Raw genomic sequence first — 56,188 nt, forward strand, 5'->3', positions numbered from 1 at the left:
GCCCGAGCTGCCCTCGTCCTGCTCCAGCTCGAACACGGTCGCACCGCCTGAACGAAGATCACAAAACGTCACGAGACATTACCGAGAAGAGTTCAGGGCCCGCGCTGGGGCCCGAACTTGTTGCGGCCCATGATCTCGGCACCGATGTTGTGGGCGAAATCCCGGGTGAAGTAGTCGTCAAGACCTCGGCTCCCCCCGGGGTCGGTGCGCCCGGGCCAGCTTGCCGTGGCGCCGGCCCAGGCGAACAGCCTTCCGGGATCGACGTGTCCGAACGGCCTCTCCAGGCTCTGGTCCTCACCGGCACCGATCCCGTCACTCGAGACGGTGAAGTTCTGGACTCTCAGTAGCTGAGCCATCTGTTTCTCCTGTGTTGTCGACAACGGTGGTGAGACTCTCCGGGCCGAAAAAACTCATCGCTGCGCCCGCGACCGGCCAGAAATTGGGCTACCTGCCGCCCTGACCTGGGAGGTTCGCATGGTCGGACAGGCTGCGGATGTGAGGGGGCGTCCGCCCCAGCGGATGCCCTTCTCGCCGCGGATGCGGGCGCGTTCCTTGCGCTGGGCGGCGAGCAGGTCGGGGTGGCGGGCGTTGGCGTTGCGCCAGCGCAGACAGGCGTGCAGGGCCCGGGTCCGGGACACGTGGTTGGGGTGGTGGGAGTTGGCCAGGGTGAACTGCCGCAGCGGTCCGAAATGGGCCTCGATCGGGTTGGCCCAGGAGGCGTAGGTCGGCGTGAAGCACAGCTCGACCTTGTGCTTCTTGGCCCATCGGCGGATGTCCGCGCCGGTGTGTGCGGAGAGGTTGTCCAAGATGATGTAGATGGGGGCGCCGTCGGGCCGGGCGGCGCGGATCGACTGCAGCGCGGCCAGGCTGTTGGCGGTGCCCTCGCGGCGGCGGTTGACGCCCCACAAGCGGTCGTCGCCGACGGAGTAGCAGCCGTGGAAGTAGGTGACGCCGTGGGTGCGGCGGTGGGTTGCCGGCAGCCGGTTCGGCTTGCCCCGCGCCGCCCAGCCCGAGCCGGCGATGGGCCGATGCCCAGCGGGCCGAACTCGTCGGAGGCGAAAACCCGGTCCGGGAAACGGTGAAGGACCTCCTCGACCCGGTCCAGTTTCGCCTCGCGGTCGGGGTCGGGGGACTCCTTCCAGGTCTTGGTGCGCTGGAAGGTGATGCCGCAGCGCCGGAGCAGGCACCGTAAGGCCTCGCGGCCGATGCGGATGCCCCGGCCGTGCACCCGGCGCGGGTAGGCGGCGAGTTCGCGGATCGACCAGCGGGTGAAGGGCCGACCGAGCTTGGTGGGACGAGTGGTGGCCGTCTGGACGCCGAAGTTCTCGTCGTCAGGGGTGAGCAGGCTGGGGGTACCCCCGGGCGGAGCCTGGAGAGGGAGGACGGCCTCCCGCCCATCGAGGGTCCAGGCAGCCCAGACCGATCTCGGTGAACCGGTGGATCACTCCCCGCACCGTGTCCTCGTCGGCCTGGACCAGCCGCGCGATCACCGGGACACGGTTCCCGCCCACCGAGGCCGGCAGCATCATCGCGCGCCGGTAGCGCACCGAGCCAGTACTGCCGGGGCGCACGATCTGCTGCAGCTTCTGCCCCTCCTGAGCGGTCGGTCTGCGCACACGGACAGGCTCGGCCACCGCGCCTCCAACGGTCGGATCGGACGTCACCGCCCATCCGACCGCCACGACCACCAACCTCGCGAACCTATGCGGTCACAGCACTAGGCAACGGGAGGTCCTGATAGAAGTCGTTACTCCTCGTGCGGCATGGGTGCCGGTTCGGCCTCCTCCATGCGGCGGTCGGTCCAGTACTCCTCTACGTCGCGCTGGTCGTGCTGAACCTCGGAGGTCGAGGTGTCACTCCCGGGCTCAGGCGGAGAGCCCGGGGACTCGGACGTGTCCTGACGGAGTGCGACGACGGTGGCCAGAGCCGCAGCGACGCCTGCGGTGACGACGAGGGCGCGGATGCCGGGGCGCTTCATGGGCGACCTCCTCAGCCAGTGCGGAGCCGTACGGGAACAGCACTCACCCCGCCACGCTACTGGCTGTGCGGCGGGGTGAACACCGATCCGCTGGATGTCAGGTGACGGAGCCCTGGCCGTCGAACATCTGCTTGACGCTGTCGCCGAAGTAGGAACTCCGGTTCACCCCGACGGAGTTGACGGTGCTCGTGACTCCGTTGGTCTGGTCCAGCCCCGAGGACTGGCCGAACACGCGCATCCACGGGCCGCCGCTGGAGCCGCCGCCGAAGTCACAGCCAAGCGCCGGCTTGCCGCCGGAGTCCGAGGTCCGGCCCTCGCAATACCACTGGACCTCGCCGTTGTCCTTGTGTGCGACATCCCGTGAGTTCCCCTGAGCCCGGCTGAGTCCCCGAGCCCGTGGCCAGGGGGTTCTTTCTCCTTCGGGTGCTCTGCCGCTCTGTGACGTAACTTCGGGATTCTTGAAGCGTTCTCACCTCGTCCGACCGATCCGCGGTCGGAACGAAGGCGAGGAGGCTCGGGTTGGCAGCGCTGGCGGTCGTACGGGACCTGCGTGAGCACTGGGCGCCCGCGTCGGCGGAGGAGCTGGAGCGGTTCGAGACCGACGTGCTGTCCGGGTTCGTTCTCGCACGGGCCTCGGCGGGACTGGCGGGCGGCACGATCCGCGGGGATGTCGGGCACCTGGAGCAGATCAGGGCCTGGTTCGGCCGACCGCTGTGGGACATGGAGCCGGCCGACACCAACACGTACTTCGGCAAGGTGCTGCGTGGCTCGCCGAGCGGCACCCGGCTGGGCCGGTCACAGGCGCTGAGCACGTACTTCCTGTTCCTGGAGCTACGGCACAAGGTCGAACTCCACCGGATGACCGGCCGGGTGGTCGAGTGCCCGATCGACGAGATGAACCGGCCGCGCGGGGCCAAGGACGCGGCTCTGCGGATCCCCCCGACCGGGCCGGAGGTCGGGACGCTGTTCACCGGCTGGGGCGGCGAGCTGGCCACCTGCCGCAAGTTCGCCCCTACCGCCCGGAACTACACCGCGGCAAAGCTGATGTCCCAGGTCGGCCTGCGGGTCAGCGAGGCGTGCAAGCTCGACCTGGCGGACATCAAGTGGGACCTGGGGCGCTTCGGCAAGCTCCACGTCCGCCATGGCAAGGGCGCCCGCGGTTCGGGCCCGCGCGAGCGGATGGTTCCGCTGATCAACGGCGCCGACCGCACGCTGCGGTGGTTCATCGAGGACGTGTGGGGCCAGTTCGACGATGACCACACACGCCCGGGCGCCTCGCTGTTTCCCTCCGAGCAGAAGAACGCCGACGGCTCCTCGCGCCGGGTGGGCGACGACGCCCTGCGCGGCGGGCTCAAGGACGCGGCCAAGGCACATCTGCCGGGATGGGGCGAGACGCTGACGCCGCATGTCCTGCGGCACTTCTGTGCGTCCCAACTGTATGAGAACGGGCTGGACTTGCTCGCAATTCAGGAGGTTTTGGGGCATTCCTGGATCGCTACGACGATGCGGTACGTCCACGTCCAGCAGACCCGGGTCGAAGACGCCTGGGCCGCCGGGACCGAGCGAGCCGCGAAGCGGCTGGAAGGGCTGGTCCGATGAGGTGGAACCTGCGGCTGACCGCCGCGAACAAGGGTGTCTGGAAGGCGTCCGAACTCCAACGAAGCCTGGCCGAGCACGGGTTGGTGATCTCGGCGGGGAAGATGTCCGGGCTGTGGTCCGGTCAGCCGGTCTCGCTCAAGCTGGAGGACCTGGACGTCATCTGCGTGGTCCTCGACTGCGAGATCGGTGACCTGTTGATCCCCGAGCCGGAGAAGGTCCGCCGCCCGGGGCAGGCGGAGGGGACGGAGCGAGCCGTGGTCGGGACGGGGACCGCCGCACGAGCGGTGGTCCCCAGGCGCCGGGGTGGCCGGTCGCTGCCGCCGGAGTGAGTCGGTGGCACGGTTCCCGAAGGGCTACGTCAAGCCCCCCGACTCCTGTGAGAGCTGCCTGGCCTGGGGAAACTTCAGCGGCCGCCTCTGCCCCACGTGCTACATGTTCGGTCGCGGCCACGATGCGGCCACATGCACCGGCTGCCGCCGCATCCAGCCACTGAAGTGGAACTATTGCCGCCTGTGCTGGTGCCAGGCCCGCCTCAGCGCGAAGGCCGTCGCCGGCCAGCCGGCAGACGAGACGGACGTGCGGGAGCGGCTCGCCGCCGTCCGGCACCACCAGCTGTTCTTCGTCGGGATGCACTACCGCAGACGGTCGACACCCTCGGCACGGCGGCGCGGAGGACAGCGGGGAGCCCCGCGCAAGCCGCCGCCCGCACCGGCCTGGCGCCCGGCTCCCGGCTGGCGGCAGTTTCCGTTGTTCGAGCAGTTCCCCCGTGACTACAGCCGACTCACCCTGGCCGACGCCGACCTGGCCGGCCCCTGGCTTACCTGGGCGAAGTATCTCGCCCACCGGCTCGCCGAGGCCCGTGGCTGGGGGCGTACCATCCGCTTCGCCGTCAACCGGGGCCTGGCCCTCGTTCTCACCGGGTACGTCGAGGGCGACGTCATCCGGCACACAGAGATCTTCACCCCGCTGCGGGCCCTGGGCCTGCCGGTCGGCCACACCGTCACGGTCCTGGAGGAGGTGGGGATCTTCGAGGACGACAGTGAACCCTCCTTCGAACGCTGGCTCGCCGCGAGGCTGAAGGGTCTCGCACTCGGCATCCGTTCGGAGGCCGAGCGGTGGACCCGCGTCCTGCGGGACGGCGGCCCCCGCAGCCTCCCGCGACGACAGGGCACGGTCTGGCTCTACCTCAACCGGGTCCGCCCGGCCCTGCTGGACTGGTCGAACGGCTACGACCATCTGCGGGAAGTGACCCGCGCCGATGTCCTCACCTACATCAAGACACTGCACGGCCACCAGCGGCACGACCAACTGGTCGCCCTGCGCTCGCTGTTCACCTGGGCCAAGCAAAACGGACTGGTCTTCCGCAATCCCACCAGTCGGATCAAGGTCGGGCAGTACGAGTACGCCGTGCTGCAACCACTCGTCCCCGACCAGGTCGACCGCTCCGTCGCGGCGGCCACCACCCCGGCGACGCGGCTCATCCTCGCCCTCGCGGCGGTCCACGCCGCCCGGGTCGCCCAGATCGCCACCCTCATGCTCGACGACGTCGACCTCGGCAACCGCCGGCTGACCATCGCCGGACGCGTCCGCCCGCTCGACGACCTCACCCTGAAGCTGCTGCTGGACTGGCTGGAGCACCGGCGCAGCCGGTGGCCGAACACCGCGAACCTCCACCTGCTGATCAACAACCAGACCGCCAACACCACCGGTCGCGCCAGCAACCACTGGATCAGCGCTGCGATGCGCGGCCAGGACGCGACCCTGGAGAAACTCCGCGTCGACCGCCAACTCGAAGAGGCCATGATCAAGGGCCCTGACCCACTCCATCTCGCGGAGGTCTTCGGCCTCGACGAGAAGACCGCGATGCGCTACGCGGACTCCGCTCGCGCTCTCATGGAACGGCCCCTGGAAACCGACCCCGCAACTTCACCACGAACCCGCGGATCAACTCCTTGACACCGGGGGCACCGACCCCCGGGGCCACGCCCAGCAGCCTTCGGTTCCGCGAGATCACGGAGGCGAGGGGTCAGCGGGTGGGTGGGACGAACTCGGGCTGGTCGAGCAGGCGCAGCCAGCTGCCGTCAGGCTGGCGCCGGACGACCTGCGCCCGGGCACCGGCCCCGTCCTTCGGCGGGGTCGAGGTGAGGGCGATGTCGCCGCTGATCAGCGTCGGCAGCGGTTGTTCCGGCTCGAAACGGGGACGGTTGGCCAGCACCTTCTCCCACAGCGCACGAATCGCCTCCCGGCCCACCGTCCGGTCGCCGGGCGGGTAGGCCATCACCGCACCCTCTTCGTACAGTGCGGCGACCCCGGCCGCGTCACCGGCGTTGGATCGTTCGACGAACAAGTGGGTGATGTCCTCGGGCCGCATGGCCTTCTCGTACTTTGGCATGAGTTCCTCCTGACGTCGGGCTTCGGCGCTTTCCAGCGTGGCCGCCCACTGTCCAGAAGTCCAACAGATGGATTTCATGGAAGCTAGAATTCACAGTCATGGAACTGAGGCAACTGGAATACTTCGTCGCGGTCGCCGAGGAGCAGAACTTCACCCGGGCGGCCGAGCGGGTGCACATCAGCCAGTCCGGCGTCAGCGCCCAGATCCGTCAGCTGGAACGGGAACTCGGGGCCGAGCTGTTCGACCGGTCGGCCCGCACCGTCACCCTCACCGTCGCGGGAAAGGCCGCACTCGAACACGCCCGCGCCGCACTCGCCGCCGCTGGGGCGGTCGGCCAGGCGGTGGGCGAGGTGACCGATCTGATCCGGGGGCGCCTCACCGTCGGGATGGTCATCGGCTGCACCCTCACCCCGCTGTTCGACGCCCTCGCCGCGTTCCACCAGGCACATCCCGGTGTGGAGATCTCACTGCTGGAGGACAGCTCCGACCGGCTCGTCGAGAAGGTGCGCACCGGCACCGTCGACCTGGCACTCATCGGGGCCGCAACCGCCACCCCCGACGGGCTGGACGCGCTGACCATCATCAGCGAGCGGCTCGTCGCGGCGGTCCCGGCCGGGCACCCCCTGGCGAAACAGCGACGGGTCACCCTGCGCGACCTGATCGCCCACCCGATCGTGTGCATGCCGCCCGGCACCGGCCTGCGCACGGTATTCGACCAGGCCTGCGCCGCACAGAGCCTCCAACCCGCGATCACTCTGCAAGCCAGCGCCGCGGACGCCATTGCCGACCTCGCCGCCCGCGGGCTCGCCGTCGCCGTCCTCAGCGACTCCATGGCCGCGAGCTACCGCGACCGGCTCACCGCCCGCACCATCGATGACGTGGATACACCCGCATTGCTCGCCCTGATCTGGAAGAACATGCACAGCCCGGGGATGCGTCAGCTGCTCGTGCACAGCCGGCAAGCATTCACCAAGCCCGACCCCGCGACTTCACCGCGAACCCACGGGCCCACCCCTGACATCAGGGCGACAGACCCTTGAGTTCCCGCCGAAGTGCCTTCAGTTTTCGCGAACTCGCGGGACTCAGCGGGTGTGAGTAGTTGCGGTGCAGAAAGTGCCGCTGAGATTGATCACGCGTGGCCGGTACGTGTGCGGAAAACCGTGTCACCAGTCGCAAAGGAATGACACCCCTGAACGCTGTTGTGCTCTGGACGACGAAGTACATCGACGCCGCGGTCGCCCAACTGCGTGCCGAGGGCCACGAGATCAGCGATGAGGATGTCGCCCGCCTGTCCCCGCTGAAGTTCAAGAACCTCAACGTCCTGGGCCGCTACAGCTTCACCCCCTCCACCCCGCCCCAGGGCCTGCGCCCGCTGCGCGACCCGGACGCGCCCGAGCTGGACGAGGACGACGAAGGCGCGGACTGAACGCCCACATCGGGTGACGCGGGCATATCAGGTGGCCGGGTGCTCGGAAATCGCAAGCGCAGGTAGGGGAGCCGACGCCAGGCTGCCCGATATGTTCGACTAAGCCTTGATTGATGAGACCAACCTGGCGGCCTGCTCGATCTTCGCGCAGTGGGCTGCACGGGCTTCTTCGTCGATCTGCTGCTCGTGTTCGGCGCGCGACCCGGTCCGGCCGTCGAGGCCCTCGCGCAGGATATCGGCGTGCCCGGCATGCCGGATGGACTCGCCGAGGACATGGACCATGATGGCGAACAGGTTCGTGTTGGGATAAGGCTCCGGCCACCACGGCACGCGGCCGGGGGCGTCGAGGGGAAGCTCGTTGATCGTCGCGTCCGAGTGTTCCCACGTGCGCCGGTAGAACCCGATGATCTGATCGCGGGTCTCGTCCTCGGTCGCCCACAGATCGCTGCCGTCGGAGTCCTGCCACCGGGACAGCGGTTCCGGGGAAGGGCGGTCGAAGACCTCGCCGAAGTACCTGGCCTCGACAGTGGCCACGTGTTTGACCAGGCCGAGGAGGTTGCTCCCGGTCGCCGTCAGAGGTCGGCGGGCGTCGTATTCGGACAAGCCGTCGAGTTTCCAGAGCAGCGCCTCGCGGTCCCGCCGCAGTCTCCCGTGCAGGTTGTCCTTTGCGAATTCATCGATCATGCGGCATGAACCTTCCATGGGCTGCTCGTAGTCTCAAGATCCCGTACGTGGTCCGCAACGGCTGGCAGAGAGACGTGGGGGTGGAGGTGGGGTGCGTGACGGCTCACGGCCGACCCGACCTGCGACGGTTACTGCGCAGGAGAACTACACGCATGCTGTTCGGTGCCGTTCGCTGATCCCGTTGAGGAGTTCGGGACGGGGACCGAGGAGGTGGACGGATGCCAGGTGAGAATCCAGCCGGCGGTCAGCACCGCCGCGCCGCCTGCCAGGGCGATTGCGCCGCCTGTTCCAATGCCTGCGGCCACCGAGCCCAAGCAAACCGGCCCGACTCCCTGCAGCGTCATGCTGCCGGAGCCGAGCAAGCCGAAGGCCTGGCCCTGGCCATCCTGCGGCAGGGCGTCCAGGAACGGCCGTTGCAGGCCGAGACCGTAGGCGAATCCGAAGCCGCAGAGCAGCAGCAGACAGGACGAGACGCCCACTCCGGGCTCGGCGGCGAAGCCGACCAGCGGCAGCCCCGCCAGCGCAATCAACGGGACGACCAGTCGCTCCCGGGTGGGTGGCCGTAGCAGTCGACCCACCATCAGGTCACCGACCAGCATGCCGACCGGCAGACAGCCCATCAGCACCGCGTACCAGCCGGACGCGAAGTGGCGTTCTCCCGCGTAGGCGACGATGAGGCCTTCCGCGCCCGCTACGAGCGCGGGCGGTAGCCACTGGGCCAGCATCAGTCGTCGCACTGTGCGTCCGCGCAGCAGCAGGCCGGCACCGTGCAGGCTCGCACGGACGGCCCCGCCATCGCCCCGAGCGCTGCCGGGTGTGCCGCCGAACTCTCCCGGCTGCAGCCGGGGCAGCCGGATGCGGACAGCAAGCGCGCAGCCGAGGTAGAGGACGGCGCTGACCGCGAGCGCCCGGCGTGGACCGAGTGCCGCGACGACCGCACCTCCCAGCGCCAGGCCGAACAATTGCGCGCCGGAGCCAGCGATGTTGTTCAGTGACCGGCCCAGTACATAGGCGTCGCCCTCCAGCGACTGCGCGACCAGCCGACTCGACGCGCCGTGAAATACCGGTGTGGCGAGGGCGACCAGCGCCACGACACCGAGGCTTGCCGCGATCGGCATCCGCACCAGGGCGAGCAGCAGGGCGGCGGCGCACGTCAAGGCGTAGCCGCCGGTGATGAGCGCGCGGGGCGGCAGCCGGTCGGCCAGTGAGCCCAGCAACAGCGAGCCGAACAGCTGCGGGATGAAGCCGATGCCGAAGGCCACTGCGCTCAGCAGCGGGGAGCCGGTGGCCGAGAAGACCAGAACCGAGAACGTGGTGATCCGCAGCGCGTCCGCAGTGATCGAGACGGCGCGGGTCGAGAAGAGCAGCCGGAATCGCGGCTCGGCCAGCACCTCCCGGTAGGTGGCGCGGTGGTTGCCCTGTGCGGGCTCGGCGGTCGGGGTCATGACGCCCAGCCTCGCCGTGCGCCCACCCCACCCAACAATGATTCGTCGCTCGACGAATCGGAACGGACGTCCTGCGGTAACGTCGCAGGGTGCTCCGCTTCGAAGTCTCCGTCGAGGCCCTGCTGCGCAGCCGCTTCGCACTCTCCCCCGCGATGGACCTCTGCTTCCTGCTGCGCTCGCTCGCCGGCCAAGACCGGCCACTGCCGCGAGCCTGGGCCACCCGGCTCCTGCCGGCCTTCGAACGGCTTCGCCGCGAGACCGAACTGAACGCCGTCCTCGCCCTGCACAGCTCCCGATCCGGACCGAACTTCGTCGCCCCGCCCCCGCGCGGCCTCAACCAGACCTGGTCAGACGACCTGGCCATGATCCGGGCCACACCGCTGGAAGCGGCCCGCCACGAATTCGCCACCAACGCGACCGGCCCGTCCGCCCGCGATCCCCGCGTACGCGCAGTGCTGGACTCGACGGACGCCGTCTCCAGGATCGCCGAGGCGATGGACCAGGCCTGGCACGAACTGCTCGCCATGGACTGGCCGCAACTGCGAGCGATCTGTGAGCGCGACGTCGTGCACCGGGTGGGTGTGATCGGCGAACGCGGATGGGTCACGACCATCGAGAGCCTGCACCCGAGCATCGCCTGGCAAGCCGGCGGCATCGAGATCGGCCACTTCCCCCAAGTCGGAACAGTCCGCCTCGCCGGCGACGGGCTCCTGCTGATCCCTTCGGTCTTCGTCGCGAATATCGCCGCCCACCTGGAAGACCCCTGGCCCAGGACCTTGATCTATCGTGCCCGCGGCACCGCCGTCCTGTGGGGCGAACAGGAGAGCGTCCCCCGACCGGACGCCCTGACCGCTCTGGTCGGCCGGTCCCGAGCCCGGCTGCTGTTGGCGCTGGACGCCCCGGCCAGTACCAGCCACCTCGCCCGAAGCCTCGCCATGACACCCGGTGCGGTAGGAGACCACCTCGCCATCCTGCGAGGCGCGGGACTGCTCGTCCGCGCCCGGTCCGGACGGTCGGTGCTCTACCGGCGCACCCCGCTCGGCGAGGCGCTGGTCGCCGGTTCGGGCTGAGGGCTCAGGTCAGCACTGCTTTTCTCACAAACAGTCCTTTGCGCGAGCAAGATCAATAACCGTCGCGAGACTCCCGCCGATCCCGGATTCTTTCTCATACCCCGTTCTCACTCAAAAGCGGGACGGACCTCCTTCCGAGACTTGCGTGGTGCGAAAATCCGGACCCGTGACAGACCCTCAGCAGCCATCCTCGTCCGGCCGGTCGGACGCGGACGACGTCGAACGGCACGCCTGTCCGAAGTGCGACGCGCAGCCCGGCTCGCCGTGCCGCTCGCGCGGCGGCGCGGTCGCCCCCGCCCACCACACCCGCCGCTTCACCATGGCCCCCCGGCTGAAGAAGGAACTGCGGGTACCAACCCCCAGCCGACCGCGACCCGGGACAGCCGTGGCGGCCCGGTACCCCGCCCCCGGCACCGATCGACCCGGCCCTGCCGAGCGCGGACATCCGTATCGGCTACGCCCGCTGCTCGACGCTCACCCAGGAACTCCAGTCCCAGCTCGACGCCCTCGCCAAGCACGGCATCGAGCGCGACAAGGTGTTTTCCGAGAAGATCAGCACCCGCGTGCGGGTCCGACCCCAGTTCGAGGCCGCGCTCGCGCTCGCCCGCCGGATCAAGGCCCACGCCCCGCACTGCCGCGTCGTCTTCACCGTGTACGAGATGAAGCGCCTCGGCCGCGACGCCGCCGAACTCACCGCGCTCGCCGACCACCTCACCGCCCACGGCCTGGTCCTGGAGATGCTCGCCGGGCCCCTGCCCGGGATGTACGACCCGAGCGGGCCGGGCCGTCTCCTGTTCGCGTTCTTCGCGGCGATGGCGGAGACCGAGCGGGAGAACATCCGGGAGTCGACCCTCGAAGGACTCGACGCGGCGGCCCGCAAGGGCAAGCACGGTGGCCGACCGCCCGTCATGACCGAGGACATGCTGCACACCGTGCTCCGGTGCCGGGCGAACGGCGATTCGGTCGAGCAGATCCAGCCCGACTTGATCATTCCCACCGGCAAACGCAAGGGCCAGGCCCCCAGCGTCGCGAGCATCTCCCGCGCGCTCACCGAGCACGAGAAGAAGGAGGCGTACCCCGAGGCCGTCGAGGCGGCGCACGCCGACTTCGCCGACCTCCAGGACGTCGACGACACCCCACGTCCCCGCCGAGTTCGCATCCGGCGCCCGGACGATCCGCTCACGCCGGGGGAAGCCGATCTCCGCCAGCGACTCCAGACCCGACCTCACCCGAACTCGGAGACCGCCACCCTGGAACCATGATCGTTCTCAGCACCAACCGCTGTACCGATGTTCCCCAAGCCCGAGGTACCCGGCGTCCGCCGCCGCGGCGACGGCCCGCAGCCGGTTCTCCAGCCGGCGGCGGAAGACCCCGGCCCCAGACGACAAACCCAACATCACACAAACGAGGCGAAGTCGAACAGGTGACGGGTTGCGGCTTCAAGGAACCAAGATCATGCCGTGGCCCCTCTTGGGCTTACCTCGGCGATCCCCCGGGAGGGTCGGCGCGGGTCCGACGCCGGGGCAAGGCGCCCTACACCAGCCAGATCCCGTCCCGCATGAGATGCCGCTCCGGCATTTCGTGCACCTCGTGCCAGGCCTGCACCGCCCGGGGGCGTACCCGGAAGAACGCGTGGGCGGCCCGGTCCGCACTCGGATCCCAGCCGGTCTTCTCCCGGAACGCCTCCGCCGCCACCCGCGGCGCCTCCCGCGCGTCGTACGTCTCCACCTCGCCGTCGATCAGGACGACGTCCCGCGTGTCGCCGAACGCGAGCCGGGCCCGGCCACCCTCCCGCAGATTGCGGCCGGTGGGGTTGGCCGGCCGGGTCGCCAGCCAGACGGCCTCGCCGTCCCACACGAACCACAGCGGCACCAGGCAGGGCAGCCCCTCGGCATCCGCCGAGGCCACCCATATGTCTGTCTCCCGCTCCAGCCGGTCCAGGACATCCCTTCGGCGCTGTTTCCGACTCCGCTGCGGTGGCTCGGTGATCTCCATACGCGGACGGTAGCCGGGCGACCCGCCCGGGCGCCTCGGACTGCCGTCGTAGGTCCTCGGGACCAGGCCCGGGGCGCCGCCGGGGGCGGGACTGGCGCGTATCGACGTTTTACGTATAACCTCTGCCGATCGACTCCACCCCGCCGGGTGACCCCGCACTTCACCACCGAACCGCTGAGGAACGCATCGTCCATGACCACGCCCCGCCTCGACACCGCCACCCTCCGCCGACTGCCCAAGGCCGTACTGCACGACCACCTCGACGGCGCCCTGCGCCCCGCCACCCTGGTGGAGCTGGCGGACACGGTCGGCCACACCCTGCCCACCACCGACGCCGACGAGCTCGCCGCCTGGTACGTCGAGGCCGCCGGCTCCGGTGACCTGGTGCGTTACATAGCCACCTTCGAGCACACCCTCGCCGTCATGCAGAGCCGCGAGGGCCTGCTGCGCACCGCCGAGGAGTACGTGCTCGACCTCGCCGCCGACGGTGTCGTCTACGGCGAGGTCCGCTACGCCCCCGAGCTGATGACCAAGGGCGGGCTGACCCTGCCCGAGGTGGTCGAGGCCGTGCAGGAGGGGCTCGCCGCCGGCATGGCCAAGGCCGCCGCCGGGGGGACGCCGGTGCGGGTCGGGACGCTGCTGTGCGGCATGCGGATGTTCGACCGGACGCGGGAGATCGCCGATCTGGTGGTGGCGTTCCGGGACACGGGCGTCGTCGGCTTCGACATCGCCGGCGCCGAGGACGGCTTCCCCGCCGCCGATCACCTGGACGCCTTCGAGCACCTGCGCCGCGAGAGCGTGCCGTTCACCATCCACGCCGGCGAGGCCCACGGCCTGCCCAGCATCCACCAGGCCCTCCAGGTGTGCGGCGCGCAGCGTCTCGGCCACGGTGTGCGGATCACCGAGGACATCCCCGACCTCGCGGCCGGCAAGCTCGGCCGGCTCGCGGGCTGGGTCCGTGACCGCCGGGTCGCGCTGGAGATGTGCCCCACCTCCAACATCCAGACCGGCGCCGCCGACTCGATCGCCACGCACCCCATCACCGCGCTGAAGGACCTCGGCTTCCGGGTCACCCTCAACACCGACAACCGGCTGGTGTCCGGCACCACCATGACCCGCGAGATGTCCCTGCTGGTGGAGCAGGCGGGATGGACGGCCCGGGACCTGCGGACCGTCACGGTCAACGCCGTCAAGAGCGCGTTCCTCCCGTTCGACGAGCGCAACGCCCTCCTGAGGGACGTGGTGCTGCCCGGCTACGAGTCCGTGCTCTGAAGGAGCCCGCGCACATAGGCCGCCTGTCCGGCGTGCTGGAGGCCGTCGGACAGGACGCTGACCAGCCGCACCCCGAGGCTCACCGGTGGGTCCCAGCGCTCGTCCACGATGCGCTCCAGGTCCTCGGCCCGCAGTGCGCGCAGCGCCCCCAGGCTCTGCGCGTGCACCGCGTCGTGATAGCCGGTCAGCAGGTCGGCCGAGTCGACCCGCACCTCGGCGACCCGCGCCGGAGTATGGCCGTACCCGGTGTCACCGCGGGGCAGACCGAGCGCGAACCGTTTCTCGAAGCCCTGGGCGAGCCACACCTGGTCGAGCCCGAAGGCGTCCGCGACGTGGTCGTCCTGGATCCGGGTGAGGTGCCAGACCAGCCAGGCGATGGAGTTGGTGCCGGGCGCGGGCCGGGCGTTGAGGACCTCGGGGCCGAGCCCGGCCACCGCGGCGTGGACTTCTTCGCGGATCCTGCCGAAGCCGTCGATGAGGATGTCCTTGGCATGCATGGGTCCACCCTCGCGCATCCCGCCCCCGCCCGCGCCCTGTCCCCCGTGGGGGTCCCGGCCGCGCTCACGCGTCCGCGTCGTCCAGCAGGGCCATCAGCGCCCGCGCGGCGGGGCTGGTGGCCGCCGCCGGCGGGAGCAGCGCCACGGTCTCGTACACCGGCTCACCGGTGTCCTTGAGCGGCAGCGCGGTCAGCGCCTCACGCTTGTGCCGGAAGTGCTGGGGGACGACGGCGATGCCTAGGTTCTCGTCGACCAGGTCCAGGAGGCTGTGCACGTCGTTCACCTCCAGCGCGACCGTGCGCCGTACCCCCGCGGCGGCGAACGCGGTGTCGGTGGCCCGGCGCGGCCCCCAGTCGGGATGGAAGTCCACGAATACCTCGCCGCCCAGGTCGTGCGGGTTCAGCGGCGCCCCGGCCCGCGCGAGCCGGTGCCCGGGATGGCACAGCACGGTCATCGGCTCACCGGCCAGCGCCACCGGCCGCAACCGGTCCGGGTCCGCCTGGGTCCGGTAGGCGAAGGCCAGGTCGAGGCGTCCCGCCGCGACCTCCTCGGCCAGTGCCGCCGAACCCCCCTGCCGCAGCCGGATCTCCACGTCCGGATGGCGCCGCCGGAACGCGGCCAGCAGCTTCGCCACGTGCACCCCGGCGATGCACTGCTCGGTGCCCACCGCGAGCGTGCCGCGCAGCACGCCCTGCACCGCGGCCACCGCCTCGTGCGCGGCCCGCACCTGGGCCAGGACGCGCTCGGCCTCCACCAGCAGGGCCCGTCCGGCCTCCGTCAGCGTCACCCTCCGGGTCGTCCGTACGAACAGCGGCGTCTGCAGCTCGCGCTCCAGTGCGCGGATCGACGCCGACAGGCCCGACTGGGAGACCAGCAGCCGCTCCGCCGCCCGGGTGAAGTGCTGCTCCTCGGCGACGACGACGAAATGCTGAAGGTGGCGCAGTTCCATGATTGAGAAGCGTATCCGCTGAATTCCATCGGATTCTTCTGTTGGACCGCTGCCCGCGGTGCGCGCCAGAGTGGAACCCCGGTTCGACGGAACCGGACACCCTTGTGCCAACCCCCTGGAGTCGTGTTGTACACCCCGCACCCCGACCGTTACGCGGACCTGCCCTACCGGCGCACCGGACACAGCGGCCTGAAGCTTCCCGCGCTCTCGCTCGGCCTGTGGCACAACTTCGGTCCCGACCGTCCGGCGGAGACCCGACGCGCCATCCTGCGCCGCGCCTTCGACCTGGGCGTCACCCACTTCGACCTCGCCAACAACTACGGCCCGCCGCCCGGCGCCGCCGAGTCCGCCCTCGGCGAGGCGCTGCGCGCGGACTTCGCGCCGTACCGCGACGAGCTGGTGATCTCCACCAAGGCCGGCCACCTGATGTGGCCCGGCCCGTACGGCGAATGGGGTTCACGCAAGTATCTGCTGTCCTCCCTCGACCAGAGCCTGAGCCGCATGGGCCTGGACCACGTCGACATCTTCTACTCGCACCGCTTCGACCCCGCCACTCCGCTGGAGGAGACGATGGGGGCCCTGCACTCAGCGGTCCAGCAGGGCAAGGCGCTCTACGTCGGCGTGTCCAACTACTCCGCGGAGCAGACCCGTGAGGCCGCCCGCATCCTCGGTGAGCTGGGCACCCCGCTGCTGATCCACCAGCCGCGCTACTCGATGCTCGACCGGCGGCCGGAGGACGAGGGCCTGCTGGACGCCCTGGACGAGCTCCGGGTCGGCTCCATCGCCTACTCCCCGCTGGAACAGGGCCTGCTGACCGCCCGCTACCTCGACGGCATTCCCGAGGACTCGCGGGCCGCGGGCGACAGCCCGTTCCTGGACACCGAGGCGGTCACCGGCGAACTGGTGGAGCGGTTGCGCACGCTGAACGACATCGCCGAGTCCCGCGGCCAGACCCTCGCGCAGATGGCGCTGGCCTGGGTGCTGCGCGGCGGGCGCGTGACCTCGGCCCTGGTCGGGGCGAGCAGCCCGCGGCAACTCGAGGACAGCGTCGCGGCCACCCGCAACCTCGACTTCGACGCGGACGAACTGGCCCGCATCGACGCGGTGGTCAAGCAGTAGGCCCCCCACCCGGGCAGGTCGCCCACCCGGCCGCGTCGTGGTCCTCAGCACGACGCGGCCGGGTGCGGCGTCGTGCTTCCGGTCACCCTGCGCCGCATTCCGGCCATCAGGAGGGGCGAATATGCCAGGAGAGTGGCCGGAAAGGCATGGTGACAGTGATTCAGTGGTGAACATACTCGATACGAGAGCGCTTCACCCCGCGCTACGGCTCCCTCACGCACAGCACGCGACCCACCGGAGAGCGAGCGCGGTCGGCCGCCGGGCAACGCAACGGGGGGAGAGAATCGTGCACGACGAGTTCCTGTGCCACGTCACGGCGTACGGGGTCTGCGACGGCCGGCGCATCGGCGTACCCCTCGGGACCTACCGCGCACCCACCCTGGCCCTGGCCCTCTGGTGGCTGCGCGATCGCGCCTCGTGGATCGCCGAGCGCCTCGACCCGCAGCCCGAGGCCGAGCACTTACCTCCGGGCGCGCTCGTCCCCGTCGCGGACGGTGTGCCCGACGTACCCGCCGTGCTGCGTGCCTGGTGCGGTGACGCCGCCCGGCAGGAGGAGACGGCGGAGGCGCTGGCCGCCGGACAGCTGGTGCGCCTCGCCACCGGCGACGACACCACCGAGTACGAACTGCTGGCCGAATCCGTGGACGCCCTGCGGATGCAGCGCGCCGCCCCGGCGCTGGGCGTCCCGGTCGCCTGACCCTCCCGTCCCCACAGCCCACCACCGTACGTCCGCCGCCCACCCGCGGCGTCCGCAGCGGCCGCGCCGCCGACCACGACCTCGCCATCGACGACCTCGTGGTCTCCCGCCGGCACACCGAACCACGGGCACTGCCCGACGGGACGTACGAGATCGCCGACCTCGGCAGCCACAACGGCGCGTACCTCAACGGCCGTCCCGTCACCCGCGCCCCGGTCGGCCCCGGCGGCATCGGCCACTGTGCGTTCTGCCCCGTCGGCGACGAACTCCAGGAGTACGCCGACACCGGCTGGATCTCCCTCGACGTACAGGACCTCACCACCGCCGTGGACCGCGGACGTGGAACACCCGGCAGCGGTCCGGCAGGTCCCGTCAGCGCCGCCTGCCCCGCGCCAGCAGCGCGCCCGCGAAACCGGTGACCAGGCCCCACAGGAGGGCCAGACCCAGTGCGCCCGCCAGACGCGGTTCGAGCAGCACCTGACCGGAGAGCCCGGTGCCGAGGTCGCCGATGCCGAGTACGGAGAGGCCGAGCCGGGCGGAGATCCGGCCGACCAGGCAGATCATCAGAACCGTCAGCGCGAGCGCCACCGCCAGGTGCACGGCGTGCTGCCAGGCCCGGACCCGGGCCGTTGACAGGGCCGCCATCACGAACGCGACGGCCAGCAGCAGCACCGCGTCGGCCACCAGCAGCCACCACACCCTGCCGTCGTGCTCGGCGAGCGTGCTCAGGTTCAGCGCCGAGACGTCCTCGGTGCGCAGCACCTCGTCGAGCACATGAGGCATGGGCAGCCCGAAGGGCCCCTGCACCCTGCCGTCCCAGGTGGCGCCGAGCCCGATGGTCAGCGCGAGCCAGGTCACGTTGGGCAGACCCAGCAGGATCACGGCGAACGTCTCCGCCGGATGCCCCCGCGTCACGGCGACGACCAGCGCGATCACGGCACCGATGACGACGAAGGCGAGCAGCAGCCGCAGCATCGCGCGCGCCGCGGGCCGCACCGCCGTCTGGAACCGGAGCAACCGGCCCGGCAGTGGGGCGCTTTGCGACACCAGCAGGGCCAGCACCAGCACACCCGCCAGCCAGAGCAGGCCGACGAGGACGGTCAGCGGCACCTCGGCGGCGAAACCGATCTTGGGGTAAATCCCCAACAGATCCCCGAGATCATTCAGGAGCCCGCCCCTGAGCGAGACCTCGAAGGTGTGCCGGGCGGCGAACGCCAGCCCGAGCAGGGCGAGCAGCCACAGGGCGGCGATCCGCGCGGCCCACCCGATCAGCTCGGGCGCCCCGGCGACGGCCCGGTGGCGCAACGGGCGCAGAAAGCCCCGGCCGACGAGGAGGGCCCCGGTGAGCGTGACGGACAGCGGCATGACCGTCAGGCCGCCCTCCGCGCCGGCCAGCTTCCCCGCGTCCCCGGACAGCCTCACCGAGCCGCCCACGGCGGTGACCACTGTCGCCGCGACCACCCTGGGGAAGGAACCGTCGGGGAGGTTCGTGGCACCGGCCGCCCACAGCCCGAGCGCGGCCACGACGCCCATGGCGAGCAGCCCGCCCACCGCCGTGACCAGGGCCTGCGCCCAGCCGTGGCGGGCGGTCACCCGATCGGAGACGGTACGTGAGCTCACCCCTGCACGCTAAACGGGCTTTTGCACCGGGCGCCTGTCGAAAGGTCCGTCCGCGTCGGCTTGCAATCGGTGCGTCACCGGAGCACACAACGAACGAGTGACGGAAGCGGTGGTGTGTGTCCGCAGGAACCCGCGGAAAAAGTCGACAAAGGCCTGATGCCGGTGCGACGTGTGACTGTCGCGGACCAGCCGGGCGGGAAGAGGGGCTCGTGGGCGCCGGCCCACCGCCCTCCGGCCGGCCCGCCGGTCCTTCTTCCGGGCCGTTGTCGGACTCCTCCCGGCCACCGCTCTCCGGGCCGCCCCCACCACCGCCGCTGCCGCTGCCGACGTCGCGAGCGGCGTCGCCCAGCCGGTCGCCTGGTCAGTCGTGAGGTGCCGGTGTTCCGAACCCCGTACCCCGAGCGCGGATCACCAAGGCGTAGTCGCCCAGCCCCAGGAAGTGGTCGGCCGGGAGTTCGCCGCGCGTGGTGAGGACCGCCTCGATGCGGGCGGTGAGCGGATCGAAGGCCGCGTCGAGCACGGTGCCGCGTTCCTCGCCCTCCTCGGTGAGGACCCTGCTGCCGAGCAGATCGTGATGCGGTGGGGGCTCGGCCGAGGCGGAGGAGGACGGGAGGGCGATCAGCGTGTCCGGACCGGTGGCGTCCACGTCGTCCCAGGCCAGCGCGGTCTCCCTGCGCAGGCGCCCGCTCCGTATCCGCACGTGGGTGACCGTGCCGGACACCGCGTCGACCGTCAGCGCCCGCACGACGCCGAGCCGGTCCCCGTCACCCGGGGTCAGCACCGGCAGCCCTCGCACCCGGGAGAACAGCATCACGGCAGCGCGCCCGTCCGCCGGGCGTGGAACGTGCCGACCCGCGCCACGAAGTCCGACAGGTCGTCGGTGACGCAGGCGGTGGCGTGCACGGGGATGACCAGCGACCGGCCGGAGACGGACACCGCCTCGCCCCACGGCACGTACACCCGGTGCCGGCGGTGTCTCGAGCCCGGCACCGACTCCCGGTGCGCGGCGAGCCGGAAGGCGACGATCCGGCCACTGGTGCCGCCCTCGACCAGGACGTCGAGCACCGTGCCGACCGCGTCGCCCTCGTCGGTGAGGACCTGCGCACTGAGCAGCCGCCCGTGCAGGGCGTCGCGGCGGGCCACCGACAGGGGCACGTCGCACAACGCCCCCTCGTCGCGGACCATGACCGCGTGCCGGCCGAGGGAGTGCACCGCCGAGCAGGGCAGGTCGCGGGGCAGGGGGCCCGACAGCAGAGTGCGGCCGGTGAGCGTGAAGCCGGTGACGCGCCCGGCCGCGGCGTCGAGGACGGTGTCCTTGACGTGGGCCACCGCATCGCCGCCCAGCGTCACCACGGGCAGCGTCCGCAGGCACCGCACCGCCAACAGTTCGTTCATGGCTCGCCCTTCCCACCGGAGGCGGCCCCGCCCCCCTCGCTTGTCCGGGTGCCCGCCGTGTGGCATGACGAACACCGATCGGGGGACTGTGCCGCCCGACCCGGGGTAGGTGCACCGGTGCAGATCGTCCGGCCAGTCCGGCTTCCCAGAGAGAAACGCATGACCGATCACCTGGACGGGGCAGTGATACCGATTGGTTTCGACGTGCCCGTGGAACCGCTGCGGCGGACGGCACACTTCACCGGCGAGCCGGGATGCATCGCCGAGGCGCGCGACTTCGCCGCGCGCTTCCTGGAACAGCTGAGGACCGAGTGGTGCGCCACGATCGGCCGGCGGACCGACGGCGCGGCACTCCTGGTGGTGAGCGAACTCGTCACCAACGCCGACCGGCACAGCGGCGGCCCGTACATCCTGGAGCTGGAGGGAACGGACGAAGCGATCACGGTCGCCGTGTACGACAGCAGCGGCACCCTGCCCCGGGTCTTCCCCCGCGATCCCCAGCGCATCGGCTGCCACGGACTGGAGATAGTCCGGGCCCTGGCGCGGGACCTCTTCGTGGAGCGGGTACCGGTCGGCAAACGTGTCGGCGCGGTGCTGAGCCTCGACGCCGGCTGAGACGCCGGCCGGCGTCGGCCGAGAACGCCTGCCCGACAAGCGCTCCACTCCACTCCCACTTCCACTTCCACTCCCCGAGAGCGTCTTCGGACGATCCCGCACCCACCGGATCCACCGGGAAACGACGAACCGGGTACGCGGCTGCCGGCCCACCCTCACAGGTGGGCCGGCAGCCGCGTACGGTGTCCGTCCCCCGGGGCGTCAGGCGCAGCCCAGCTCGCCCAGCATGCCCTTTCGCAGACGGCCGATGATCCGCTTGATCAGCCGGGAGACGTGCATCTGCGAGCACCCGAGCCGCTCGCCGATCTCCGCCTGGGTGGCCTCCTCCACGAACCGCATGCGGATGATCTCCCGGTCGCGGTCGCTCAGCTCGGCCATGAGCGGCGCGAGTGAGTGGAAGTCCTCGACGAGCCGCAGTCCCTCCTCCTCCATACCGATGAAGTCGGCGAGGACGGCCTCGCCGTTCTCCGGGCCGTCACCGGTGAGGGCGGCGTCCAGCGACGAGGAGTTGTAGCCGTTCGCGGCGAGCTGCCCCTCGTTGACCTGCTCCTCGGTGATGTTCATCAGTGTGGCGAGCTCGGCGACCGTGGGATCGCGGTCCAGCCGGCTGGAGAGCTCCTCGCGGGCCTTGGCCAGTTCCACCCGCAGCTCCTGGAGCCGCCGCGGCACATGCACCGCCCACGTGGTGTCACGGAAGAAGCGCTTGATCTCCCCGACGATGTACGGCAGCGCGAAGGAGGTGAACTCGACCTCGCGCGACAGCTCGAACCGGTCGATCGCCTTGATCAGACCGATCATGCCGGTCTGGACGATGTCCTCCATGTCGTCGCCACGGCCGCGGAACCGTCCGGCCGCGAACCGCACCAGCGACATGTTCATCTCGATCAGAGTGTTGCGCGCGTACTGGTATTCGTGTGTGCCCTCCTCCAGCTCCGCCAGACGACGGAAGAACTGCCGGGACAGTTCCTTGGCGTCGCGCGGAGCGACGGCTCGGGGATCCACCACCCCCGGCAGACTCCCGTCACCCGTCCCGGCCTCGGCGTTCTTCTCGACGACCTGTGCCTGCGGCCGGATCACGGCGGTCTCCATACCTCTACCTCTCCCCACGAACGTGCACGGGCGGATGTGCGTCGGTCCTTCGGAGGTGCTGGTACCCAGCCCGTTCCCGAACACTCCCCCCGACTTTTCGAGGGTCCCGCAGAGGCTCGGCGTTCCGCCCCTCCGCTCAGGGTGGAATGCCGCTCCCTTCCCCTCGGGGCGGAGATTCCCCGGCACTGTCCGGCGGATCATGGGCGGAGCCATGAGCGGATCGCTGCCGCGGCGACCGTGCCGTGGAAGACACGGGCCCGTTCGTCGTAACGGGTCGCGACCGCACGGGGGGTCTTGAACCGGCTGACGGCCCGCTCGACCTCGTGGCGGCGCCGGTGGCGCTCGCGGTCGGACCCGGCGGGCCGGCCGCCCGCGCTGCCTCGGCGCCGACGCCGACCCGCTGCTCCCTCGGCCCGGGAACCGTGTGCCTGATGCGGCGTCTGCGCAGGTGGCGGTTGAGGCGGGAGCTGTCGGCCTGGTCGCCGCCGACGTAGCCGGGCCGGGTCCGGGGCCGTCCGCCCAACGGGCGGGGAACCCGGAGCCGTCCCAGGACCGCGATCATCTGTGGTGCGTCGCCCCGCCGGCCCGGTGTGACCAGCAGGGCCGGGGGGCGGCAGCCGCCCTCGCCGGCGGAGTGGATGGTGCAGGTCAGCCCGCCCCGGGACCGTCCGAGTCCCCCGTCGGGGCGGTGGTGCCGGTTGGGCTTGATCCGCCTTGACGGACATCCGAGATCAGGGGACTGAGCCTCCGGAAGGAGGATGTCCATCAGGGAAAGCATGGGGAAGAAGTCTCGTCGTGCTCCCCGTTCGTTCACGCCGGAGTCCAAGGCCAAGATCGTCGAGCGGTGCCGGCGAGGTGACCGCTCGATAAGTCAGGTAGCCGAGGACTTCGACCTGAACGAGACCGCGTCGGCGGGCCCGGGGGCAGCCGGCTCGGGGGCGGCGGGCGGTGTGGGATGCGGCGTGCGGTAGGCGCGGAGAGGGGTGTTGGTCGCGGCCACGACGGCGATCGCCAGAACGGCGGACAGGCCGCCGGTGACCAGGGCGAAGGGGGCGGAGGTGGCCGAAGCCAGCAGGCCGCCCCGCTCCGGCCGAGGTCACGGCCCCTTCGCCCCGGAGCAACGGGCGGCCATCATCCTGATGATGGCCGCGACCGACTTCTTCAGCCGGCTGTACACCACGATCGAGGAGTCGGCCGACACCCCCTGGGGTTGACGCAAAGTCGGGCCCGGCCCCGGACCCCGCAGCGGGGCCGGGGTGGCGGGTTTCGGAACCCTCGGCGGATTCTGGCGGGGATGAGCTTTTGCGGCGGGGCCGGTTTCTCCCGGGGCCGGCCGAGGCTGGTGACCAGCGGACGGGCGAGCCGCCGCTGGGCGTGAACGGCGATGACCGAGACACAGCACCAGACGTTCGAGATTGTCAGAAACGCGCAATCATCTGCCTCGCAATGACTGAGGCTGTCTCAGCTTCGCTGGGACAGGTCATCAGGGCGCGGGACACGACGGCCCGTCAAGGGCGCTCTTCAGGCGTCGCTGCGCGATGTGGCTTCACCCCACTCTGGACCGCCCCTTGTGTCCCGTTCCTCGCTGGCCATCGGCGGCTGAGTCTCTGTGGCGACCGTCGAGGTGGGTACTTTTCTGCGTACCGGGCTGGGGAGACAAGACTGTACGCCGACACATGTCGGGTCCAGCCGTTGGTTGAGGCTGAGAAGCTGTTGTCTTTCCAGGCCTGAGGACGGCGTTTTGACTGGTCGGGCATAGGGGGTGGCGGTTCCGTGGGAGTGAGCTGCCCCGAGTTTCGTAGAGTCCGGCGATCTTGTTTCAGGCGGAGTGCGGGGAGGCTTCCCGCTGTCGCCACCAGTCGCGTTCGTACTCGGCGGGCGGTACGTAGCCGAGGGCGGAGTGGAGCCGTTCCTCGTTGTACCACGTGACCCACTGGAAGATCGCCCGCTCGACCTGGCCGCAGTCCTTCCAGGGGCCCTGCATCTCGGTCAGCTCGGCCTTGAAGGTGCCGTTCAAGGCCTCGGCCATCGTGTTGTCACAGCCGTCCGCGATCGAGCCGACCGAGGCCGAAGCCCCGATGTCGGACAGCCTCTCGGTGTTACGGCGTCGCGCACCGCGAGCTGATGTCGTCGGTCGAGCACCGCTCGCACCAGGGCCTGAACAACCGGGCCGAGAACAGTCATCAGCCGACGAGGCAGCGTGAACGCGCCATGAAGGGCTTCCGCTCGGCCGGCGCAACCCAAAAGTTCCTGTCCGCGTTCAGTCAGATCTCACCGCACTTCCGGCCCCGGCGCCACCTGATGGCCGCACCCGACTACCGCGCCGAGATGCGGCACCGCTTCACCACCTGGAACCAGATCACCGGGACCACCGCCATGCCCGCCACGGCCTGGTCCAGAGCCCGCCACCTCCCCTCACCTCGACCTGATGCCCCATCAGCCATCCTGCTCCTAGACAACTTGACAACACCCAGAGAGTCGTACGACCGCGCCCGCCGGTTCCCGCGACCTTCATCGCCCTCGTGAAACCGGTCGCGTTCAGCGGTTGACTGCCCCGACCAGGACGACGAGCGCGGTGAGGACGGCCGCGAGAGGCATCACCATCACAGCCGGGACCCCGAGGACTCGCCGGTCCGCGGGCCGCTGCTGATGGGCGATTCTGAGCGCCACCCGCGCCGCCTGCGCGAGCACGCCGCCAACGAAGGCGAGCAGCAGCGGCATGAGGCCGTCCGGAATCGGCAAAGCGCTCGTCACAAAGGCTCCCGCGACCGGACTCAAGCAGGCCAGACCGATCCATGGGGCCACGCGCCGCCTCGGTTGCGCCCCCAGCAGAGCGGCCAGCGCCAAGCCCTCGCCGGCCGCGTGCACCAGGAGCGCCGCCACCACGGCGACTGAGGCGGTCAGCGCCAGGGTCGCCCCCTCCAGGAAGCGGTGCAGAGCGAGCCCCGATGCCGCGCCGATGCCGCCCGCACGACCCGGCTCGCACGGGCAGCCCATACGGACCACGGCGCCCGTCACCCCGTACGAGGCGAGCGCGGTGAGCAGCACCGTCCACTGCGGCACGCCGGCCTCATGGGCCTCGTCCCACGCGTCGGGCAGAAGATCGAGGACCGCAATGATCAGCAAAATCCCTGACGCGGCGGCCAGCAGAAGCGCCGGCCGGCCGAATCCACGCCGCGCCAGCCAGGCGCCCACTGCAGTGGCCACGGTCACCAGGACCACGGCCACCAGCATTCCGGTGGAGGGCAGCTGCCACCCGGTTCCGTCGTCGGTGTGCGCGCCTGCTGCGTAGAGCACGGAGAGCATGCCCCCTTCGTACGAGGGTGGCGGGCTTATGTGCGCAGCGCCCGGGTGAACCGGCTCCGTCAGCGGCGGTAGCAGTACGAATCCGAGGAGGCGTCGCCGCCCTGCAGGCGTATCTGGTGCACGCGCAGGCCGAGGAAGTCCGGGCCGTGCGGGAAGAAGCGGTTGTCGACGGAGAGCCCGCCGTGCGCGGTGTCGGCGTCGAGTTTGACCATCCACGGGTCGATGCCCGCGGGATAGAGCTGTGCGTCCCAGGCGGCGTACAGGGAGTTCGTCAGGTACACGCGCCGCCCGTCGCGGCTGAGCTCGACCATCTGCGCTCCGCCCGTCAGCGGAGTATCCGGTTCGGCGGGGTGCGGCTGTCGGCCGACGATGCCGCCAAGACGCACGGACGCGGTCTGCCTGGGGTGGAGCGGGTCGCTCACGTCGTACTGGAGCAGGTCGCCGGTTCCCCATGCGGATACGTACAGCCACTGGTCGTCCACGGACAGGTCGATGTCGGTGATCAATGGGGGCACGGCGCCGAACGGCTGCAGCGCCGGGGGCAGGTCCTCCGTCTGCGCGGGCTCGGCCGGGACGGTGATCACCTTGCGGACGGCGAAGTCCTCGCCCTCCCGGCTCCACAACCACACCGACGCCGACAGGTCCTCCACATTGACCACGGTGTTGGTGAACCCCCACGTGGCCTCGGGGTCGTGCGCGGGGCGCAGTTCCAGCACCATCTGGTTCTCGTCCCCCAGATCGACGCGCTGCAGGTGCCGGCCGGAGTCCAGCTCCCAGAAGTGCAGTGAGTGGCCGTAGCGGCGATCCAGCAGCAGTTCGGGGACGAGGCCGTCCTCGATCATCGAGGGGGTCCCCCACTCGCTGGTCACGGCGATGTTCTGGCGCAGGTGCCACCAGAGGTCGTAGGCGAGCCGCTGCGGTCCGCGGTCGCTCTCCCAGGCGCGCAGCACCTCGAAGCTTTCGTGGTCCAGCAGCGCGACGCCGCCGGGCCCGTCCGCCCCGTCCGCGCCGCCCAGGCAGGACAGGAACATTCCGTCGGGGCCGCAGTGGAGTGTGTGCGGGCGCGAGTATCCGGCCTTGGCGGCCAGTTCCTCGGGCTCGACCACCTTGACCAGGCGCGGACGGGCGGGATCGGGGCCGGTGTCGAGGACGTGCAGCCGGGAGGAGCGCAGTCCGGGGACGATGAGGTAGCGCCGCGCAGCGTGATGATGACCGGCATGCGCCAGCGCGCTCGAGCAGGCGTTCCAGCCGAAGTGATGCAGTTCGTTGCCCAGGTCGGGCAGCTCGACGTGGGAGGTCACGCGGCCGTATGCGGGGGATTCGGGGTCGGTGCCGACGGTGAACAACGCGTCCGCGCGTTGTGCGGCCGGGTCGAAACCGACGACATAGGCGAGCTTCTCCGGGGGTGCGGCGACGGCGTCCGCCGGAGTGCGGTACAAGGTGGGGTCACTGTGCCCGCCGCGGTCGTGAGCGTGCTCGGTCGTCGTCATGGCTGCTCCTCACTCCCGAACGGGAGCCTGGAGCCGGGGGGCTCCCGGGAGGCGGCCGGTCTCACCCGTTCGAGATCGATATGGAGATACCGGACATATGCGCCCTGAAGTCAGCGTTTCACAGCATCGAAGCACTGCCAACGCGGCAGCGGGCCGCCTTCGCAGTGAGAAAGGCTTGGTCGGCGATGACGAAGGCGTCCTTGGCGTCCGCCTTTCCCTCGCCCCGGTAGGAGGCCGAGGCACGATGCACGGTCAGGCCGGTGATATAGATCATCGGCTGGTCGTGGCTGATCAGCAGTCCGATCAGCAAGGCGGCTCCGCCGTGGTTGAGATCAACGGCCCACAGCACGTCGGTGTCGAGGGCCAGGACGTCCCCGATCAGTTCCAGCAAGGCTGTCTCGTCGTTCAGGACTCGGCGGGACAGCAGCCGTTCGCCGTCCGCGTTGATCACCACGCAGCGGTGGTGTTCCTTGCCGATGTCCACTCCGGCCCATATCCGGGGCACGGGCACCTCCGCCAGCTCGTCACGCTCCTGCAGCCCAGCAGACGACCTCGCCGACGTTGCCCTGCACAGCGATCGAGTCGCATCTCCCAATTGGCGGTCGAGTCGTCGCGGGGCTCCGGGCGGCCAAGCCTTTCCAGCCATCTCATGGCGAACCGCTGACAGCCATACCCAGAGCCCCTGGGTCCCGCTGATCTTACGAGTGACCAGTTCGAACCACGATCAAGAAAATAGGGCATCCGCTGGGGCGGACGTGCCAGGTACCTGGCAGCGTGAATGAACGACTACCGGCACAGCCCCGTCGCACAGCACGAACCGCAAGGAGCTCCGCATGGACCATCAGGACGTCGACGCCGCCGTGGCAGAGATGCTGCGGGTGCTCAGCCCCCATACCGCCGAGGACTGGACGGTGCCGGCGGGGCCGCTCGAATGGACCTGCCGGCAAACAGCAGCGCACATCGGCCATGACCTGCTGGCCTACGCGGGGCAGCTGGCAGCACAGCCCGCCGACGCCTACCTTCCCTTCGACCTGAACATCCGTTCCACCGCCTCACCGGCTGAGGTGCTCCAGGCCGTCACCGCCTGCGGCGGGCTGCTCAGCAGCGCCCTGGCCACGGCCGGCCCGACCTTGCGTGCTTGGCACTGGGGTCCGTGCGACCCCGACGGGTTCGCCGCGATGGGCGTCGCCGAAACCCTCCTGCACACCCACGACATCACACAGGGCTTGTCCGTGGACTGGCTACCACCAGCACCGCTGAGCTCAGCAGTACTCAACCGGCTCTTCCCCGCCGCCCCGCCCGGAGATCCCACCCAGGTACTCCTCTGGTGCACCGGCCGCGGGGACCTCGACGGCCTCACTCGCCGAACCTCATGGAGGTGGGAAGCAGCACGATCGGACTGATCGAGCTGCCCCGGCGAACCTTCCTGGTCACAGCACTGGTGTCCTGCGCCGGTAGTCCGTCGTTGGATCGTGTATGAGTTCTTCTGCCGGGGTGCCGGTGCCGCGTCGTGGTCCGAAGCTGGAACCGCTGCTGCTGGACGACGAGCGTGCCGTGCTGGAGCGCTGGACCCGGCGGGCGAACTCCGCCCAGGCACTGGCGTTACGGGCGCGGACCGTGCTGGCCTGTGCCGGTCCTGACATCCCGCCCATCGTCCAGGTGGCCCGCAACCTGCGGATCTCCGCGGACACGGTCCGCAAGTGGCGGCGGCGGTTCCTGGCCGAGCGGCTGGACGGCCTGACCGACGAGCCCCGGCCGGGCCGGCCGCCCACCATCGGCGTGGACCGGGTGGAAGCGGTCGTGGTCGCCACGCTGGAGGAGATCCCGAAGAACGCCACGCACTGGTCGCGGAGGTCGATGGCCGAGCACAGCGGCCTGTCCAGGTCCACCGTCGGCCGGATCTGGCGGAGGTTCCAGCTCAAGCCGCACCTGACGGACACCTTCAAGCTGTCCACGGACCCGTTGTTCGTGGAGAAGGTCTACGACGTCGTCGGGCTGTACTTCAACCCGCCCGAGGGCGCGGTGGTCCTCTCGGTGGACGAGAAGTCTCAGATCCAAGCCCTGGACCGGTCCCAGCCGGTGCTGCCGATGATGCCGGGCATGCCCGAGCGGCGCACCCACGACTACGTCCGCAACGGCCTGACCACGCTGTTCGCCGCGTTCGACGTCGCCACCGGCGAGGTCATCAGCGCCCTGCACCGCCGGCACCGGGCGGCGGAGTTCAAGAAGTTTTTGATCCGGATCGACAAGGAGGTGCCCGCGCACCTGCAGATCCACCTGATCTGCGACAACTACGGCACCCACAAGACACCCGCGATCAGGACGTGGCTGGCCGAACACCCCCGCTTTCACATGCACTTCATTCCGACCGGTCCCTCGTGGATCAACCAGGTCGAGCGGTGGTTCGGGTTCCTGGCCGACCAGAAGATCCGCCGCGGCGCACACAAAAGCGTCCAGGCCCTCGAGGCCGACATCCGCGCCCGGGTCAAGGAGTGGAACGCAGACCCCAGGCCATTCGTCTGGACCAAGACCGTCGAGGAGATCCTTGAGTCCCTCGCCCATTTCTGCCGACGGATCTCCGGCGCAGGACACCAGGGGTGGAAAGGGATTTGCGCAGGTCATGATGCGTCTCGTCTTGCCAGGCACGTAAGGCAAGTGGCTCGGCTGAAGAAGCTGTGTGAGACCTCCATGACGTGGCCAGGGCAACACGGGCAAGGACGCCCGTCTCACGAGGCGAGCTCGGCCGCGTTACGCGATCAGAGGCGGTGCAGGGGAGCCGTGCTGTTGGTCCAGTGCCAATTCACCGGTTGCCACTGCCACTTGAGGAGAGTGCGTTCCTCGGCATAGAGCTCGTGACACGATCATGGTCGGGTCTTCTTGAGGCGTCTCCAGCAGATCGGGCTGCAGGCTAGGGAGACAAAGACACCGTGGAGTTCGGTACGGCGCTCCCAGCGGACCGCGAGGCGCTTGAACTGGTGGAGCAGGGCGAAGGTCTGTTCCACGACATACCGGGAGTGGTCGTTGCGTTCTGCGCGGATCACGGAGGCCAGGGTTCTTGAGCGGCCGCGCCGGCGCCGAGGCGATTGCGGAAAGGTCTTCGCAGGGCTGCGGCTCGATCCCCACCCCTCACACACAAGCCATCCGGCACGGCCCACGGCACGCTCCCATGGCCCACGGCGCACTCCTCCTGATCCCGGCAACCGGCAACCGACGTCACCCAGTTGTGCCCACCCCATGGATACGGGTCAGGGGCCCGCAGTGAGAACTGCTGGGCCCCTGAACCGTAGTGGGGTCCGTCCCCGACCTCGGGGAGTTACGCCGCCAGGCTGCGCTCAGTGTTCTGCGGGGTCTTGGCGGGGGCTTCGGCGAGGTAGCGCTCGATCGAGTCGTCGAGTTCCTCGAGCCACGGTGTGTGGTGCTCGGCGGCCAGGGTTCCCGTCATGACCGAGCGGTAGGCACGGTCACGGTAGCCCATGATGTCGGCCTTCTTGTCGCGCTTCCACCCGAGGAAGATCTCGACGACCCGGTCGAGGTCGAACTCGGGGTAGTCCGTCTGCCGCAGCAGATCGCGCACGTAGTCGGCTTGGAAGCGGACCTCTTCGGCGTCCGAGGAAAGCTTCTCGAAACGTTCCCGCCACTCGGCGATGGACGCGGAGCGTTCGGTCTCCGACGGCAGCTCGGCGCGGCCCAGGATGAGGTCGCGTACGTACCAGGCCTGCGCGTCGAACATGTTGAAGGTGAACCACTGGTCCTGCGCACCGAGGTAGGCCAGACGCGGGTTGTCCTGCCACACGACACCGCGGTAAAGGCCGTCCGGGTACACGTTGTTCGGGGAGGCCAGCGCGAGCTCGTCGGGCAGGAACGGGTACTTGTGCAGGTAGCCGGTGCACAGGATGACGGCGTCGATGTGCTTCGAGGTGTCGTCGGCGAAGTGGACCGTGTTGCCCTCGATGCGCTTGATGACGGGGCGTTCCTCGAAGCCCTCGGGCCAGTCGTAGCCCATCGGCGCGGAACGATAGCTCGCCGTCACCGAGCGTGCGCCCATCTTGAACGCCTGGCTGCCGATGTCCTCGGCCGAGTAGCTGGAGCCGACGACGAGGACGTCCTGCCCCCTGAAGGCTTCCGCACCGCGGAAGTCGTGCGCGTGGGCGATGTACCCGGGGAAGGTCTCGATGCCAGGGAAGTGCGGCACGTTGGGGAAAGCGAAGTGGCCGCTGGCGACGACCACATGGTCGAACTCCTCGGTCGTCGTTTCTCCGGTGGGGAGATTCTCGACCGTGAGCGTGAAGACCTCACGCTCGGCGTCGTATTCCGTCCAGCGCACGATGGTCTGGAAACGGATGAAATCGCGCACGTTCGTCTTCTTCAGCCGGGCGGCGATGTAGTCCCACAGAACCGGGCGCGGCGGGTATGAGGAGACGGCGCGACCGAAGTGCTCGTCGAAGGTGTAATCAGCGAACTCCAGCGCTTCCTTCGGCGCATTCGACCACAGATTGCGGTACATGCTCGAGTGCACGGGCTCGCCGTACTCGTCGAGTCCGGTGCGCCAGGTGAAGTTCCACTGGCCACCCCAGTCAGCCTGTTTCTCAAAACAGACAATCTCGGGGATGTCTGCCCCCGCGCGCGCTGCGGTCTCAAAGGCCCGCAGCTGAGCCATGCCCGAGGGGCCGGCACCGATAATCGCTACTCTTTTTCTGTTCGTCACGTATGTCCCTTTATTTTCGCCATGCGGCCCCGCACCCGCCCCCACGGGCAGGAAGGAGCCATCCGGTCGCCAGAATCCGCACGTATCGACCGGTCCAAAGAGTCGGCTTTCTTTCGACCGTAGCAGGACTGGCTCAATTGCGCTAATTTGCTGCCGCAATCGACAGCTTCAGCCCGTCGGACGTGCGGGCTGCGACAGCCGGTCCGGCCGTGCGGCTACAGGTCGACATCAAGCCCCACTATCGGCGGATGAACTGCAGCTTTGCCACCTCGTCGGGTGCAACGAGGTCGTCTGCCGAGCCGGCCGCGAAGATCGTCGCCCTACATGTCTTCACCCTTTGAACTTCACATCGGCAACGCATCAGAAAGGGTGGATGGCGACCTGGCGGAAATGTGCCCGACCGCAGCTCCTTCCCGGTCTGAGCAATCTCATTCCTCCAAGGTGCAGAAGGAAGCGGATCCGCAATCTGGTTCTCCGGCTTGTCCGAGTGAAGGTGTGTCAGGGGCGCCTCAGGGTTCGGCCTGCCTGCCTAAGGCCTCGCCTGCCGGAGGCGGGTGGTGGCGAGGCCGATGAAGAGTGCGGGTGGCCCGGCTGAGGGTGGTGTGGCGGCGGTGCACGATGGTGAAGTGGTCGTAGACTCTCGGCCGCAGCGGGACGGAGTGGAGCCGGTGGGGCAGCTGGTCGGCGAGGCGGTGGACGATGCCGCGTGCCGCGATCGTGTCGGCGTGTCCGCGGGCGGCGAACTCCAACGCGAGCTGACCTACGACGGACTGCGGGCCGCCGAGGCCAAGGGCAGCAAGGGCGGACGCCGCCCGGCCGTCACGGGCGCGAAGGCCGCCGCCGTGCGCGCCGGATACCTGGGCGGCCAGTCCATCGCCGGCCTGGCCCGCGACCACCACGTCAGCCGCGGCGCCGTCCGCACCGCCGTCGCCGACCTCATGCCCGAGCACACCGACGATCACCAGGACACCCCAGCACCGGAGACCGCGGTCACCCTCGACATGCCGGGCAAGGTCGCCGACTTCCTGCGCGCGGCCGGACTGGAGCCCGCCGAGCGGGCCGCGCTCGACCAGGGCGTGACCGTACGGCGCGGCCAGGGCTACACACTCCGCGTCCCCGCGGTGTCCTCGGTCCACCGCCGACTCCTCGGCCGCTGCCAGCCGCTCGACGCCCCTCGGCAATCCCGACCCAGCGCAAGGCCCGCCACGAGTACGAGAACCGCGTCAGCACCCTCGGGACCGAGACCCCGTGGCAAGCCGTCAGAACTTCAAGATCATCCCGTGGCCCCTTTGGGGCTTACCTCGGCGATCCCCCTCCCCGTCCCGCACGGGGCTACGGATACGTGTACGTGTTGAGGGCCGCGACGGCCGCTGCCGGGTTGCCGAGGTCGTAGCGGTCCACGGCGAGGAAGTTGGGCTTCTTGCGGGCGGCGGGCTGGCAGAACCGGCCGGCACGGTCGGCGAGTTTGGCGTTGTCCGTGCCGGCCGTGTTCGCGATCGGGGTGTCCCGGAAGTGGTTCATGACGAAGAGGGGTCGGAAGCCCGGCTCGGTGCGGGTGAGCGGGATGTCGTTGCCGGCGTCGTGCCAGCGGCTGTAGCAGGACCAGTCGGAGGTGCCGACTCCGGAGCCCATGGACCAGTGGTTCTCGACGGTCCACTCCCGCTGGTACATGACACCGAAGCTGTCCCGGGTCAGCCCCGCGGACTGGTCGGCGGAGCGGCTGTGGTCGCTGAAGATCAGCAGCCGCTTCCCGGTGGCGGTCAGCTCCGCCATCGTCGGCCAGCCGTGCTCGCGCACCCCGGCGCGGTCCGGCCGGTGGAGGACGTCCGACAGGCCGGTGACGCGGGCGAGTTCGGCGCGCAGTACGCCCGGGTCGACGTAGTCCTCGAGGAACACGGTGACGACCTGGTCGGGGTGGGCCTTGAGGAAGTCCACCATGCGCTGGAGGTCCACCCACAGCGCGACGGGCCTGCTGACCAGGGTGCAACTGTTGTGGCAGAGGATCGCGCCGTCCGGGGTCTGGTGGATGTCCAGCATGAATCCGCGTACACCGTCGGCGAGTTGGCGTTCGATGCCGCGCGTCTGGTTGGGGAAGAGGTTGACGAACGGCGGGGCGAAGCCGCCGTCGACCCCGTTGGCGTACGCGTTGTGCGAGGTGAGGAAGGTGACCTGGTCCAGGGTGCGGGTGTCCTGGGGCGGCATGGGCCGGGTGGCGGGAGTGACCGGGGTGAGATACCAGTGGGCGAGGTCCCCGGAGCCGCCGGCGACGGCGAGTCGGGCGGGGTGGTCGGCCCCCGCGGGTCTGGGGGTGACGGTGAGGCGACGGTCGGTGCCGGGGACCCCGAGGGTGTACCGGTCGGCGCCGACGGGGGTGATCTCCCAGACGGCGTCCGCGCTCGCACAGGGAACGGTCCTGGCCAGGTCGCCGGCACGGCCGAGGCAGCTGCCGGGGGTGTCGGTGTTCTCCAGGAGGTACGAGGCGCCGTTCACCCGCAGCGTCCACTGCTGGCGGTCCTCGTTGCCGCGCGGCCGGTGCTGCTCGACCGCTCCGGCGCTGTCCGCCGCGTTGAGTCCGGTGGCGGCGCTCTGCACGTAGTGGGTGGTGCCGGGCGGCGGGACCGCTTCGGCCCCCGCCGCGGGCGTCGGCGCCACGACCGCCGCGACCAGCGCGGTGGTCGTGACGGCCGGGGCGAGCAGGGCGTGGGGGGTGCGCATGGTGGGTGCCCTTCGTCCGAAGGATGGCCGCGTGCGCGAGGGCACGCGGCCAGGTCACGGATGGTCAGGAGCATGACACCATGCCCCGCGCTCCCGCGTCAGCAGTACAGGTTGCCGCCGGGTGACGTCCCGAGAATCTGGGTGAACTGCTGATACGTGGTCACCCTGCTCTGCACCTGCGCCGGGTTGCGGCCGTCGCACTCCAGGGAGCCGTTGATGCTGCGGATCGTCTGGCCGAAACCGGCCTGGTTGACCATGGCGTTGTGCCCCGTCATGCTGCCGGGACCGGACTGGGTGTTCCAGTACCACAGGGCCGTCTTCCAGGCGACGGACGCGTCGTTCTGCACCAGCCAGGGGTTGTTCAGCAGATCGATGCCGAGCGCGTCGCCCGCGGCCTTGTAGTTGAAGTTCCAGCTCAGCTGGATCGGCCCGCGCCCGTAGTAACCGGACTGACCGGCCGGGCAGCCGTACGGCTGCCCCCAGTCGCAGTAGTGCGAGTAGTTGGCCGTGTTCTGCTCGACCACGTGCACCAGACCGCCGGTCTCGTGGCTGACGTTGGCCAGGAAGGCGGCGGCCTCCTGCTTCTTCACCGTGTCACTGCCCGTGTTGGCGAAGCCGGGGTAGGCGCTCAGGGCCGCCTTCAGCCCGCTGTAGGTGTAGAAAGAGTTCCGGTTCGGGAACATCTGGTTGAACTGCGCCTCGGTCACGACGAAGTTCCCGACCGGTGTTCCGGGGCCGTTGTCACAGGAGTACGGCTCCCAGTACCAGGTACTGATGATCGGGTCGTAGCCCGGATTGGCGTGCTCGGCGATGTAGGCGCGGCCGTCGGTGTAGCGGACGATGTCACCGGCGTTGTACCACTGCCCGGCCACCCAGTTCGGATAGCTGGAGCACGCGGCGGCGGCCGACGCGGGAGCGGCGGAAGCGGTCGCAGCGGGGAGCAGCACCGGTGCGCTGCCGGCGATGACGACTGCGGCCAGCACGGCGGACATGCGGCGTCTCGACAAGGGATCAACTCCTCTGCGGGACACGGCCGCTCCCGGGCGGGGACATGCCTGAGCAAACTGTCGCCGCACGCGCGCCGGCGGAGCCGGCCACGGTGTGGGGGGCGGCCGTGGTGGGGGGTGTCGGACCCACTCAACCGCATTGGTCTGTACCAGTCAAGGCTGCAGGTCAGTCAGCCCCCTCGCCCCCGTCCAGGAAGGCCCCCGGTCCTCGTCACGCCCGCCCCACGCGTCGACTCCTAACGCACGAACGGCACTTGGGCGGGGACTGCGGGCTCCACGCCCTCCTCGCAGGGGTGCCGCCACAGCCCCTGTGCGGCGAGGCGTGGCAGAACGCCCTCGCCGAGTCAGCACGCCTCCTCCAGGTGCGGATAACCGGAGAGGATGAACTCCTCCACGCCCAGGGCGTGATACTCCCTGATCCGCTCGACGGCCTCGTCGTGGCTGCCGACCAGAGCGGTACCCGCGCCGCCGCGCACCAGGCCGATACCCTCCCAGAGATCGGGGTGGATCTCCAGCCCGTCCCGGCTGCCGTCGTGCAGGGCGAGCATGCGCCGCTGTCCCTCGGACTCGCTTCGGGCGAGCCCCGCCTGGACGGAGCGCACGGTCTCCTGGTCGAATCCGTCGAGCAGCCGGAACCCCTCGGACCAAGCCTGTTCGGCGGTGTCCCGGGTGATGACGTGCAACCGGACGCCGAACCGCAGGGTGCGGCCCTCGCGGGCGGCGGCCGACCGCAACCGGCCGACCTTCTCGCCGACCTGTGCGGGCGGTTCGCCCCAGGTGAGATGGACGTCGGCATACCGGGCGGCCACCTCGACAGCGGCGGGCGAGGAGCCGCCGAAATGCACCTCGGGCACCAGGTCGGGCACCCTGGCCAGGCCAGGGGCGCGTCCTGCCAACTCAGGTGCTCCCCGTCCAGGCTGACGGTCTCACCGCCCCACAAGTCCCTTACGATCCACAGGAATTCGCCGGTACGGCGGTAACGGGCGCCCTTGTCCAGGAAGTCGCCGTAGGCGCGCTGCTCGTGGCTCTCACCGCCGGTGACGACGTTGAGCAGGAGCCGTCCACCGGTCTGCCGCTGGAAGGTGGACGCCGTCTGCGCGGCGAGCATGGGTGAGAGGAACCCGAGCCGGAAAGCGACCGGGAACTTCAGTCGCTCGATGTGCCGGCTGATCATGGTGGTGGTCAGCCAGGCGTCCTCGCACCAGGCGCCGGTGGGGGGCAGGGCACCCACGAAGCCGAGCTGCTCCGCGGCACGGGCGATCTGGCTCAGATAGGGCAGCGTCGCCGGGGCGGCGGGGCGCAGGGCCGCCGAGAACTCTGGTCGACCACCTGGGCGAGGGCCTCGGCGGCGCCCTGGGCGACGACCGGCGAGCCGTCGTGCACGGTGATGTCCTTGTCGAGGGTGAACCAGTCCTGCACGATGTGGGCCGCTCCCATGGAGCTCAGGACCGGCCGCAGGGCGCAGTCGACGGCCAGGACGCGGTGGACCGGCTGCGCGCGGCAGCGGCGAGCAGCACCGCATCCGGCGGATGGTGCGCGTCGGCACGGTCAACGCGGCCACCGTGCCCCTGCTGATGCCGGTCGTGCGGGAGTTTTGGACCGAGCATCCGCTCACCCAGGTCGAGGCGGTCGGCGCACAGCAGTCGGACATCCACCGGGCACTGCTGGAGGGCGGTTTCGATCTGGGGCTGGTGAACCACCTGGAGGGCGACGACATGCCGGCCGGGTTCGAGTCCACTGAGCTGCTGCACGGCCGGCCCGTGGTGTGCCTGCGGGCGGAGGTGTCGAGGGACGAGTTGCTCGCCGAGCCCTTGATCGCGATGCGCTCGGGCTGTGTGATGCACCGCTGTGTGCACCGGCTACTGGAGGGCCGCTCACCGGCGTTCGCGTACTCCACCGACGGCGCGGAGCTGGGCGAGCTGACGGTCGCCGAAGGGCTCGGCGTGACGGTGCTGCCGGAGTTCAGTGTCGTCGGGGACCCGCTGGAGCGGCAGGGCACGATCGTGTGCCGGCCGCTGGCGGACGACCGGGGGCGGGTGCTGCCCATGCTGCGAAGGCGCAGGTCGGAGGCTGCACCGCTGGCGGCCCGTGCCCTGCACGACGCCTTCGTGCGCCGGGCCCGGCGACTGGGCGGCGGCATCGGCGCCGGGCCCGCGGTGCGGAGGGGGAGGGGACAGAGCGGGCGGCCACCCCTCCCCGACCTCTACACATAAAGGATGAATAAGGGCAGAATGACCTCAAGCGAAGCTTGCCGCACATCACCCACAGCGGTCAGGCCCGCCAGTCGAAGGAGGCGACTCATGGCCAACGTCTCGCATCCCCGCGGTGACATCACCAGCCATCCCGATGCTCCAGAAATGCGGGCACGGTACGACCGCGTGCTCGGCGGTCGTGATGTGGTGCTGGTCGACGGACCGGTGTTCCTGCTCGGCCTCTACTGCGCGGTGTCCCCCTGGATACTCCACTACACGACGAGCCAGCCCGCGCTCGTGCCCCACAACCTGATCGTCGGCATCGCGATCAGCCTGCTCGGCCTCGGGTTCGCCGCTGCTCCGGCGCGCATGTACGGCCTCAGCGGAGCCATGTGCGCCCTCGGCGTGTGGATGATCATCTCGCCGTGGATCGTCGGCACCGGTCCGGACGCCGGCGTCATCTGGAACAACGTCGTCATCGGCGCGCTGACCCTGCTGCTCGGCGTCATGTGCGTCGCCACGGCGGCCAGGACCACCTCCAGGACCTGATCGCGGCCGGAAAGGGAACCGCGAGGGCGGGGCCCGGTCCGCGTCCCCCGCAGGCCGGGTCCCGCCCTGTCCGTACCGGCCGTCCCCGGCGCGGGTGACTGCCGCCGCCGAGCGCGGGCACAAGTCCTTCAGCGGGGGTTCTGAGAAGGAGGGGCGAAATGGAGATCGGCGGCATCATCAGTGCCATCGTCATCGGCATAGTCATCGGCGTCCTGGGCCGGCTCGTGGTCCCCGGGCGTCAGCGCATCGGGGTGCTGTGGACGATCCTCGTCGGCATCGTCGCCGCGCTGATCGGCTCGGCGATCGCCGCGGCGATCGGGGTGGCCGACACCAAGGGCGTCGACTGGATCGAGTGGCTCATCCAGATCGGCCTCGCCGCACTCGGGGTGGCCGCGCTGGACCGTGCGAAAGCCCCGCGCTGACTGGGCGGTGCGGCGGTCCGGGACGGCGTACGGGCGCAGGACGAGTCCGGTGGGAAGCACCGCGGGGGTGCGGCCCGCCGGACCCGTCCGTCCTTCCGGCGCAGACCCCGGGCCGGGGCCGCAGGGAGAACCCGGGAACCGGGCGACCCTACGGGACGTACACGTACGGTGTCGTCGTGCCGAACGGGACGAAGCCCAGGCGCTCGAGGATCGGACGGCTCTGCCCGGACGCGTCGACCTGGAGGTAACGGCAGCCGCGCTCGGCGGCGACGCGGGCCCGGTGGGCCACCAGCGCGCGGTAGACGCCCCTGCCCCGCCACGCCTCGACGGTGCCGCCGCCCCAGAGCCCGGCGAACCGGGTGCCCGGCACGATTTCCATCCGGGCCGCGCTCACCGGCTCCCGGCCGGCCAGGGCCACCACTGCGACAACGGTGTCGGGTCCGGCGGCGAGCCGGGCGAGCAATTGGTCGCGCAGCCAGGACGCGTCGGTGTGGAAGGCCTTCTCGTGCACCTCGGCCATGAGATCGACACCGGCCCGGTCGGTGACGGGGACGACTCGGACACCCTCGGGCGGCGCAGCCTGCCGGGTGTCGAGGAGCAGCTCACCGATCTCGCCGACCATCAACGTCTCCTCCGGTCCGGGCGTGAACCCGGACGCCACGAGCCGCCGCCCGAGGTCCACCGGCAGATCATGGCCGTACAGCTTCCACTCGAACTCACGGCCCAGCCCGGTGAAGTGAGCGATCTGTCCGGCGATCGCCGCGTCCGCGTCCGTGCCGTCCAGGGCGGACCAGACGACGCCGTTCCAGCCGTGCCGCGGGGCGGTCTGCCGCACCACGTGGCCGGTGCGCTCGACGCGGGCTCCGGGGCCGTCGGGCCGCGCTCCTTCGCGCAGGTCACGGTCGAACAGGGCGAGTACCGCGGCGTGATCCATGCCGCTCACTCCAGCACTGGTCCGAGGTTCGGGCAACGGGTTTACCGGGCGCCGGCACACCGGCTTCGCGTCCGTGATCGCGTGAGCCTAGGGTTGCCGTGACCGTTGATCGAGCCGTAGTCGTGAGAAGGGCGGCGCCCGTGACTGTCGAGGATTCCGAACTGCCCCACCTGCGTCGCTGCGTCGAGCTGGCGACCGAGGCGCTGGACGCCGGGGACGATCCGTTCGGTTCGGTCCTGGTGGCCGGCGACGGGTCGGTGCTCGCCGAGGACCGCAACCGGACGGCCGCCGGGGACCGCACCCGGCACCCCGAGTTCGAGCTGGCGCGCTGGTCGGCCGCCCACATGACGCCCGAGGAGCGGGCCGCCGCCACGGTGTACACCTCCGGCGAGCACTGTCCGATGTGTGCGGCGGCGCACGCCTGGGTGGGCCTCGGCCGGATCGTCTACGTCGCCTCCTCGGCGCAGCTGCTGACCTGGCTCGCCGAGCTGGCAGTGCCCGCCCCACCGGTGCGGCCACTACCCGTCAGCGAGATCGCACCGGGCGTGACCGTGGACGGCCCGGTTCCCGAACTGGCGGAGGCGGTGCGGGAGTTGCACAGGCGGTTCCACAGCGCCCGCGGCTGAGCGGCGGGACCCTGTCTTTCCCGGTCCCCCTTCCCTGCCTTCAGCCGGGAAGGGGGACCGGCGGCTGCGGCGGTACCGGGCGACTCCGCCCAGGAGGAGCGCCGCCTCCGTGGTGACGAACCCCGAAAGCGCCGGGCCCGCCACCGCACAGGGCCGTCCGGCCGACAGGCAGGGCCTCCGCAGCCCCCTTATGGTGATCGAGGGCGCCGGATCCGGTCCGCTCTGGGGCGTCCCTGGAGGCATCGATGCTGGCCAAGCTGTCAACGCGATCCCCGGTCCGGCGCCGCGTGGTCACCGGAGCAGTCGGACTGGCCCTGCTGAGCGCGGGTCTCCCGGCCGCCGTTGCCGCGGACGGGGACCTCGACCGGTTCTACGACCAGAAGATCAAGTGGTCGGCGTGCAAGAGCACGGACATGCCCAAGGACCTGCAGTGCGGGAAGATCACCGTCCCCGTCGACTACACCGAGCCCGACAAGGGCTCCCTCGACCTGGCCCTCGCCCGCTACCGGGGCACCGGCGACCCGCGCGGCTCGGTGGTGCTGAACTTCGGCGGACCGGGGGGTTCGGGCGTCCTCGGACTCGCCCATGCCGGCAAGGAGTTCATGGGGCTCACCGACGAGTACGACGTGGTGTCCTTCGACCCTCGCGGTGTCGGCCGCTCCTCACCGGTCAGCTGCGGCACCCAGGCCACCGGGCAGGCGCTGGAGGCGACCGGCGGCGAGAACATGTCCGACCCGCGGGAAATACTCACCCGGTTGCGCGAGGTGGCCGCCGAGTGCGCCGAGCACTCGGGCCCGGTGTTCCCGCACATCGGCACCGTGAACGTCGCGCGGGACCTGGACGTGCTGCGCGAGGTACTCGGCAACAAGAAGCTCAACTACCTGGGGTTCTCCTACGGAACCCGGCTGGCCTCGGTGTACGCCGCCCAGTTCCCCGAGAGGGTGGGCCGGTTGGTGCTGGACGGGGTGGACACCCTGACCGAACCACTGGCCGAACAAGGGCTGGCGAGCGTCAGGGGGCAGCAGCTCGCACTCGAGCACTTCCTGACCTGGTGCACAAAGGACCTTGCTTGTCCGTTCGGCCAGGACCCGCGCGGGGCAAGGGAGTTGGCCGTCAAGCTGGTCGCCTCGCTCGACGAGAACCCGGTACCGACGGACCTCGGCCACGAGTTCACCGGCCAGGACCTCGCGGGCGCCATGGCGCAGGGCCTCTACAGCAGGCAGCTGTGGCCGTTGCTGCAACGGGCGCTCGCGCAGCTGTTGGAGGACGGGGAGACGCGCGGGGTGGAGGCCTTCGCCACCGGCGGGGTGACGCTCCCCGCGCCACAGCGGGAGAACGACCCGCTCGTCGACGAGGAGGACGTCCCCCTGGACAACCTCCCCGCCGCACTGATGGCGGTGAACTGCGCGGACGACCCGGACCGTCCGGCCGCCGAGCAGGTGACCCGGGACCTCTCCCGGCTGCGCGCCGCCTACGAGAAGGCCTCACCGGTCTTCGGCCGCCACCGGCTCGCCCAGGTGCTGATGTGCCACGGCCGGCCCAAGGGGACCGCCTACATCCGCGAGGAGGTCAAGAACGTCGACACGCCGAAGATGCTGCTGGTCGGCACGCGGGGCGACCCGGCCACGCCGTACCGGTGGACGGTGGAGACGGCCGAGCGGCTCGGCTCCTCGGCGGTGGTGCTGGACAACCGGGGTGAGGGCCACACCGGCTACGGATCGTCCGACTGCGTGCACCGCAAGGTCGACGACTTCCTGCTCTACGGTTCCCTGCCCCCCAGCGGCAGCTCGTGCGGCTCCGAGGAGGACTTTCGTGAGTGAGTCCGCTCGCGGGGCGACGACGGCGGGATCGCCCCAAATGCCCTCTCGGTGAATCCGCTCTATGGTGCTTTCATGGAGCACGATCTGAGTCCCGCGACCCTTGCCGAGCTTCGTCGCCCGCGCCCCTACCCCGCGGTGTCGGTGCTGACACCGACACACCGGCGCGAGCCCCTCAACGCCCAGGATCCGGTGCGGCTGCGCAACATGGTGGCCGAGGCCAAGAAACAGCTGGAGGCCGATCCCGCGGTCACCCGGGACCGGCGCAGCGAGGTCGCCCTGCAGCTCGACCGGGCGCTGGCCGAGGTCGATCTGGCGCACGCCGAGGACGGGCTGGCCATCTTCGCCGCTCCGGGTGAGCACCAGGTGTGGTCACTCGCTCGTTCCGTGCCGGAGCGTGTGGTGCTCTCGGACACCTTCCTGACCCGCAACCTGGTGTCCGCCCACACGGCGGAGCGCCCCTTCTGGGCGCTGTCGCTCTCCCCCGACCGGGCCACGCTGTGGAGCGGCGGCGTGGACCGGGTCACCGAGGAGCACCTCGGCGCCTTCCCGCTGGTCCGGAGCATGGAGAACTTCGACCCCGAGCGCCTGGAGCAGGTCGGCGACCAGCCGAGCTCCTACCGGGACGAGGGCACCCGCCGGTTCCTGCGCGAGACCGACACCGCGATGCGCGCGGTGCTGCGCGAGCACCCCCGGCCCCTGTACGTCACCGGCGAGCCGGCCGCACTGTCCCTGCTGGGCGAGGTGGGCGGCGTGGCCCGGGAGGCGGTGCACGTCCAGCACGGCGGGCTCGCGCACGGCACGCCCGACGCGGTGTGGCAGGCCCTGCGTCCGGTGCTCGAGAGCGAAGCGCGCAAGAGCACCGAGGAGGTCGTCCGGGCCCTGGAGACGGCCCGCGGACGCAAGGAGTTCGCGGGCGGCGTCGACGAGCTGTGGCAGAACGCCCGGGACGGCCGGGTCCGGCTGCTGGCCGTCGAGGAGAACTTCCGGATGACGGTGCGCGACACGGGTGAGCATCTGGTCCTCGCCGGGACCGGCGACCTGGACGCCCGCGAGGACATCGTGGACGAGATCGTCGAGCAGTGCCTGGAGACCGGAGCCGAGGTCCGCTTCGTCCCGGACGGAACACTGGGCAACACGGACCGGATCGCGGGCGTGCTGCGGTACTGAGTGCGGACAGACGGCCGTCCGTCGAACAGGTGAGTGAGCGACGGGCGGGCACCGAGCGCACCCTCAAGTAACCTGCGCACCAACGGAGTTGTTCCGAACGACGAACATCCGGCACCTACCTCCGGGTAACTGCGCGAAGACGGTGGCATATGCCACCGACATGACCTTGGGGCGTCTCGCCGAATCCCTTACAGGGCGTGGCGTGCTGTGCCACAGTCGTAACGGTCCTTCCACCCGCCTCTGGCCCGAACCGTCCCACATCGGAGTGCGTCATGCCGCCCCACCTCTCCGCGGACCGCTCAGCCGCCCAGCCGCCAGGACGCGGCCCGGTCGACGCGCTCATCTCGCAGACCCGGCGGCTCAGGGGTGACGTGGACGCCGTACGGCGCGACACCGCGGCCGACGCCTCGGACCCGGAGGACCGCTGGCAACGCGCGCTGTACGACCTGGCGCTGCACCAGCTCAACGACCTGGACGAGCACCTGGCCCAGCTGCGGGACGGCCCCCCGCCCTTACCGGCGCCGGCCGGGTCCGGGCCCGCCGCACCGCCCCGGCACGACTCCCTGCTCAGCCGGGTCGGTAGCGCCGAGTGGAACCTGCTGACGGACGAGGCCAGTTGGTCCGGGGAGCTGTACCGCATCCTGGACCGCGACCCGGCCGCTCCCCCGCTCACCCTCGACGAACTGCCGTCCCTCGTGCACGACGAGGACCGGCCGAAGCTCACCGCGATGGTCACGGGCTGTCTCGTCGACGCCCGGCCCATCGACGGGGAGTTCCGGCTGCTGCGTCCCGACGGCAGCGCCCGGACGGTGCACATGATGGGCGAACCGGTCCTCGGGGCCGACGGCAGCACCGCCTCGATGTGGGCCGTGCTGCGGGACGTCAGCGAACTGCGCCGCCGCCGACGGGCGGTCAGCGAGACCCGCGCATCGCTGCACCACCAGCGACAGGCCGCGGCGCGAACCGGACACCGGCCCGCGATCGAGCCGCAGGAATCCGTGCCGTCCCCGTGGCACGGCTCCCTGCCCCTCCCGCACCGGGGCCCGCGAACCCTGGACCTCGCCGCCCGGCACCTCCCGTCGCCTGCCGGAGCACCGACCGGGGGCACCTGGTACGACACCCTCGAACTGTCCGACGGCACCGCCCTGCTCAGCGTCGGCGAGCTGACCGGGCAGGGCGCCGGTCCGTCGTCGGACATGACGATGCTGCTCGGCGCGATGCGCGGCATGGCGATGGCCGGCACCGCACCGGGTCCGCTGCTGGCCTGCCTCGACCGGCTGCTCGACGCCACCGGGCAACCGGCCCTCGGCAGTGGCCTCTGTATGTACTACCGGCCCGACACCCGCTCGCTGGTGTGGGCGCGGGCCGGACGCCCCGTCCCGCTGCTGTTCCGCGGCGGGACGGGCCGCGCCCTGGACGCCCCGGAGGGCGGTCGGCTCGGTGCCTCCCCGGCCGCCCGCTACGGGCAGGCCGAGGAGACCCTCGAAGTCGGCGATGTGCTGGTGCTGCACACCGGCGGGCCGGTACCCGGGCGGGTTGGGGCCGCCACCGTCCCGCACCTCCTCGAGCTGGCACCGCAGTTCACCGGGGACCGCACCGCGCGGGACTGCCTGCCGGTCGTTCTGCGGGAGTTCGGCGACACCGCGCGCGAGGAGGAGGCCTGCGTGCTCGTCGTCCGCGTGACCTCGTAGGAAGACCCTCCGCAACTCCTTTATGCCAGTGTGCTGTTGCCGCCCTTCCCTCTGGGCCTCGGCAGGGCCTGCCTGATCTCCTCCCGCAGTTCCTGGATCCTCGGGTACGAGGAGTACTCGGCGGTGAGCCGGTACATCTGGCGCAGCCGGTCCCAGGTGCGGCGCGAGGAGTTGGAGCCCATCGACATCAGCGCCAGACGTGCGTACCGGTCGGCCTGCTCCGGGTCGTCCGCGATGAAGCAGGCGGAGGCCATGGAGAGATGGTCGAAGATCTTCGACCGTTCCCGGCCGTCGACGCGCAGGGACAGCGCCTTCTCCGCGTAGTGCTGGGCGTGCGCGGCCGCGCCCGGCTCGAACTCGGCCAGGGTGCGGTAGGCCAGGGCCTGCATCCCGTACAGATCCTCGTCCTTGAAGGTCTGCATCCAGTCCGGCTGCTCCAGATCGGCCCCCCGGTCGGAGACGAACAGGTCCTCGGCCCGGCCCAGTGTGCGGCGCATCGCCTGCCCTTTGCCCATGGACGCCTGCGCCCAGGCCTCGATGGTGTGGAACATCGCGCGGGTGCGCGGCAGCAACTCCCCGCCCGACCCGGACTGGGCGAGCTTCAGCAGGTCCAGGGCGTCGTCGGGCCGGCCCAGGTGCACCATCTGGCGGGCCGCACGGGACAGCGCCTCACCCGCGCGCGGCCGGTCACCTCCCTCTCTGGCGGCGTGCGCCGCGATGACGAAGTACTTCTGGGCCGTGGGTTCCAGGCCGACGTCGTGCGACATCCAGCCCGCCAGGACGGCGAGGTTGGCGGCGACGCCCCACAGGCGCCGCTGGAGGTGGGGCGGGTGGTGGTAGGCGAGCATGCCGCCCACCTCGTTGAGCTGGCCGACCACCGCCTTGCGCTGGAGGCCGCCGCCCCGGGCGGCGTCCCAGGCGCGGAACACCTCCACGGAGCGCTCGAGTTCCTCGATCTCCTGAGACCCGATGGGGGCGGCCTCGTAGCGGTCGAACCCGACGGAGTCGGCGTGCAGCGGATGGTCGATTCGGGGAGCGTCGGTGGTCAGTGCCGGATCGGTGTGCAGCCAGTCGTGCATGGCGCTGCTGAGTGCGGATCCGGCGGAGAGCGCGGCGCCCGCGCCCACCAAGCCGCGTCGGTTGAGCATGAGGTCCATTCCCGTGAATTCGGTGAGGACCTCGGCTGTCCGCTCGGGCGCCCACGGCACTCCGTCGGGATGTTCCGCACTCCCGCCGCGTGGCCGTTTCCCCGTACGCCCGTGCCGGACCAGACCGAGATCCTCGATGGTCACGACACGGCCGAGACGCTCGGTGAACAGGACCGCCAGTACCCGCGGCACGGGATCGCGCGGGATCTCTCCCATGTCGATCCACCGCCGTACCCGGGAGGTGTCGGTCGCCAGCTGGGGATGGCCCATGGCCGCCGCCTGCCGGTTGACCAGCCTCGCGAGTTCGCCCTTGGACCAGCCGGCCAGGCCGAACAGGTCCGAGAGCCGGGTGTTGGGTTGTCCGCTCACGTCAAGCCCCCAGGTTCTCGGCTGAGTTGACAGTAGCCCCGTGCGAGTTGCCGGGCGACTATTCGCCAGGGTTCGCCAGGGTTCGCCAGATGGTGTGCCAGGGGGCATCGGGTGTCGAGTAGGAACGCGCCACCACGACCCGGTCTCCGCCGGGGGCATTCCCCAGGGTGCGCCTGGGCGACCGGGCCGGGTGGCGCGATGACGTCGCAGGCACACGAAGGGATCTGTATCGCCCATGTACGCAGCATCGTCCTCCGTGTCCGCACCGCCCAGGCCACTGCGTCCGCGTCCGTCGGACAACGGCCCCTACCTCGCCCCCGCGCGCCCGGCGGCCACCGTGCCGGGCCCGGGCAAGGTGCGGCGCGCTCCGGGCGCCGGCCCCCAGCCGCTCAGCGGCAGGCTCGACCTGTCCGGGCCCCAGGGCGCCCAGTTGCGCACGGCGATCGCGTCGGTGCACCGCATCTGTCCGGAGTTCGCACCGGTGCAGGTGCTGCGCCGCAGCGGCCGGTCCATCCTCCTGGTCGGGACCACCGGCCGGAGCACCGCGGTGGCCAAGTGCTTAACGGATCACTCCCCCGTCTGGTCCGAGCGGTTCCGGCACGAGATAGCGGCGTACCGCTCGTTCGTCCGGCACCGCCCACCCGTGCGGGCGCCCCGGCTGATCGCGGCGGACCCGGACAACTGCACCCTGGTGATCGAGCGGATGCCCGGCCGGGTGGCGGCGCTCCAGCGGCACCCGGCGGAGGCACCGCCGCGAGCGGACATCAAGGCGGCGCTCGGCGCGATCTGCCGACTGAACGGGTGGCGCCCGCCGGCCGGTACCTTCGACGCCCCGCTGGACTACGCGGCGCGGATCGCCCGCTATCACGAGCTGGGCCTGCTCACCGACCGGGACATGGGCGATCTGCAGAAACTGCTGCACGGCATCGCGCACGCGGCCGGGCGCCACGGCATGGGCCAGTTCTGTCACGGCGACGCGCTGCTCTCCAACATCCTGATCTCACCGGCCGGTCCAGTGCTGGTGGACTGGGAACACGCGGGCTGGTACCTGCCGGGCTACGACCTGGCGACCCTGTGGGCGGTGCTCGGGGACGCGCCGACGGCCCGGCGGCAGATCAGCCAGATCGCGCAGTCGGCGGGCCCTGCCTCACGCGACGCGTTCCTGGTGAACCTGATGCTGGTGCTGACGCGTGAGATCCGTACCTACGAGACGGCCGTGCAGCGTTCGATGCGCGAGGTGGGCCCGGTGGGACCGGGTTCGGCCCAGCAGGGCGTTCTGCCGTCCGGTGAGGAGCAGCGGCTGCTGCTGCGGCGCCTGCACGACGACTGCCAGATGGCCCGCCGGGCCGTGCGCGCGGCGGTCGGCACTCGCTGACCGGGGTGTGTGAGAGGTCCGCGGTGCTCCTCTTCGGGGACACCGCGGACCTCTCACACACCCCCGCACGTTCCTGCGCTCCCACCGCGTCGCGGCACTGGCCCTCCGCCACGACCCGCGGCCCGGATTGCCGGGGAATTTCGCTCCTTCTGGGCATGATTGACGGATCATCGGCACGCCGGTAGCACCATCCGACCGCCGGCCCCGCACGGTTCATCCCGACCGATCGTCCCCAGGAGACTGTGTTGCGAGGATCTCCCCCCACCGAGCCCGGCCGTGCGGCGGCCGGGCATCGCCGTTCCCGCCGCACCACCGGTGCCCTGGCCGCGGCTGCGCTCACGCTGCCGCTGCTCGGCGCGGCCCCGTCCGGGGCCCGCCCGGACCCGACCCCACCGGACGCGACCCGGCTGCAGCAGGCGTTCAGTGCCTCCGCCGCCGCGTACGGGGTGCCACGGAGCGTGCTGCTGGGCGTCTCCTACCTCCAGTCCCGCTGGGACACGCACGACGGAGCGCCGAGTGTGACCGGCGGCTACGGCCCGATGCACCTCACGGACGCCCGTACCGCGCTGGCAACGGCGACGCCGCATCACGGCGAGGGGACGGAGGATCCCCGGGGTGACGACGCCCGCCCCGCGCTGCGGCCCGGGAAACGGCGTGCCGAGGCACTGCGCTTCGACGCGCGGTCGCCGCGCACCGGCGCGGTCCCGGACCGTCTGGCCACCCTGCCGAGGGCGGCCGAGCTGACCGGGCTCAGCGCCGCGCGGTTGCGTGAGGACCCGGCCGCGAATGTGGCGGGCGGCGCCGCGCTGCTGGCCGAGGCCCAGCGGGAGCTGGGCGAGCCGCCGAGCGAGGACCCGGCCGACTGGTACGGCGCGGTGGCCCGTTTCTCCGGGGCGGACGACACGGCGTCGGCGGCGGCGTACGCGAACGACGTCTACGAGGTGATCCGCGCCGGTGCGCGGCGCGTCACGGACTCGGGACAAGAGGTCGTCCTGGCCGCCCGTGCGGACCTCGCGCCGGACCGGTCCGCGCCGGCCCGCACCGGTCTGCGTACCGCCTCCACCGCCGCGACGGAGTGTCCCGAGACGGTGTCCTGCGAGTGGGTCCCGGCACCGTACGAGGAGTTCGGGGACGGCGACTACGGCAACCACGACCTGGGGAACCGACCTGTCTCGCAGCCCGTCCGGTACATCGTCGTCCATGACACCGAGGGTGCCTGGGAGGGCGTTCTCGACATGGTGCGGGATCCCACCTATGTGTCGTGGAACTACAGTCTGCGCTCGACCGACGGTCACATCGCCCAGCACGTGAAGGCCAAGGACATCACCTGGCACGCGGGCAACTGGTACGTCAACGCCGGGTCGATCGGGCTGGAGCACGAGGGCTTCCTGGCGAGGCCCGACGCCTGGTACACCGAGGCGATGTACCGTTCCTCGGCCCGTCTGGTGCGGTACCTCGCCGAGAAGTACGACATCCCCCTGGACCGGCAGCACATCCTGGGCCACGACACCGTGCCCGGTCCGACCACGGAGGCCGTGTCCGGCATGCACACCGACCCCGGGCCCTACTGGGACTGGGCGCACTACTTCGCGCTGCTGGGCCGTCCCTTCGAGGCCACCGCCGGCGAGGACGGCGCACTGGTGACGATCCGTCCCGACTACGCCGCCCACGGCCCGGTGTTCACGGGCTGCGGGAGCGCCGGCGAGCCGTGCGCGGCGCACGGGTCCAGCGCGGTGCGCCTGTACTCCGACCACGACGAGAAGTCCCCCCTGATCAGGGACAGCGCCCTGGGTTCGGCCCCGACGACCGGGGTGAACGACCTGTCCTCACGGGTGTCGACCGGCCAGCAGTACGCGGTGGCCGGCCGGTGGGGCAACTGGACCGCCATCTGGTACCTGGGGCAGAAGGCCTGGTTCAGGAACCCTCAGGAGCGGCCCACCGCGGTACCCGCCGCCGGCCGGGTCGTGACCCCGAGGAAGGGCCTGGACTCCGTGCCGGTGTACGGGCGGGCCTACCCGGAGGAGGCCGCCTATCCGGCGGAGGTGCCCGTGCAGAAGGTGTCCCCGCTGCCGTACAGGCTGCCGAAGGGCCAGGAGTACGTCACCGCGGGCAAGGTGCCCGGCGAGTATCTGTACGCGGTGACCTTCGACGAGGCCTCGCACCGGGTGGTCAGGGGCGAGGACCCGTACTACCAGATCCAGTACGGCCACCGGATCGCCTTCGTACGGGCGGCGGACGTGACGGTGAAGTCCTCGTAGCACCGGCCGGTCCTGTCCCGTTCCCGGGCCGGGGACGGGAAGGGGACGGAAACCGATCAGCCGGCCCGGGTCAGCCCTGCTGGAACAGTTCCGCGGGCAGCGGCTTGAGGAGGGCGTACAGGTCGTCGGTGATGGGGCGGTCCCAGGCGGCGATGGTGACCAGGACGTTGTCGCTGCGGTCGAACTGCACACAGGAGATCCGGCTCTCGGAGAGCTTCACGCGGCGCACGATCAGCAGGTTGTCGCCCTGCATCACGGGCACGTCCTCGGTGCCGACGACGGTCACCTCCTCCTCGTTCTCCAGCGCCAGCAGCAGCTGCCCCACCTCGAAGGGGACCTCGCCCTCGGCGACCTCACGGGCCGCGGAGCCCTCCGGCAGATTGCCGATGATCATGGCGGGGCCACGACCGCCGAACAGGTCGTAGCGCAGGAAGACGCCCTGGCACGTGCCGTCGGGGGCGGGCAGCAGGCCGGCGCCCAGGTTTCCGGGCCAGTCGCCCGGGTCCATGGCCAGTACGTCGAAGTCGGGCCCGGCGGGAGTGGCACTGCGGCGGCGGAGGAACGACATGCCGCAATGGTACGTGCCCGCACCCGTCGCCGGACGGCCGGGCGACGCCCGCCACTCCCCCGAGGCGGGCGCGCTCCGGGAGCTACTCCTCGGGGGGAGCCGGCGGGACGACCGCGACGGGGCCGGCCGCGTGCAGCAGGACGGCCTGGGTGACGGAGCCCATCATGCGGGCCGGTGCCAGCAGGCGTCGTCGGTGGCGCCCCACGACGACCAGCTCGGCGTTCTCGGAGGCCGCGACCAGGTGTCCGGCGGCATCACCGGGCAGCACCAGGATCTCGGCGACGACTCCGGGGTGCCGTTCGCGGTGCGGGGCGAGGCATCCGCGGGCGAGGGTCCGGGACTCGTGCTCGACGGCGCCCTGGTCGATCTGCGGCGCCGGCATCTCCCCGGGCAGCATCCAGGTCTGCGGGGGCCACGGGTAGGCGGCGACGATCCGGAGCCGGACGTCGCGCAGGGCGGCCTCGTCGAAGGCGTGAGCGAGGGTGGCCTCGTCGGGGCTGTCGACGTTCAGTCCGACAACCACGGACGGGCCGGCCGTGTCGGTGCCGACGGGCGTGTCGGTGCCGGTCCCGGCCCCCCGCCCGGGCCGGGGCACCACGACGACGGGGCATTCGGCGTCCCTGGCCGCGGCCAGGGAGTTGGAGCCGAGCAGCAGACTGGCGAACCCGCCGCGGCCCCGGGAGCCGAGCACCAGCAGCTGCGCGGTGGCGCCGAGTTCGGGGAGGAGGGCGCCGGGAGCCCCGTCCAGGGCGACGAAATCGACGGCGGGGAGCCCGGTCCGTCCCTCCAGCCGTGCACGGACCAGATCGAGGACCGGGTCCTCCTTCGGGGCGGGCGGTCCGGCGGCCAGCACCTCGGGCTGGCCCCAGGCGGCGTACTGACGGACGTGCACCACCCTCAGCGGGGCCGCACGCCGGCGCGCGGCGTCGATGGCCCACTCCAGGGCGCGCAGACTGTCGTCCGAACCGTCGACCGCCGCGACGACCGGCTGGGTGCTCATGGGCTTCCTCACTTCCGGACCACGACCCGCACCTTCCCGGGCCGGCCTGGCTCAGGCCCGGTCCCGGAAGACTATCCCCGGTCGTCTGTCCGGAAGTACCGGCGACCACACCCGGCGCCACGATCGTTCCGCTCTGCGGCGGGGCGTACGCGTCCGGCTCACGTCAGGTCGAACTCCCCCTCCCGGGCTCCCGACACGAATGCGCCCCACTCGGCCGGGGTGAAGATCAGGGAAGGGCTCTGCGGGCGGCCACTGTTCCGCATGGCGATGAAGCCTTCCACGAAGGCGATCTGGACATCCCCCAGGCCTCGGCTGCCGGGCTGCCACTGCGCGTTGCTGAGGTCCAGGTCAGGCTTGTCCCAGCCGGTGAGCGGTCGCTGCTGGGTGGTGCTGTCGGCCACGTCCGTGCTCCTCCCGGTTTCCGTCGTCCGCGGCCAGCCTAGCGATCGGTTCCGGCCTCCGACAGGCCACGTCGGCGTCCGTTTCCGGGGCGCGGCAGGCGGGGGTCCGCCCGCGTGGACCCGGGCCGGTGAATCCACGCGGGCGCGATTGAACACGGAGTGACGTGCGAACGTACTGATGGCGGCAGGCCCGTCCACCGGGCCCGGTTTGCCATGCCACCGCAGTACCGCACGGAAGGACCCCCGGGTGCAGCTCTTCACTCGCTCCCGTCAGCTGTCGGACACCACCGGGAGCGGAGCGGACCCGGACGACGGCCCCACCGCCTCCGGCGAGGCAGCCGGGGAGGCGCCGAAGGGCACGGCACCCGCCCGGTGGGAGCGCCTGCGCCGGCGTCACCCGCGTGCGGCCCGCGCCGTCACGGTCGGGACGACCGTGACGGCCGGGGCGCTCCTGCTCTTCGCCCTCCTCGTGCCGAACCGCGTGGAGCGGCTCACGTTCGAGGCGTTCCTCCGTGTCCCGGCCGAGGGAATCCTGCTGGCGACCCTGCTGCTCGCGCTGCCGCCGAAGCCCCGGCGGATCACCGCGGTGGTCTCGGGCGTCCTCCTCGGGCTGCTCACCGTTCTGAAGATGGTGGACATGGGCTTCTACCAGGTGCTGGCCCGGCCGTTCGACCTGGTGCTCGACTGGATCCTGTTCGAGCACGCGGCGGAGTTCGTGCGGGAGTCGTTCGGCCGGGGCGGGCAGATCCTCGCCGTGATCGGACTGATCATCCTGTTCATCACCCTGCTGGCGCTGATGACACTGGCAGCGGTGCGGATCACGAACCTGATGGTGCGCCACCGTCCCGCCGCCGTCCGCACCACGCTGGTCCTCGGCGTCGCGTGGATCACCTGCGTCACGCTGGGCGTGCAGGTCACCGACGTCCCCCTGGCCACCAAGGGCACCGCGGAGATGCTGGGCAACCGGGTGGAGCAGATGCGCGCGGGCATCAAGGACGGGCGGGTCTTCAAACAGCAGGCCGCAACCGACGCCTTCGCCGACACTCCGCCCGACCAGCTGTTCACGGAACTGCGCGGCAAGGACGTCCTGTTCACGTTCATCGAGAGCTACGGCCGGGTCGCGATCGACGACCCGGCGATGGCGGAGCCGATCGACGCGGTACTGAAGGAGGGCACCGACACCCTGGAGGCCGCCGGTTTCGAGTCGCGCAGCGGATGGCTCGAGTCACCGGTGACGGGCGCGGGCAGCTGGCTCGCCCACTCCACCTTCCTGTCCGGCCTGTGGATCAAGAACCAGCAGCGTTACCGCAGCCTCACCACCAGCGACCGCATGACCCTCACCAGCTACTTCCGCAAGGCCGGTGACTGGCGCACCGTCGGCATCGTGCCCGGGGTGCGGCGGGCCTGGCCGGAGGGCAAGTACTTCGGCCTGGACCACATCTACGACTCCGAGCACCTCGGCTACCGGGGACCGTACTTCAGCTGGACGCCGGTGCCCGACCAGTTCAGCATGGAGGCCTTCGAGCGCCTGGAGCACGGCAGGAAGGACCGCGAGCCGATCATGGCGGAGATCATCCTCGCCTCCAGCCACAACCCGTGGTCCCCCAACGCCCGCATGATCGACTGGGACGACCTCGGCGACGGCTCCGTGTTCCACCAGATCAAGAAGGAGGGCACCGATCCCAAGGAGGTCTGGCAGGACCCGGAGAGGGTACGCACCGAGTACCGCAAGTCCATCGAGTACTCGCTGCGGAGCCTGATCGAGTGGATGGAGCGGTACGGCGACGAGAACACGGTCCTGGTCTTCCTCGGCGACCACCAGCCGGTCCCGACCGTCACCGCCGGGAGCACCAGCAAGGACGTGCCGATCAGCATCGTCGCCAAGGACCCGAAGGTCCTGGACCGGGTGGCCGACTGGAACTGGACCGACGGCCTCAAACCCGCCCCGACCGCACCCCGTTGGGGCATGGACACCTTCCGGGACCGCTTCATGACGGCGTACGGGCCCCAGGGCGGCAGCGGCGCCGGGCGCGGCGCCGCGCCGCGCCCCACCGGCTGAGCAGGCTTACCCGGTCCGGCCCGCGCCGGGCCGGACCACGCTCATCCGGTGAAGCGGTGGCGCAGCTCCCGTTTGAGGATCTTCCCACTGGCGTTGCGCGGCAGTTCGTCCACGAACAGGACCCTCTTCGGCGCCTTGAAGGACGAGAGCCGTTCGCGCGCGTGCGCGATCAGTTCCTCCTCCGTCGTCTCGCCGCGCGCGACGACGACCGCCGTGACGGCCTCCACCCAACGCTCGTCGGGGAGGCCGATCACGGCGGCCTCGGCGACCGCCTCGTGCGTGTACAGCGCGTCCTCGACCTGCCGTGAGGCGACCAGGACGCCACCGGAGTTGATGACGTCCTTCACCCGGTCGACGATCGTGAAGTAGCCGTGGGCGTCGCGCACCGCGAGGTCCCCGGAGTGGAACCAGCCGTCACGGAAGGCCTCGGCGGTCTCCTCGGGCTTGTCCCAGTACCCCTCGCACAGCTGCGGCGACCGGTAGACGATCTCACCGGGTGTCCCGTCGGGCACGTCCTTGCCGTCCTCGTCGACCACCCGCGCGTCCACGAACAGCACGGGCCGCCCGCAGGAGTCCATGCGCCCCTTGTGCTCCTCGGGGCCGAGGACGGTGGCCAGCGGGCCGATCTCGCTCTGCCCGAAGCAGTTGTAGACCGCCAGGTCCGGCAGCCGCCGCGTCAGCCGCTCCAGGACCGGCACCGGCATGACGGACGCCCCGTAGTACGCCTTGCGCAGTCCGCTCAGGTCGCGGGTGGCGAAGTCGGGGCGGTCGGACAGGGCGATCCAGACCGTGGGCGGGGCGAACAGGCTGTCCGCGCGGCCCGCCTCGATCAGCTCGAAGATCCGGTCGCCGTCGGGCGCGTCGAGGATGACACCGGTCGCGCCGACCGCGAGGTAGGGCAGCAGGAAGACGTGCATCTGCGCCGAGTGGTAGAGCGGGAGCGAGTGCACGGGGAGGTCACCCGCGCCGAGGTCGAGGGCGGTGATGGCGCTCAGGTACTCGTGCACCAGTGCGCGGTGCGTCATCATCGCGCCCTTGGGCCGGGCGGTGGTGCCGGACGTGTACAGCAGCTGCACCAGGTCCTCGGAGCGCGGCTCGGGTCCGTCGTACGCGGGCGCCCCGGCCAGCAGGTCGAGCAGCGAACCGTCGGCGTCGCGCAGGGGCAGCGTCCGTACACCGTCCGGGAGCCGTCCGGCGAGGTCGGGGTCGGTGAGGACGAGTGTGCTGCCGGACTGGCCGACCGGATAGGCGAGGTCGTCGCCGGTCAGGTTCTGGTTGACCGGGACGTGCACCAGGCCCGCGCGGGCGCAGGCGAGGAAGCCGATCAGGTAGGCGTCGGAGTTGTGGCCGTAGGCGCCGACCCGGTCCCCGGGCGACAGCCCCTCCGCCAGCAGGACACTCGCCGCCGCCGAGACGGCGGTGTCGAGCGCGTCGTAGGTCCAGGTGCGATCGCCGTACTCGATGGCGGTACGCGCCGGAGTGCGCCGGGCGCTGCGTCGCAGGAGTCCGTCGACCGTGCTTCCGTGTCCGGGCGTCATGACAGATGATCCTCGGTCGACCGGCCGGGGAGGTCAAGGACTTCGACTTCTCCCGCGACCGCGCACGCCCCATTGACACATCCCGCACCTGACAGGAAAGTTTCACCCCGCAAGGCGATCCCCGAAAGATTCTTTCAGGCCGCCCGCGGCCACGACACGGGAGGAACCCCCATGACGGACGCAGGGTCGAGCGGTCTCACCCGCCGGCAGCTCGGCGGGCGCGCACTGGCTCTGGGCGGCGCCCTGGCCTTCGCCTCCCTCCCGGCCGGCCCCGCGGCAGCGGCCCCGCCGTCGGCGGCGGCGTCGGGCAACGGGCGTCCGACCCTGCGGCACGGATCGGCCCGGCAGGCCGGCCTTCTCGCGGAGCATCTGAGCCGACTCGTCACCGACGCCGAGGCGTTCCTCGGTCCGTCCCCCGAACACCCCTGGTACGCGGGCGCCGTGCTGCTCGCCGGACGCGGTGGCACCGTCGCACTCCACCGGCCCATCGGCATGGCCGTGCGCTACCAGGCGTACGACGAGAAGACCGACACCGGCGTCGAGTTCCCGGCGGACCGGCAGATCCCCATGGCCGAGGACACCGTCTTCGACCTGGCCTCGGTGTCGAAGCTGTTCACCTCGATCCTCGCCGTGCAGCAGATCGAACGGGGCGCCCTGGAGCTGGAGGCGACCGTCGCCTCGTACCTGCCGGACTTCGGCCGCGCCGGCAAGGCGAAGGTGACGGTTCGTCAACTTCTGACGCACACTTCGGGTTTCCGTCCCTGGATCCCGCTCTACAGCGCTCCCACGTACGAGGAGCGCATCCGCCTCGTCCTCGACGAGGCGCCGGTCAGCCCGCCGGGCACGGCGTACTCGTACTCGGACCTGAACCTGATCTCGCTCCAGCTGGTGCTGGAGAAGGTCACGGGCCGCACCCTGGACGTCCTGCTCCATGACGACGTCACCGGCCCGCTGGGCATGCGACGCACCCGCTACAACCCGCCCGCCTCCTGGAAGCCGCGGATCG

Annotated in this window: 47 protein-coding genes and 12 pseudogenes (1 of these 59 cut by a window edge); 27 read left to right on the forward strand and 32 right to left on the reverse strand. The window is 70.8% G+C overall.

Going from position 1 to position 56,188, the window contains the following annotated elements:
- Positions 1-95: 95 nt before the first annotated feature.
- The 4 genes and pseudogenes from AB0I73_RS22825 to AB0I73_RS22840 all read right to left on the reverse strand — a co-directional run.
- Positions 96-356 (reverse strand): annotated as a pseudogene (locus tag AB0I73_RS22825) (deaminase); the annotation flags it as partial.
- 129 nt (positions 357-485) lie between these two features.
- A pseudogene (locus AB0I73_RS22830) lies at positions 486-1,634 on the reverse strand (IS630 family transposase); the annotation flags it as partial.
- A 113-nt stretch (positions 1,635-1,747) separates the two neighbouring features.
- Positions 1,748-1,978 (reverse strand): hypothetical protein, encoded by a 231-nt coding sequence (locus AB0I73_RS22835; RefSeq protein WP_363040109.1) that lies wholly within the window; start codon positions 1,976-1,978, stop codon positions 1,748-1,750.
- A gap of 97 nt (positions 1,979-2,075) precedes the next feature.
- Entirely contained in the window at positions 2,076-2,216 is a 141-nt protein-coding gene (locus tag AB0I73_RS22840) for a hypothetical protein (protein ID WP_363040111.1), read from the reverse strand.
- Positions 2,217-2,497: 281 nt separating this feature from the next.
- Here AB0I73_RS22840 and AB0I73_RS22845 point away from each other — a divergent pair, with 281 nt between their 5' ends.
- From AB0I73_RS22845 to AB0I73_RS22855, 3 genes are read left to right on the forward strand one after another with little or no spacing between them, the layout of a single operon-like run.
- Entirely contained in the window at positions 2,498-3,577 is a 1,080-nt protein-coding gene (locus AB0I73_RS22845; RefSeq protein ID WP_363040113.1) for a site-specific integrase, read from the forward strand.
- Positions 3,574-3,906, forward strand: a complete 333-nt coding sequence (locus tag AB0I73_RS22850) for a helix-turn-helix transcriptional regulator (RefSeq protein WP_363040115.1) — start codon at positions 3,574-3,576, stop codon at positions 3,904-3,906. Before AB0I73_RS22845 ends, AB0I73_RS22850 begins: the two co-directional genes overlap by 4 nt.
- Positions 3,907-3,910: 4 nt before the next feature.
- Entirely contained in the window at positions 3,911-5,533 is a 1,623-nt protein-coding gene (locus AB0I73_RS22855; RefSeq protein ID WP_363040117.1) for a hypothetical protein, read from the forward strand.
- A gap of 70 nt (positions 5,534-5,603) precedes the next feature.
- On the opposite strand, the gene AB0I73_RS22860 is transcribed toward AB0I73_RS22855, so the two are convergent.
- Positions 5,604-5,969 (reverse strand): nuclear transport factor 2 family protein, encoded by a 366-nt coding sequence (locus AB0I73_RS22860; protein WP_363040119.1) that lies wholly within the window; start codon positions 5,967-5,969, stop codon positions 5,604-5,606.
- A gap of 98 nt (positions 5,970-6,067) precedes the next feature.
- Between AB0I73_RS22860 and AB0I73_RS22865 the strand changes: the two genes are divergently transcribed.
- The gene (locus tag AB0I73_RS22865; protein WP_363040121.1) at positions 6,068-7,009 is read left to right on the forward strand and encodes a LysR substrate-binding domain-containing protein; all 942 of its coding nucleotides are present in this window, start codon (positions 6,068-6,070) and stop codon (positions 7,007-7,009) included.
- A 149-nt stretch (positions 7,010-7,158) separates the two neighbouring features.
- A pseudogene (locus AB0I73_RS22870) lies at positions 7,159-7,395 on the forward strand (Tn3 family transposase); the annotation flags it as partial.
- Positions 7,396-7,494: 99 nt separating this feature from the next.
- Here the strand turns inward: AB0I73_RS22870 and AB0I73_RS22875 are convergent.
- Positions 7,495-8,079, reverse strand: a complete 585-nt coding sequence (locus tag AB0I73_RS22875; protein ID WP_363040123.1) for a DinB family protein — start codon at positions 8,077-8,079, stop codon at positions 7,495-7,497.
- A gap of 128 nt (positions 8,080-8,207) precedes the next feature.
- Entirely contained in the window at positions 8,208-9,524 is a 1,317-nt protein-coding gene (locus AB0I73_RS22880; protein ID WP_363040125.1) for an MFS transporter, read from the reverse strand.
- A gap of 89 nt (positions 9,525-9,613) precedes the next feature.
- Here AB0I73_RS22880 and AB0I73_RS22885 point away from each other — a divergent pair, with 89 nt between their 5' ends.
- Complete coding sequence (locus AB0I73_RS22885; protein ID WP_363040127.1) at positions 9,614-10,594, forward strand: winged helix-turn-helix domain-containing protein; 981 nt, start codon at positions 9,614-9,616, stop codon at positions 10,592-10,594.
- Between the two features lie 449 nt (positions 10,595-11,043).
- The gene (locus tag AB0I73_RS22890) at positions 11,044-11,856 is read left to right on the forward strand and encodes a recombinase family protein (RefSeq protein ID WP_363040216.1); all 813 of its coding nucleotides are present in this window, start codon (positions 11,044-11,046) and stop codon (positions 11,854-11,856) included.
- A gap of 271 nt (positions 11,857-12,127) precedes the next feature.
- Here the strand turns inward: AB0I73_RS22890 and AB0I73_RS22895 are convergent, their stop codons facing one another.
- Positions 12,128-12,589, reverse strand: a complete 462-nt coding sequence (locus AB0I73_RS22895; protein WP_363040129.1) for a pyridoxamine 5'-phosphate oxidase family protein — start codon at positions 12,587-12,589, stop codon at positions 12,128-12,130.
- Positions 12,590-12,781: 192 nt separating this feature from the next.
- Between AB0I73_RS22895 and AB0I73_RS22900 the strand changes: the two genes are divergently transcribed.
- Positions 12,782-13,861, forward strand: coding sequence for an adenosine deaminase (locus tag AB0I73_RS22900; RefSeq protein ID WP_363040130.1), 1,080 nt, complete (start codon positions 12,782-12,784; stop codon positions 13,859-13,861).
- Here AB0I73_RS22900 and AB0I73_RS22905 read toward each other — a convergent pair.
- Positions 13,843-14,358 (reverse strand): DUF664 domain-containing protein, encoded by a 516-nt coding sequence (locus AB0I73_RS22905; RefSeq protein ID WP_363040132.1) that lies wholly within the window; start codon positions 14,356-14,358, stop codon positions 13,843-13,845. The two genes, AB0I73_RS22900 and AB0I73_RS22905, sit on opposite strands and share 19 nt — an antisense overlap.
- A gap of 64 nt (positions 14,359-14,422) precedes the next feature.
- Entirely contained in the window at positions 14,423-15,307 is an 885-nt protein-coding gene (locus tag AB0I73_RS22910) for a LysR substrate-binding domain-containing protein (protein ID WP_363040134.1), read from the reverse strand.
- Positions 15,308-15,433: 126 nt separating this feature from the next.
- Between AB0I73_RS22910 and mgrA the strand changes: the two genes are divergently transcribed.
- From mgrA to AB0I73_RS22925, 3 genes and pseudogenes are all read left to right on the forward strand, one after another.
- Positions 15,434-16,426 (forward strand): L-glyceraldehyde 3-phosphate reductase, encoded by a 993-nt coding sequence (gene mgrA / locus AB0I73_RS22915; RefSeq protein ID WP_363040218.1) that lies wholly within the window; start codon positions 15,434-15,436, stop codon positions 16,424-16,426.
- A gap of 286 nt (positions 16,427-16,712) precedes the next feature.
- Positions 16,713-17,123: a hypothetical protein gene (locus AB0I73_RS22920; protein WP_363040136.1), complete on the forward strand. Its 411-nt coding sequence runs from the start codon at positions 16,713-16,715 to the stop codon at positions 17,121-17,123.
- A 14-nt stretch (positions 17,124-17,137) separates the two neighbouring features.
- Positions 17,138-17,470: pseudogene (locus AB0I73_RS22925) on the forward strand (FHA domain-containing protein); the annotation flags it as partial.
- A 25-nt stretch (positions 17,471-17,495) separates the two neighbouring features.
- Here the strand turns inward: AB0I73_RS22925 and AB0I73_RS22930 are convergent.
- The 3 genes from AB0I73_RS22930 to AB0I73_RS22940 all read right to left on the reverse strand — a co-directional run bounded on the left by AB0I73_RS22930 (position 17,496) and on the right by AB0I73_RS22940 (position 20,138).
- Positions 17,496-18,743, reverse strand: coding sequence for a streptophobe family protein (locus AB0I73_RS22930; protein WP_363040138.1), 1,248 nt, complete (start codon positions 18,741-18,743; stop codon positions 17,496-17,498).
- Positions 18,744-19,104: 361 nt separating this feature from the next.
- Entirely contained in the window at positions 19,105-19,557 is a 453-nt protein-coding gene (locus tag AB0I73_RS22935) for a PRC-barrel domain-containing protein (RefSeq protein ID WP_363040140.1), read from the reverse strand.
- A complete protein-coding gene (locus AB0I73_RS22940) occupies positions 19,554-20,138 on the reverse strand; it encodes a PRC-barrel domain-containing protein (RefSeq protein ID WP_363040142.1) in 585 nt (194 codons plus the stop codon). Before AB0I73_RS22940 ends, AB0I73_RS22935 begins: the two co-directional genes overlap by 4 nt.
- A gap of 159 nt (positions 20,139-20,297) precedes the next feature.
- Here AB0I73_RS22940 and AB0I73_RS22945 point away from each other — a divergent pair, with 159 nt between their 5' ends.
- Positions 20,298-20,753 carry an ATP-binding protein gene (locus AB0I73_RS22945; RefSeq protein WP_109380923.1) on the forward strand — a complete coding sequence of 152 codons (456 nt, stop codon included), beginning with the start codon at positions 20,298-20,300 and terminating at the stop codon, positions 20,751-20,753.
- A gap of 201 nt (positions 20,754-20,954) precedes the next feature.
- Here AB0I73_RS22945 and AB0I73_RS22950 read toward each other — a convergent pair whose 3' ends face one another.
- Together AB0I73_RS22950 and AB0I73_RS22955 are read right to left on the reverse strand one after the other, a co-directional pair.
- Entirely contained in the window at positions 20,955-21,842 is an 888-nt protein-coding gene (locus tag AB0I73_RS22950) for an RNA polymerase sigma factor SigF (protein ID WP_363040144.1), read from the reverse strand.
- A 197-nt stretch (positions 21,843-22,039) separates the two neighbouring features.
- Positions 22,040-22,563 (reverse strand): annotated as a pseudogene (locus AB0I73_RS22955) (transposase); the annotation flags it as partial.
- 337 nt (positions 22,564-22,900) lie between these two features.
- On the opposite strand from AB0I73_RS22955, the gene AB0I73_RS22960 reads away from it, so the two are divergent.
- Positions 22,901-23,056: a hypothetical protein gene (locus AB0I73_RS22960; protein WP_363040146.1), complete on the forward strand. Its 156-nt coding sequence runs from the start codon at positions 22,901-22,903 to the stop codon at positions 23,054-23,056.
- Between the two features lie 605 nt (positions 23,057-23,661).
- Here AB0I73_RS22960 and AB0I73_RS22965 read toward each other — a convergent pair.
- Complete coding sequence (locus AB0I73_RS22965) at positions 23,662-23,871, reverse strand: integrase core domain-containing protein (protein ID WP_363040148.1); 210 nt, start codon at positions 23,869-23,871, stop codon at positions 23,662-23,664.
- Positions 23,872-23,936: 65 nt separating this feature from the next.
- Between AB0I73_RS22965 and AB0I73_RS22970 the strand changes: the two are divergent.
- Positions 23,937-24,173: pseudogene (locus AB0I73_RS22970) on the forward strand (DDE-type integrase/transposase/recombinase); the annotation flags it as partial.
- A gap of 207 nt (positions 24,174-24,380) precedes the next feature.
- On the opposite strand, the gene AB0I73_RS22975 reads toward AB0I73_RS22970, so the two are convergent.
- The 3 genes and pseudogenes from AB0I73_RS22975 to AB0I73_RS22985 form a co-directional block, all read right to left on the reverse strand.
- The gene (locus AB0I73_RS22975; protein ID WP_363040150.1) at positions 24,381-25,148 is read right to left on the reverse strand and encodes a hypothetical protein; all 768 of its coding nucleotides are present in this window, start codon (positions 25,146-25,148) and stop codon (positions 24,381-24,383) included.
- 59 nt (positions 25,149-25,207) lie between these two features.
- Positions 25,208-26,638: a selenium-binding protein SBP56-related protein gene (locus AB0I73_RS22980; RefSeq protein ID WP_363040152.1), complete on the reverse strand. Its 1,431-nt coding sequence runs from the start codon at positions 26,636-26,638 to the stop codon at positions 25,208-25,210.
- A gap of 172 nt (positions 26,639-26,810) precedes the next feature.
- Positions 26,811-27,149, reverse strand: a pseudogene (locus AB0I73_RS22985) (IS110 family transposase); the annotation flags it as partial.
- Positions 27,150-27,471: 322 nt separating this feature from the next.
- Between AB0I73_RS22985 and AB0I73_RS22990 the strand changes: the two are divergent.
- Both AB0I73_RS22990 and AB0I73_RS22995 read left to right on the forward strand, forming a co-directional pair.
- Entirely contained in the window at positions 27,472-28,041 is a 570-nt protein-coding gene (locus AB0I73_RS22990; RefSeq protein ID WP_363040154.1) for a maleylpyruvate isomerase N-terminal domain-containing protein, read from the forward strand.
- A gap of 73 nt (positions 28,042-28,114) precedes the next feature.
- Positions 28,115-29,206: pseudogene (locus AB0I73_RS22995) on the forward strand (IS630 family transposase); the annotation flags it as partial.
- Positions 29,207-29,499: 293 nt separating this feature from the next.
- Here the strand turns inward: AB0I73_RS22995 and AB0I73_RS23000 are convergent.
- From AB0I73_RS23000 to AB0I73_RS23030, 7 genes and pseudogenes are all read right to left on the reverse strand, one after another.
- Positions 29,500-29,649 (reverse strand): annotated as a pseudogene (locus AB0I73_RS23000) (IS5/IS1182 family transposase); the annotation flags it as partial.
- A 302-nt stretch (positions 29,650-29,951) separates the two neighbouring features.
- Entirely contained in the window at positions 29,952-31,388 is a 1,437-nt protein-coding gene (locus AB0I73_RS23005; protein ID WP_363040156.1) for an NAD(P)/FAD-dependent oxidoreductase, read from the reverse strand.
- Between the two features lie 464 nt (positions 31,389-31,852).
- Positions 31,853-32,479, reverse strand: a complete 627-nt coding sequence (locus AB0I73_RS23010; protein WP_363040158.1) for a hypothetical protein — start codon at positions 32,477-32,479, stop codon at positions 31,853-31,855.
- A gap of 196 nt (positions 32,480-32,675) precedes the next feature.
- On the reverse strand, positions 32,676-34,058 hold the full coding sequence (locus AB0I73_RS23015; protein ID WP_363040160.1) for a PI-PLC domain-containing protein: 1,383 nt from the start codon (positions 34,056-34,058) through the stop codon (positions 32,676-32,678).
- A gap of 98 nt (positions 34,059-34,156) precedes the next feature.
- Entirely contained in the window at positions 34,157-35,065 is a 909-nt protein-coding gene (locus AB0I73_RS23020; protein ID WP_363040162.1) for a glycoside hydrolase family 19 protein, read from the reverse strand.
- Between the two features lie 236 nt (positions 35,066-35,301).
- A pseudogene (locus tag AB0I73_RS23025) lies at positions 35,302-36,353 on the reverse strand (LLM class flavin-dependent oxidoreductase); the annotation flags it as partial.
- A pseudogene (locus tag AB0I73_RS23030) lies at positions 36,332-36,544 on the reverse strand (hypothetical protein); the annotation flags it as partial. The pseudogenes AB0I73_RS23025 and AB0I73_RS23030, both read right to left, overlap by 22 nt.
- On the opposite strand from AB0I73_RS23030, the pseudogene AB0I73_RS23035 reads away from it, so the two are divergent.
- The 3 genes and pseudogenes from AB0I73_RS23035 to AB0I73_RS23045 all read left to right on the forward strand — a co-directional run.
- A pseudogene (locus tag AB0I73_RS23035) lies at positions 36,542-37,278 on the forward strand (LysR family transcriptional regulator substrate-binding protein); the annotation flags it as partial. The pseudogenes AB0I73_RS23030 and AB0I73_RS23035 overlap by 3 nt on opposite strands.
- Positions 37,279-37,365: 87 nt before the next feature.
- Entirely contained in the window at positions 37,366-37,806 is a 441-nt protein-coding gene (locus tag AB0I73_RS23040) for an SPW repeat protein (protein WP_363040164.1), read from the forward strand.
- Between the two features lie 158 nt (positions 37,807-37,964).
- Complete coding sequence (locus AB0I73_RS23045) at positions 37,965-38,228, forward strand: hypothetical protein (protein ID WP_109380912.1); 264 nt, start codon at positions 37,965-37,967, stop codon at positions 38,226-38,228.
- Positions 38,229-38,376: 148 nt separating this feature from the next.
- On the opposite strand, the gene AB0I73_RS23050 is transcribed toward AB0I73_RS23045, so the two are convergent.
- Positions 38,377-39,162 carry a GNAT family N-acetyltransferase gene (locus AB0I73_RS23050; RefSeq protein WP_363040166.1) on the reverse strand — a complete coding sequence of 262 codons (786 nt, stop codon included), beginning with the start codon at positions 39,160-39,162 and terminating at the stop codon, positions 38,377-38,379.
- A gap of 140 nt (positions 39,163-39,302) precedes the next feature.
- On the opposite strand from AB0I73_RS23050, the gene AB0I73_RS23055 reads away from it, so the two are divergent.
- The 4 genes from AB0I73_RS23055 to AB0I73_RS23070 all read left to right on the forward strand — a co-directional run bounded on the left by AB0I73_RS23055 (position 39,303) and on the right by AB0I73_RS23070 (position 44,466).
- A complete protein-coding gene (locus AB0I73_RS23055) occupies positions 39,303-39,788 on the forward strand; it encodes a nucleoside deaminase (RefSeq protein WP_363040168.1) in 486 nt (161 codons plus the stop codon).
- A 245-nt stretch (positions 39,789-40,033) separates the two neighbouring features.
- The gene (locus AB0I73_RS23060) at positions 40,034-41,608 is read left to right on the forward strand and encodes an alpha/beta hydrolase (protein ID WP_363040170.1); all 1,575 of its coding nucleotides are present in this window, start codon (positions 40,034-40,036) and stop codon (positions 41,606-41,608) included.
- 72 nt (positions 41,609-41,680) lie between these two features.
- On the forward strand, positions 41,681-42,775 hold the full coding sequence (locus tag AB0I73_RS23065; RefSeq protein WP_363040172.1) for a chemotaxis protein: 1,095 nt from the start codon (positions 41,681-41,683) through the stop codon (positions 42,773-42,775).
- 272 nt (positions 42,776-43,047) lie between these two features.
- The gene (locus tag AB0I73_RS23070) at positions 43,048-44,466 is read left to right on the forward strand and encodes a SpoIIE family protein phosphatase (protein WP_363040174.1); all 1,419 of its coding nucleotides are present in this window, start codon (positions 43,048-43,050) and stop codon (positions 44,464-44,466) included.
- Between the two features lie 20 nt (positions 44,467-44,486).
- On the opposite strand, the gene AB0I73_RS23075 is transcribed toward AB0I73_RS23070, so the two are convergent.
- Complete coding sequence (locus tag AB0I73_RS23075; protein ID WP_363040176.1) at positions 44,487-45,983, reverse strand: hypothetical protein; 1,497 nt, start codon at positions 45,981-45,983, stop codon at positions 44,487-44,489.
- 235 nt (positions 45,984-46,218) lie between these two features.
- On the opposite strand from AB0I73_RS23075, the gene AB0I73_RS23080 reads away from it, so the two are divergent.
- Together AB0I73_RS23080 and AB0I73_RS23085 are read left to right on the forward strand one after the other, a co-directional pair.
- The gene (locus AB0I73_RS23080) at positions 46,219-47,358 is read left to right on the forward strand and encodes an aminoglycoside phosphotransferase family protein (RefSeq protein WP_363040178.1); all 1,140 of its coding nucleotides are present in this window, start codon (positions 46,219-46,221) and stop codon (positions 47,356-47,358) included.
- A 245-nt stretch (positions 47,359-47,603) separates the two neighbouring features.
- Complete coding sequence (locus tag AB0I73_RS23085) at positions 47,604-49,616, forward strand: peptidoglycan recognition family protein (RefSeq protein ID WP_363040180.1); 2,013 nt, start codon at positions 47,604-47,606, stop codon at positions 49,614-49,616.
- A 70-nt stretch (positions 49,617-49,686) separates the two neighbouring features.
- On the opposite strand, the gene AB0I73_RS23090 is transcribed toward AB0I73_RS23085, so the two are convergent.
- The 3 genes from AB0I73_RS23090 to AB0I73_RS23100 form a co-directional block, all read right to left on the reverse strand.
- Positions 49,687-50,184 (reverse strand): hypothetical protein, encoded by a 498-nt coding sequence (locus AB0I73_RS23090; protein ID WP_109380903.1) that lies wholly within the window; start codon positions 50,182-50,184, stop codon positions 49,687-49,689.
- Positions 50,185-50,266: 82 nt separating this feature from the next.
- Entirely contained in the window at positions 50,267-51,184 is a 918-nt protein-coding gene (locus tag AB0I73_RS23095) for a universal stress protein (RefSeq protein ID WP_363040182.1), read from the reverse strand.
- Positions 51,185-51,342: 158 nt separating this feature from the next.
- The gene (locus AB0I73_RS23100) at positions 51,343-51,585 is read right to left on the reverse strand and encodes a DUF397 domain-containing protein (protein WP_363040184.1); all 243 of its coding nucleotides are present in this window, start codon (positions 51,583-51,585) and stop codon (positions 51,343-51,345) included.
- 247 nt (positions 51,586-51,832) lie between these two features.
- Between AB0I73_RS23100 and AB0I73_RS23105 the strand changes: the two genes are divergently transcribed.
- The gene (locus AB0I73_RS23105; protein ID WP_363040186.1) at positions 51,833-53,644 is read left to right on the forward strand and encodes a sulfatase; all 1,812 of its coding nucleotides are present in this window, start codon (positions 51,833-51,835) and stop codon (positions 53,642-53,644) included.
- 41 nt (positions 53,645-53,685) lie between these two features.
- On the opposite strand, the gene AB0I73_RS23110 is transcribed toward AB0I73_RS23105, so the two are convergent.
- Positions 53,686-55,182 carry an acyl-CoA synthetase gene (locus AB0I73_RS23110; RefSeq protein WP_363040188.1) on the reverse strand — a complete coding sequence of 499 codons (1,497 nt, stop codon included), beginning with the start codon at positions 55,180-55,182 and terminating at the stop codon, positions 53,686-53,688.
- A gap of 171 nt (positions 55,183-55,353) precedes the next feature.
- Between AB0I73_RS23110 and AB0I73_RS23115 the strand changes: the two genes are divergently transcribed.
- On the forward strand, positions 55,354-56,188 hold the 5' end (the start) of the coding sequence (locus tag AB0I73_RS23115; protein ID WP_363040190.1) for a serine hydrolase. Its footprint extends 956 nt past the window's final position; 835 of the gene's 1,791 nt are visible here — the first part of the coding sequence; its start codon is at positions 55,354-55,356; its stop codon lies beyond the right edge, outside the window.

This window comes from Streptomyces sp. NPDC050388 (genome assembly GCF_040655635.1).
Classification (GTDB): domain Bacteria; phylum Actinomycetota; class Actinomycetes; order Streptomycetales; family Streptomycetaceae; genus Streptomyces.

Excerpts from the sequence above, each read along its gene's own strand:
- AB0I73_RS22835 (WP_363040109.1), bottom strand. The coding sequence starts at position 1,978 with ATGAAGCGCCCCGGCATCCGCGCCCTCGTCGTCACCGCAGGCGTCGCT.
- AB0I73_RS22840 (WP_363040111.1), bottom strand. The coding sequence starts at position 2,216 with ATGCGCGTGTTCGGCCAGTCCTCGGGGCTGGACCAGACCAACGGAGTC.
- AB0I73_RS22850 (WP_363040115.1), top strand. The coding sequence starts at position 3,574 with ATGAGGTGGAACCTGCGGCTGACCGCCGCGAACAAGGGTGTCTGGAAG.
- AB0I73_RS22860 (WP_363040119.1), bottom strand. The coding sequence starts at position 5,969 with ATGCCAAAGTACGAGAAGGCCATGCGGCCCGAGGACATCACCCACTTG.
- AB0I73_RS22865 (WP_363040121.1), top strand. The coding sequence starts at position 6,068 with ATGGAACTGAGGCAACTGGAATACTTCGTCGCGGTCGCCGAGGAGCAG.
- AB0I73_RS22875 (WP_363040123.1), bottom strand. The coding sequence starts at position 8,079 with ATGATCGATGAATTCGCAAAGGACAACCTGCACGGGAGACTGCGGCGG.
- AB0I73_RS22880 (WP_363040125.1), bottom strand. The coding sequence starts at position 9,524 with ATGACCCCGACCGCCGAGCCCGCACAGGGCAACCACCGCGCCACCTAC.
- AB0I73_RS22895 (WP_363040129.1), bottom strand. The coding sequence starts at position 12,589 with ATGGAGATCACCGAGCCACCGCAGCGGAGTCGGAAACAGCGCCGAAGG.
- AB0I73_RS22900 (WP_363040130.1), top strand. The coding sequence starts at position 12,782 with ATGACCACGCCCCGCCTCGACACCGCCACCCTCCGCCGACTGCCCAAG.
- AB0I73_RS22905 (WP_363040132.1), bottom strand. The coding sequence starts at position 14,358 with ATGCATGCCAAGGACATCCTCATCGACGGCTTCGGCAGGATCCGCGAA.
- AB0I73_RS22910 (WP_363040134.1), bottom strand. The coding sequence starts at position 15,307 with ATGGAACTGCGCCACCTTCAGCATTTCGTCGTCGTCGCCGAGGAGCAG.
- AB0I73_RS22940 (WP_363040142.1), bottom strand. The coding sequence starts at position 20,138 with ATGAACGAACTGTTGGCGGTGCGGTGCCTGCGGACGCTGCCCGTGGTG.
- AB0I73_RS22945 (WP_109380923.1), top strand. The coding sequence starts at position 20,298 with ATGACCGATCACCTGGACGGGGCAGTGATACCGATTGGTTTCGACGTG.
- AB0I73_RS22950 (WP_363040144.1), bottom strand. The coding sequence starts at position 21,842 with ATGGAGACCGCCGTGATCCGGCCGCAGGCACAGGTCGTCGAGAAGAAC.
- AB0I73_RS22965 (WP_363040148.1), bottom strand. The coding sequence starts at position 23,871 with ATGGCCGAGGCCTTGAACGGCACCTTCAAGGCCGAGCTGACCGAGATG.
- AB0I73_RS22975 (WP_363040150.1), bottom strand. The coding sequence starts at position 25,148 with ATGCTCTCCGTGCTCTACGCAGCAGGCGCGCACACCGACGACGGAACC.
- AB0I73_RS22980 (WP_363040152.1), bottom strand. The coding sequence starts at position 26,638 with ATGACGACGACCGAGCACGCTCACGACCGCGGCGGGCACAGTGACCCC.
- AB0I73_RS22990 (WP_363040154.1), top strand. The coding sequence starts at position 27,472 with ATGGACCATCAGGACGTCGACGCCGCCGTGGCAGAGATGCTGCGGGTG.
- AB0I73_RS23015 (WP_363040160.1), bottom strand. The coding sequence starts at position 34,058 with ATGCGCACCCCCCACGCCCTGCTCGCCCCGGCCGTCACGACCACCGCG.
- AB0I73_RS23040 (WP_363040164.1), top strand. The coding sequence starts at position 37,366 with ATGGCCAACGTCTCGCATCCCCGCGGTGACATCACCAGCCATCCCGAT.
- AB0I73_RS23045 (WP_109380912.1), top strand. The coding sequence starts at position 37,965 with ATGGAGATCGGCGGCATCATCAGTGCCATCGTCATCGGCATAGTCATC.
- AB0I73_RS23050 (WP_363040166.1), bottom strand. The coding sequence starts at position 39,162 with ATGGATCACGCCGCGGTACTCGCCCTGTTCGACCGTGACCTGCGCGAA.
- AB0I73_RS23060 (WP_363040170.1), top strand. The coding sequence starts at position 40,034 with ATGCTGGCCAAGCTGTCAACGCGATCCCCGGTCCGGCGCCGCGTGGTC.
- AB0I73_RS23065 (WP_363040172.1), top strand. The coding sequence starts at position 41,681 with ATGGAGCACGATCTGAGTCCCGCGACCCTTGCCGAGCTTCGTCGCCCG.
- AB0I73_RS23070 (WP_363040174.1), top strand. The coding sequence starts at position 43,048 with ATGCCGCCCCACCTCTCCGCGGACCGCTCAGCCGCCCAGCCGCCAGGA.
- AB0I73_RS23080 (WP_363040178.1), top strand. The coding sequence starts at position 46,219 with ATGTACGCAGCATCGTCCTCCGTGTCCGCACCGCCCAGGCCACTGCGT.
- AB0I73_RS23090 (WP_109380903.1), bottom strand. The coding sequence starts at position 50,184 with ATGTCGTTCCTCCGCCGCCGCAGTGCCACTCCCGCCGGGCCCGACTTC.
- AB0I73_RS23095 (WP_363040182.1), bottom strand. The coding sequence starts at position 51,184 with ATGAGCACCCAGCCGGTCGTCGCGGCGGTCGACGGTTCGGACGACAGT.
- AB0I73_RS23110 (WP_363040188.1), bottom strand. The coding sequence starts at position 55,182 with ATGACGCCCGGACACGGAAGCACGGTCGACGGACTCCTGCGACGCAGC.